Genomic DNA, 57006 nt, shown 5'->3' with positions numbered 1-57006 from the left:
TCCAGCGGCTTCTGGGCCGTCTGCGCGGACTTCGAGGGCCGGCTGACCTGCGCCCGCTTCGCGGACGTACGGACGGAGCCGGTGCCCGCGCCGGTGCCCGGCGGATGGCGGGGCCCGGGGCCGGGGGAGTGGACCTCCTCCCTGGACAGGGCCGCCTACACGGCGGCCGTCCGCCGCATCCGCGAGCACATCGCGGCCGGTGAGGTCTACCAGGCCAATCTCTGCCGGGTGCTCAGCGCGCCCGTCGCCCCGGGCGCCGACGTGGACGCCCTCACCGCCGTACTGGCCCGGGGCAACCCCGCGCCCTACGCGGGGACGGTCCGACTGCCGCGGCACGGCGTGGAGATCGCCACCGCCTCGCCCGAGCTGTTCCTGAGCCGCGACGGCCGGACGGTCGAGTCGGGCCCCATCAAGGGCACCGGGCGGACCGAGGCGGACCTCCTGGAGAAGGACTACGCCGAGAACGTGATGATCGTGGACCTGGTCCGCAACGACATCGGGCGCGTCTGCGCCACCGGCAGCGTGACCGTCCCCGACCTGTGCGCCGTGGAGAAGCATCCGGGCCTGGTCCACCTCGTCTCCACCGTCCGCGGCGAGCTGCGCGAGGGAGCCGGCTGGCCGGAGCTGCTGGACGCGGCCTTCCCGCCCGGCTCCGTCACCGGCGCCCCCAAGTCGAGCGCCCTGAGGATCATCGACGCGCTGGAGACGGCGCCGCGCGGCCCGTACTGCGGCGGCATCGGCTGGGTGGACGCCGACCGGGGCACAGCCGAGCTGGCCGTGGGCATCCGCACCTTCTGGATCGACCGGTCCGCCGGGGGCGCGGCGACGCTGCGCTTCGGCACCGGTGCCGGCATCACCTGGGGGTCCGACCCGGAGGGGGAGTGGCGGGAGACCGAGCTGAAGGCGTCCCGGCTGCTCGCGATAGCGTCGGGGACGTACGAGGAGACCGAGGGAGCGCTCACATGAGGATCTGGCTGGACGGCGGACTGCGGGACCTGGACACCGCGAGGATCTCCGTCCTCGACCACGGGCTGACCGTCGGGGACGGCGTCTTCGAGACCGTGAAGGCGGCCGACGGCGAGCCGTTCGCGCTCACCCGGCACCTCGACCGGCTGACCCGCTCGGCCCGCGGCCTCGGCCTGCCCGACCCCGACCACGACGAGGTGCGTCGCGCCTGCACGGCCGTGCTGGAGGCCAACCCGATGGCGCTGGGCCGGCTGCGGATCACCTACACCGGCGGTCACGGACCGCTCGGCTCCGACCGCGGTGAACACGGCCCGACCCTCGTGGTCGCCCTCGGCGAGACCACCCGCCGCCCGGACACCACCGCGGTGATCACCGTCCCGTGGACGCGCAACGAACGCGGCGCCCTCGCCGGGGTGAAGAGCACCTCCTACGCCGAGAACGTCGTCGCCCTGGCCCGCGCCCACGGACTCGGCGCCTCCGAGGCGCTGTTCGGCAACACGGTCGGACAGCTCTGCGAGGGCACCGGGTCGAACGTCTTCGTCGTCCTGGACGGCGAGATCCACACCCCGCCGGTCGCCTCCGGCTGCCTGCCCGGCATCACCCGGGCCCTGGTCGCCGAGTGGACCGGCGCCAAGGAGACCGACCTGCCGCTGGACGTCCTCCAGCGTGCCGACGAGGTCTTCCTGACCTCCACGCTGCGGGACGTGCAGGCCGTGCACCGGATCGACGACCGCGAACTGCCCGGTGCCCCCGGCCCGGTGACCGCCAAGGCCATGCGTGTCTTCGACGAGCGGGCCGGGCAGGACCTGGACCCCTGAAGCCGGGTGCGGTGACGTGAACGGGGCGGGGAGAACGGGCTGACGCGACCCGTCGCCGTGGGTAGAACTCCTGTGATGACCACGACCCTGCGGCCGGCCGAGCCGCTCCGGACGCACCCCGACGGGACCCGCTCCCGGCGCTTCGCGGTGTGCGTGAACAGCCGTCCCGTCGGGGAGATCCGCCTCGGCACCTCGCCGGACCCCGGCGGCCCGGTCGCCCGCGTGGCGGACCTGCGGATCGCCGAGCCCGACCGGCGGCGCGGCCGGGGCACCGTGGCGCTGCTCGCCGCGGAGGAGGTGGCCCGCGGCTGGGGCTGTGCGCGGATGGAGACGGTGGTGCCCGTCGCGGCGGCCGCCGCGCTGCGCCTGTTCGGCACCCTCGGCTACACGGAGCACGGCCGCGGCATGGTCAAGCGCCTCGGCGGCACCGCGCCCGAGCTGCCGCCGGACCGTCACGCGCGGCCCATGACCGGCGCCGAGTTCGACGCGTGGCGGGAGGCGCGGAGCGAGCGGTGCGCGCGCGGGGGGACCGGCCGGGGCACGCCCGGGGCCGCGGCCCGCGCCGAGGTCCGCGACGACCACGCGCGGCTGCTGCCGCGGGGGCTCGATACCGACGGCATGCTCTTCAGCGTGCTGGAACACGCGGGCGGCCCGGTGGGCACCCTGTGGGTGGCGCTGGAGGAGGCCAGGGCGTACGTGTACGACGTGCGGACCGACGCGGCCCACCGCGGCCGGGGACACGGCCGCACGCTCATGCTGGTGGCGGAACGCCAGGCGGTCGAGGCCGCCCGGCCGGTCCTCGCCCTCGACGTGCCCGCGGGCAACACCCCCGCCGAGCGGCTGTGCGCGTCACTCGGGTACGAGACGGTGACCCGCTCCCTGAGCAAGCCGCTGCTCTAGGGTCTTCCGTGCTCCAGGGTCTTCCGTTTCCTCAGGCCTCCCGGCCGTCCCGGTCAGCCAGCAGCCGGTCCGCGATCTCCTCGATGCGCTCGCGCAGCCCCTCCTGGCTCTTGCCGCCGTCGAGGCGTTCGCCGCCGATGACATACGTCGGGGTGCCGGTCACGCCGATCGCCTTGCCCTCGGCCTGGTCGGCGTCGACCACGAGGATGTGCCGGCCGTCGATCAGCGCGGTGTCGAACTCCTCCGCGTCCAGGCCCAGTTCACCGGCGACCTCGACCAGGAAGGGTTCTCCCCGGCGGTCCAGCTCCGCCACCCGCTCCAGCACGGCCTCCACGTACGGCCAGCCCCTGCCCTGCTCCAGCGCCTCCTCGGCGGCCTGGGCGGCGGCGAAGGCGTGCTGGTGCTTCTCCAGCGGGAAGTGCCGCAGCCGCAGCTCCAGCCGGTCGCCGTAGCGGGCACGCAGGGCGCGGACGTCGTCCAGGGCGGTACGGCAGTCCGGGCACTGCAGTTCACACCAGACGTCGAGGACGAGGGCATCCGCGCGTGCGGGGGAGGAGTCGCTCATGTCCCCCAGTCTTCCAGGCCGGGCGCGGGCGGCCCAACCGGGACCTCGGCGTACGGCGCTCCCGCCGGGGCCGGGACTCCAGTAGGAGACGACCCGGAGATCTCCCTGATGTCCCCCGGGACCGTGGCCTCGCGGGGATCCGGAGGTGCACGATGGAGGCGACAGACCGAGCCCGCCGGGAGGACCGGATGATTGCCGAGACAGTGTGCTCCGCCGTGTCCGCGGCGGGCCTGGGTATCGCGGTGGTCACCGCCTACCGCAAGCGTTTCCTGACGGCGGCCCGCCTCGCGGCCTACTCGCTCGTGCCGGTCGGCCTGGTGATGACCGGGGTCGTCGGCTGGCTCGCCGACACCGCCCTCAGCCCCACCGCCTGGGCCGGCTTCGGGGTGCTGGGTGCGGCCTGGCTTCTGTTCGCCGGGACGCGCGCCGTGGAGCGCCGGCGCCGAGGTGCCGGGGCCGGACGCGAAGCGGCGGGGCGGGAGGCGGTGGCCCCCACGGCCTCGGCACCCTCCCTGGGCGGCGCGTCCCGTCCCGCCGGCGGGCCTGCGGCCACCGCGCCCCGGGCCCACGGCTCGGCGGAGGACTTCAGCGACATCGAGGCCATCCTCAAGAAGCACGGCATATGACAGTCACATGACTGACTGAAACGACACAGTGCGTCCGGCGACGTCCGGAATCGTTCACCAGCCGAACGAGACCTCACGGTATTCGGCGATCTCCCGGAAGATCCGGGTGGGGTGATCGCGGACGGGGCGTCGCGTGCGCCATGATCTGCCGCGAGATGCTGGACACGACACAGAGCGAGGCCGCGCCGCCGAAGGACGAGCCGCGCGGGTGCCTCTTCGCCCTTTCCCAGCCACCGCTGATGATCTTCCTAGCGGTGATCGGGTGTCTGCTCCTCATGGCTGCGCTGCACGACCTGCTGTTGCTGTGAGCCGTACACGTCCGTCCCGGCGCCACCCGCCGGGACCGACGTCGCCCCGGGCGCCGTCCGCTCTCAGCCCGCCGCTTCCTTGCGCCGGGCCCGGTAGGCGGCGACGTGCAGCCGGTTTCCGCAGGTGCGGCTGTCGCAGTAGCGGCGCGAGCGGTTGCGGGAGAGATCCACGAAGGCGCGTCTGCAGTCCGGTGCCTCGCAGCGCCGCAGCCGTTCCTGCTCCCCGGCCACCACGAAGAAGGCGAGCGCCATCCCGCAGTCCGCGGCGAGATGGTCGGCCACGGAGGCACCCGGTGCGAAGTAGTGCACATGCCAGTCGTAGCCGTCGTGGTCCGTCAGGCGGGGAGTGGTGCCCGCGGCGGCGATCAGCTCGTTGATCATCATGGCCGCGGACCGGGCGTCCGGGGCCGCGAAGATCGACGCGAACCGCCCCCGGACCCTGCGCACCGCCGAGAGATCGAACTCCGACAGCACACCGACATCGCTGATCTGGTGGTTTCGTACGAACTCCGCGAGAGCCGGGACGTCGGACAGTCCGTCCGCCGCCGCCTCGTCCTCCGGCGCGGAGTTCACCAGATCCACCACGGTGTCGAGGGCGCACCGGGTGTCGTGGGTGATCAGCACGTTTCGCTCCCTGGCCTGGGGGTCGGGCGGGCGCCCGCCGATGCTGGCCGATGGTAGCGACAACCGCGCCGGCCGTACCCGTCCTTCGCCCTACCCGCTCGCCGGTACAACGCCCTCGTGCGCCGCGGGGTTCCCGGCGCCGTCCCGGCTGCCGGGGCGGGCCGCCTGACGGCCCGCGGGGCCGCCCGCACACTCTCCGTGTCCGCCCGTGCGCGGACCGGGGCCGACGCGGCACAGGCCGGCGCCGCCCCGTGAGCGCTCACGGTGGCGGCGTCGGCCTGTGCCGTATGCGGTTGTCTTGGCCCGAGCCGTCTCCCCGAGTGGACGGCGCCGGGCTGCTTGGGAGGGCGGCGACCTAGCTCTCCGCCAGGATGTGCGAGAGCTCCTGATCCAGGTCGAAGTGCCGGTGTTCCGTGCCGGGCGGCACGGCGGCGTCGGTTCGCTTCAGGAAGGACTCCAGGGCCCGCGCCGGGGCCTCGAGCAGCGCCTCCCCCTCCGGGGAGCTCAGGGCGATGCACACGACGCCCTGACCATGGCTGCGCGATGGCCAGACGCGGACGTCGCCGGTGCCGGTGGGCCGGTGCAGCCCCTCGGCGAGGAGGTCGCGGGCGAACACCCACTCGACGGTCTCCTCGGCTCCGGTGTGGAAGGTGGCGTGCACGGCGTAGGGGTCGGCCGTGTCGTACCGCAGGCCTGCGGGGACAGGCAGGGAGGACTCGCTCGACACAACGAGGCGCAGGTGCAGCTCGCAGCTGACCGTGGTGTTCATAAGCGCCAGGGCCTTTCGCTCAGTGTGCGCTCGGGGATTCGCACGTCGGCGAAATCGACATGCCACCTACGGTGCCGTTGTAAACCCCTCTGAGTGTTTTGCGTGTGTTTACGTAACCCTTCCGGCCGAGAACTCGTACCGGATCTACGACCATTCCAGTGACTGGATTCGCTCGGGTAGGGTTTGTCCGTATGAATACGGGGAGTGACGAGCCGGGCGAGGTCGCCGTGGCAGCGGACAAGGCGAGGACGGACCGGCTCCAGGCCGGCCAGGAGGCCGGGCGCGGGCTCGGCTCAAGGGCGCCGGAGTTCATCAGGGCCCGCAGGCTCCTGCATCTGAGCTGGCAGGTCGGCGTCTTCGTGATCGGGCTCGCGGTGGTTGCCGCGGGCATCGTCATGCTGCCCCTGCCCGGACCCGGCTGGGTGGTGATCTTCGGCGGCATGGCGATCTGGGCGACCGAGTTCGTCTGGGCCCAGCTCGTGCTCCGCTGGACCAAACGCAAGGTCACCGAGGCCGCCCAGCGTGCCCTCGACCCCAGGGTGCGCCGCCGCAACATCACCCTGACCGTGATCGGACTGGTGATCATCGGCGTGCTCGCCGGTGTCTACCTGTGGAAGTTCGGCGTCGTCATGCCCTGGAAGATCAAGGATCAGTGACGCCGGCCGCGGCCGGGCGGCGCCGGCCGCCCCCGCCCCTGGTCGGAAGCACCCCCTGACATGGGGTAATGTTCTTCCTGCGCCCGGGCGATTAGCTCAGCGGGAGAGCGCTTCGTTCACACCGAAGAGGTCACTGGTTCGAACCCAGTATCGCCCACCCGGACCGACGGCCCATCTGCGACAGGCAGGTGGGCCGTCGGCGTCTGCTCCCGGTGTCCTGTCCCGGTGCCGTGTCCTGCTCCCGGTGTCCTGCGTATAGATCAAGGGCAAAGCGGACTTCCAGCCGTATTAACGGATCTTGGTGGAGTTCCGGGCGTAAGTGGTCGACGGGAATCCGCCACAGGTTTTCTAAAACGCCGTCACGTTCTTTCGTAAATAGGACAAGAGAGGGATCCTCTTTGATCCCCGGCCTCGGTGGGTGCCGGAAATCTGAGCCTGTATCACTTTCGTGACGGCGTCGCGAAGGCCCGGGGAAAGGGGCGCGGCGCGCATCGCGTCACACTCGGCCCATGGACTGGAATCATTACCGCTTCCGCAGCCTGTGGTCCCTGCCCGTTCCGCCCGCCACGGTGTACGGCGTCCTGGAGCAGGCCGAGGACTACCCCCGCTGGTGGCCGCAGGTGCGGTCGGTGACCCGGCTGGACGACACCACGGGCGTCCTCACCATCAGGTCCGTCCTCCCGTACGACATGACCTTCACGGCACACCGGATCCGCCGCGACGCGGACGCCGGGGTGCTGGAGATCGCCATGTCCGGTGACATCGAGGGCTGGGCGCGCTGGACGGTCACCGCCGAGGGTGCCGGGACCCTGGCCCGTTACGACCAGGAGGTCCACGTCCGCAAGCCTCTCCTCAGGCGGTTCGCCGTGCCCGGCCGGCCGGTCTTCCGCGCCAACCACCGGCTGATGATGAGCTCGGGGCGGCGCGGCCTGCTGCGCCACCTGCGAGCGGTTTGAACGAAGGGCGCCCGGGCCTGTATTGTTCAGTGCGTTCCCGGGCGATTAGCTCAGTGGGAGAGCGCTTCGTTCACACCGAAGAGGTCACTGGTTCGAACCCAGTATCGCCCACCGGGAGAGGCCGGTCCGCAGCAGCGGGCCGGCCTTCTGCGTGCTGTGCGGGCTCACGCGGCGGCCGACAGCTCCGGCCGCAGGGGCCAGTCCGTGCTCACCGTCTCCTCCGAGCCGCTGCGCGCGAACCACGCCTGGAGGCCGCGCGCCTGCGCCGCGTGCCAGTTCGCCTGGAGCGTGTGCAGCTCCGCGGGGGACAGGCGCTCCAGCCGGCTCGCGAAGCGGCGGCCCAGAGCCCGTACGACATCCAGCGCGGCCAGCGCGTCCGCCGCCGCGTCATGGGCGCCGTCCAGCGTCACGCCGTAGTGCGCGCACAGGTCGGTCAGCGTGCGGCGGCCCTTGCGGTACCGGTCCAGATGCTTGTCCAGCACCCGCGGGTCCAGCACCCGCAGCGGCACCGACTCGAACCAGCGGTCCAGCGAGGACGCCCGGTGCCGGCGCAACTCCCGGTCCAGCAGCGTCAGATCGAACGGCGCGTTCATCACCACCAGCGGGCGGCCCAGCGCCGCGTGCTCGGCCAGCTGCTCGGCTATCTCGTACATCACCGGAGCGGGCCAGCGCCCGTTGTGCTGCAGGTGCTCCTCCGTCAGCCCGTGCACCGCCGTCGCCGCCTCCGGCACCGGCACACCCGGGTTCACCAGCCATCGGGACACCCGGGGCCGGGTCCCCGGCGCATCCTGGACGACGACGGCGGCCGACACGATCCGGTCGGTCTCGACGTCCACGCCCGTCGTCTCCGTGTCGAAGGCGGCCAGCGGCCCCTCGTACCAGGTCGTCATCCCAACCCAACTCCTCGTTCACCCATGGCAGATGACGTTCCGTCTTCTGCCTGTTTGGTGATACCCGGGCCGTTTGCGCCGTACGCCGGGAGGAGACAACAGGAGTACGGGTCTTTGCAGTTCAGCGGCCCGCAGCGGGGAAACTCATTGCTTGGAAGGCTGTTGGTCATGGCCATAGCGCAGCCCGAGCGGGGCGGGCTGCTGCCCGATCGCCCGGGCACCCTCCGCGGCACGCTCGCCACCACCGCCTGCATGGAGACACTGCAGGTCGGCTATCTGCACGCGGTCGCCGCCGCGGCCGGCTGCTCGCTGTCCCAGCCCTTCCCGGACAACGGCATCGACTGGCACGTCAGCCACAGCGCGCCCGGACACACCGTGGACGACGAGGTCACCATCAAGGTGCAGCTGAAGGCCACCTACCAGGTCGCGCCCAACCCCCCGGGGCGCTCCTTCTCCTTCACGCTCGACAACGCCCATCTGCGCAAGCTCGCCCGCACGCCCGTCTCGGTGCACAAGATCCTGGTCGTCATGCTCGTGCCGCGGTCCCAGGACGACTGGCTGCGCGCCGGCCACGACCGGCTCGACCTGCGGCACTGCTGCTACTGGGTCGATCTCGCCGGCCACCCCGTGACCGGCCGGCACCGGACCACCGTGCGGATACCGACCTCGCGCATCTTCGACGACCGGGCCCTGTGCGAGATCATGACGCGGGTCGGGACGGGAGGCAGGCCATGAGGAACCGTCCCTTCGACGAGCCGGCGGGGCAGCTGCGGCCACACCCCGACGACCTGCCCTGGCACCGGCCCCCGGAGCCCGCCGAGGTCGACCCCGCCGTGCTCGGCGCCCTGCTGCACCGGCACGGCTGGCAGCGGCGCGGGGGAGCGGCCGGGCGGTACGGCCGCTGGACCCCGCCCGGCCCGGGCGGCGGCGGAACCAGCCTGCTCGTCCCCGAGAGCCGGGCCTTCCCCGACAGCGACGACCTGCTCGGCGAGGCCCTCGACGCCCTCGCCCGCAGCGACACCCCCGCCGCCCGCGAGGTGCTGATCTCCCTCGCCGTACCCAGCGACGAGATCCGCTGGTGGCGCAACACCCCGAGCGGCCCCGCCGGCGCGTCCCCCTGGACCGCCGACGCCGACCTGCGCGCCGCCACCCGGCGGATGCTGCTCGCCGCCGCGCTCGCCACGCGCGCGCGTGCCGGCTACTACGGCGCCCGCCACCGCCGCCCCGCCGCCGCGCTCCTCGAGGGCGTCCTCGTCGGCCCCGCCACCGGCGGCCGGACCCTCACCGCCTTCGCGCCCGTGCCCACCGGCCGGCCCCTCGCCGTCCGCCTCCACCAGGCCCTCTGCGCGGCCCGTGAGGCCGTCGACTACCAGCGCGCCACCGGTGGCATGGACGCCTTCGACGGCGCCGTCGAAGCGGGCGTCAGCCGCGAGCTGACCGAGGCGCTCAGCGCACTCGTGCGCGGCACCGAGGGCGCCCGCGTCGCCGTCGCCTGGGCACCCGGCGCCGGCGTCCCCGAGGGCTGCGCGCCCTCCGCCGAACCCGTCGAGTTCTCCCCGGGCGACCTGCCCGTGCTCCGCGAGGCCGCCGCCCGCTACCTCCGCGCCGAACCCTCCGTCCCGGTCCGCGTCACCGGCGCCGTCGTGCGCATGCGCCGTTCCGGACCCGGCGGCGAGGGCACCGTGCGGCTGCGCGTCCTGGCCGGCGCCGACGTGCCCCACCTCCGCGTCACCCTGGACGAGGAGGACTACCGCATCGCCGGCCACGCCCACCTCGTCGGCCTCCCCGTCCGCGTGCACGGCCGGCTGGAGCGCCGCGGCGGCTTCCGCCGGCTCACGGGCGCCTCCGGGGTCGTACCCGTGCAGGTGGACGAGGCGGAGCGGGACCGGCTGATGAAGTCGCTCCAGGAGAACCTCGACTTCTTCGAGGAGGCCTGCGGGGAGGGGGAGCCGGGAGCGTACGGGGACGAGGACCGAGGGTGACCGTTTCGCGGTCGGTGCCGTCGGGTCGGTACGATCGCCTGTGCGCGCGCTCCTGGTATGGCGCCGCACCCCACCTTCAGTCAGGAGAGACCGGTGTCAGACGTCCGTGTGATCATCCAACGCGATTCCGAGCGGGAAGAACGCGTGGTGACGACGGGCACTACGGCCGCCGACCTCTTCGCGGGCGAGCGCTCGATCATCGCCGCGCGCGTGGGCGGCGAGCTGAAGGACCTCGCGTACGCACTGTCCGACGGTGACGAGGTCGAGGGCGTCCAGATCTCGTCCGAGGACGGCCTGAACATCCTGCGCCACTCCACCGCGCACGTCATGGCGCAGGCCGTGCAGGAGCTGTTCCCCGAGGCCAAGCTGGGCATCGGCCCGCCCGTCAAGGACGGCTTCTACTACGACTTCGACGTCGAGAAGCCGTTCACGCCCGAGGATCTCAAGGCCGTCGAGAAGAAGATGCAGGAGATCCAGAAGCGCGGGCAGAAGTTCGCCCGCCGCGTCGTCACCGACGAGGCGGCCCGTGAGGAGCTGGCGGACGAGCCGTACAAGCTGGAGCTGATCGGCCTCAAGGGTTCCGCCTCGCACGACGACGGCGCGGACGTCGAGGTCGGCGCCGGTGAGCTGACGATCTACGACAACCTGGACGCCAAGACCGGCGAGCTGTGCTGGAAGGACCTCTGCCGCGGTCCGCACCTGCCCTCGACCCGGCTCATCCCGGCGTTCAAGCTGATGCGCAACGCCGCCGCCTACTGGCGCGGCAGCGAGAAGAACCCGATGCTCCAGCGCATCTACGGCACCGCCTGGCCGTCCAAGGACGAGCTGAAGGCGTACCTGGACTTCCTCGCCGAGGCCGAGAAGCGCGACCACCGCAAGCTCGGCAGCGAACTGGACCTCTTCTCGATCCCCGAGCAGATCGGCTCCGGCCTCGCCGTCTTCCACCCCAAGGGCGGCATCGTCCGCCGGGTCATGGAGGACTACTCGCGCCGCCGGCACGAGGAAGAGGGCTACGAGTTCGTCTACACCCCGCACGCCACGAAGGGGAAGCTCTTCGAGACGTCCGGGCACCTGGACTGGTACGCCGACGGCATGTACCCGCCCATGCAGCTCGACGAGGGCGTGGACTACTACCTCAAGCCCATGAACTGCCCGATGCACAACCTGATCTTCGACGCGCGCGGCCGGTCGTACCGCGAACTGCCGCTGCGCCTGTTCGAGTTCGGGACCGTGTACCGGTACGAGAAGTCGGGCGTCGTGCACGGCCTGACCCGCGCCCGCGGCTTCACCCAGGACGACGCGCACATCTACTGCACCCGTGAGCAGATGTCCGAGGAACTGGACAAGACGCTCACCTTCGTCCTCGGCCTGCTGCGCGACTACGGTCTGACCGACTTCTACCTGGAGCTGTCCACCAAGGACCCGGAGAAGTTCGTCGGCTCCGACGAGGTCTGGGAGGAGGCGACCGAGACCCTGCGCCAGGTCGCCGAGAAGCAGGGCCTGCCCCTCGTGCCCGACCCGGGCGGCGCCGCCTTCTACGGCCCCAAGATCTCCGTCCAGACCAAGGACGCGATCGGCCGCACCTGGCAGATGTCGACCATCCAGCTCGACTTCAACCTGCCCGAGCGCTTCGACCTGGAGTACACCGGCCCGGACGGCTCCAAGCAGCGCCCGGTCATGATCCACCGCGCGCTGTTCGGCTCCATCGAGCGCTTCTTCGCCGTCCTCCTGGAGCACTACGCGGGCGCCTTCCCGGCCTGGCTGGCCCCCGTCCAGGCGATCGGCATCCCGATCGGCGACGCGCACGTGGAGTACCTGGAGAAGTTCGCGGCCGCGGCCAGGAGGAAGGGCCTGCGCGTCGAGGTGGACTCCTCCTCGGACCGCATGCAGAAGAAGATCCGGAACGCGCAGAAGCAGAAGGTGCCGTTCATGGTCATCGCGGGCGACGAGGACATGTCGAACGGCTCGGTGTCCTTCCGCTACCGCGACGGCTCGCAGGAGAACGGCATCCCGTTCGACGAGGCCATCGCGAAGATCGCCGAGGTCGTGGAGGAGCGGACCCAGGTCTGAACCGCCTGAGCCGCGAGGGCCCCCGGGATCAGCCTCCCGGGGGCCCTTCCTCGTCCGCGTCCCCGGCGAACCGCCGCAGCAGCAGCGAGGAGAACGAGCCGGTGATCACGCCGAGCAGGGCGAGACCGCAGGCCATCATTCCCACCGCGATGACCCGGCCCAGGGCTGTCACGGGGGCCATGTCGCCGTAGCCGACCGTCGACAGCGTGGAGCAGGTCCACCAGACCGAGTCGCCGAACGTCCGGATCGTGGCGTGGGGGGCGGCACGCTCCACCTGGTACACCGCGAGGGCACCGGAGAACCCCAGCAGCGCCGTGGACAGGCCGGCGTAGAGCATCACGCGCGCGTGCAGCGTGAGGCGGGCGCCGCCGCGCCGCCGCCGCACCACGTCGTACAGCCGCACGATGCGCAGCGGCCACAGCAACGGCAGCAGCATCACCAGCGTGTCCAGCCAGTGGCGGGTCACGAAGCCGAGCCCGCGGCCGCTCAGCCGCCAGTGCACCGCGTAGTCGACGACGAACACCGCCCAGGCGGCTCCGGTGATCACCTTGAGGACGTCGTGCGCGGCCGGAGGCAGGTCCGGCACCAGCACATGCACCGCGTAGCCGGCGAGGTAGAGCAGCGAGGCGATGCCGAGCGGCAGTGCGGCGCGCGCCTGCCAGCGTTCCCAGCGCCGCGTACGGCTGTCATCGTCCACCGGCCAAGCTTGGCCGGAGACCGCCTTCCCGGAGCCCCGGCGACACGCCGGGAACAGGCGAAGCCATATGCTGCCTAGCATGACGAGTGAGCCGGAGCAGCAGATCGGAGTGGGGACCCAGGACGCGTTCCAGCGTCTGTGGACGCCCCACCGGATGGCCTACATCCAGGGCGAGAACAAGCCGACCGGCCCGGGGGCCGACGACGGCTGCCCCTTCTGCTCGATCCCGGCCAAGTCCGACGAGGACGGGCTGGTCGTCCGGCGCGGCGAGCACGTGTACGCCGTGCTCAACCTGTACCCGTACAACGGCGGCCATCTGATGACCGTGCCCTACCGGCACGTGGCCGACTACACCGAGCTGACCGGGCCGGAGACCGCCGAGCTGGCGGAGCTGACCAAGCAGGCCATGACGGCCCTGCGCAGCGCATCCGGCGCGCAGGGTTTCAACATCGGCATGAACCAGGGCGGGGTCGCGGGCGCCGGCATCGCCGCCCATCTGCACCAGCACATCGTCCCGCGCTGGGGCGGCGACACGAACTTCATGCCGGTGGTCGGGCACACCAGGGTGCTGCCGCAGTTGCTGGCCGACACGCGGAAGATGCTGGCGGACGCCTGGCCGGCGGCGTAGGCCTAGGCCGCCCGTCCGGCGTTCCAGGACGAGCCCGTCCCGACGAGCCTGTCCCGACGAGCCCGTCCATGGCCGGCCCGCCGCGGTCTCACGCGTCGTACAGGTCGGCCTTCCTCGGTGTCGGGTCCTGGACGTTGCCGCTCAGGAACGCCGAGCGTGCGCCGAACCTCTCGGTGTTCACGCCGTTCTCCTCCAGGACCCGGATCGCGGCCGAGTGCACCACCCGCAGCACCGGCGTGGCCGCGCGCAGCGCGTCGTCGGCCATGAAGCGATGGCGCCACGGCTGGTCGGCCCAGGCGTGGCGCAGGCCGAACGGCTCGGGCAGGCCGAGTGAGCCGCCGAGCCACTTGAGCAGCGGCGGGTACCAGGTCAGCGGGGCGCGCACGGCGAGCCGCACGACCTCGTCGGTGGGGACCAGCGGCAGCTTGACCGTGCGGGTCTCCCACGGCTTGAAGGACTTGGAGACCTCCTTGGACGGCGCCGCGGGCTTCGTGGTGAACAGCGGGTTCACCGGCCCCAGCGCGTGCCCGGTGACCTCGATGCGCAGGGTCTCGTGCAGCACCGTGACGGTGATCAGCATGGTGATGACCAGCTGTCCGTCCCACAGTGTCCACTGCACGCCCAGGTAGTGCCGGTCGCCGCTGCCGAACTGCTGCTTGTTGCAGATCTCCTGTATGGCGTGCGGCTTGACCTGGAAGGCCTCGACGTCGGTGCCCTCGGGACGGGAGACGGACGTCGCCTTCTCGCCGATCGGGGTGACGATCCAGTGCCGCACCGACGGCTTGGGGAAGCCGCCGGTGTTGAGCGGGCCGCGCTGCAGGAGGGACAGCTGGTCGTGGATCGCGCGTATCACGTCCCAGCTGCGGAAGGGGTGGATCTCCCGGGCGGGGTCGGCGGGCTTCAGGTCCTCGGCGAGCTGCCAGGCGCCCCAGCGGGTGCCCATGCCGAGTATGCCCTTGGGACCGGCGTAGAAGACGGAGTTGGACTGCTGTTCGGCGCTCAGCCGGGCCAGCGACTGGCGCAGCTCCTCGGCGGCGGTCTGGCCGGGACCGCGCGGCACGGCTTCGGGGACCTTCGCGCCGACGCTGGTGCCGGAGAGCAGGCCCTCCCAGCGGACCCGCAGGTCGCCGGCGGTCTTCTCACAGATCTGCTTGGCCCAGAACCAGCCGACCACGGGGACGACGACGGCCGCGCGGGCGTACCACGCCCAGAAGCCGGAGAACGGCATCTTGATCAGGAAGAGGGCGGCGAGCAGGCCGACGCCCAGCAGCAGCGCGGTGCCCAGCGCCCCGGCCCGCCTGTCCTCCCGCCTGGCGACGAACATGCGCAGCTGGAAGACGAGCAGCCAGACGAGCATCCCGGGCAGGAAGAGCAGCCCGCACACGACGGTGATGCCGGTCAGGCGGTTGTCCCGCTCCCGGCGGATGTTGTTGGCCGCCAGGGCGTGCTCCACGACGAACTGCGGCTCGGTACCGAAGGACTGGATGAGGGCGCCACGACCGGGCGCGAGCATCCGGTCGACCAGGGCGCGGGAGAACGCCTCGCCGAGATTGGGCCGGAACATCTTGATCCGGCCCGCCTTGACGGTCGACTGGTGCCACTCGTTGTCGGCCTTCTTGATCTCCTCGATCGGGCTGTCCCGGTACGCCGCCGAGGCCAGCGCGGCCGTCGCCGCCTGCCCCTCGTCGCCCGAGACGGGTACCTGGGGCCCGTCCCACTCCGTTCCAAACGACATTCCCGCCCCCATCGCCGCCGGTGCCGTTCCTGCGGCCTTCCCGACTTCCCTGCCGCGCACACCTGTTGGACCCGGTCGCCGTGCCGATACCGGACCGGTGCCGGACAGCCGCGGCACGACGTGATCCGGTGATCAGCGTATCCGCCGGCACCGACAGCCCGCGGGCGGACGGCCGAAGCCGCCCGCCCGTGCGCCGGTCCGCGCCGGCGTACTACCCGTCGTCTCCGCTCTGTTCGCGGATGCGCTCGGCGATCTGCGGCGGCATCGGCTCGTGCCGGGCGTAGCTCCGGTCGAAGCGGGCCGTACCGTGCGAGAGCGAGCGCAGGTCGACGGCGTACCGGCCGATCTCGAACTCGGGCACCTCGGCGCGGATCAACGTCCGCCCGGTCCCCACCTGTTCGGTGCCGAGCAGCCGGCCGCGCCGGCTCGACAGGTCGCTCATCACCGCGCCCACGTAGTCGTCGCCGACCAGCACCGTCACCTCGGCGACCGGCTCCAGCAGATGGATCTTCGCGTCCGCCGCGGCCTCCCGCAGGGCGAGCGCGGCCGCCGTCTGGAAGGCGGCGTCGGAGGAGTCCACCGAGTGGGCCTTGCCGTCCCGCAGCGTCACCCGCACGTCCACCAGCGGATAGCCGGCGGCGACGCCCTTGGCGGCCTGGGCCCGCACGCCCTTCTCGACGGACGGGATGAACTGGCGGGGCACCGCTCCGCCGACCACCTTGTCCACGAACTCGATGCCCGAGCCCCCCGGCAGCGGCTCCACCTCGATCTCGCAGATGGCGTACTGGCCGTGGCCGCCGGACTGTTTGACGTGACGGCCGCGCCCGGTGGCCCGGTGCGCGAACGTCTCCCGGAGGGACACCCGGTGCGGGACGACGTCGACCTGGACGCCGTAGCGGCTGCGCAGCCGCTCCAGGGCGACGTCGGCGTGGGCCTCGCCCAGGCACCACAGCACCACCTGGTGGGTGTCCTGGTTCTGCTCCAGGCGCATCGTCGGATCCTCGGCCACCAGCCGGGACAGGCCCTGGGACAGCTTGTCCTCGTCGGCCTTGCTGTGCGCGTCGATGGCGAGCGGCAGCATCGGGTCGGGCATCTGCCAGGGCTCCATCAGGAGCGGGTCGTCCTTGGCGGAGAGGGTGTCGCCGGTCTCGGCGCGGCCCAGCTTGGCCACGCACACCAGGTCGCCGGCGACGGCCTGGGCGACCGGGCGCTGCTGCTTGCCGAAGGGCATGGACAGGGCGCCGACCTTCTCGTCGACGTCGTGGTCCTCGTGCCCGCGGTCGGCCAGGCCGTGCCCGGAGACGTGCACCGTCTGGTCCGGGCGCAGGGTGCCGGAGAAGACGCGGACCAGCGACAGGCGGCCGACGTAGGGGTCGGAGGAGGTCTTGACGACCTCGGCGACCAGCGGGCCGTCCGTGTCGCACGGCTTCAGCTCACGCTGCCTGCCGTCGATCGTGGTGACCCCGGGCAGCGGGTGCTCGAACGGGGTCGGGAAGCCGCCCGTGACCAGCTCCAGCACCTCGACCGTGCCGAGGCCCTGCCTCGCCCCCTCGGCGGCGGGGGCGGCGGCCAGCACGGGGAAGAACGCACCGCGCGCCACGGCCCGCTCCAGGTCCCCGACGAGGGTCTTGACGTCGACCTGCTCGCCGCCCAGATAGCGGTCCATGAGGGTCTCGTCCTCGCTCTCCGCGATGATCCCCTCGATGAGCCGGTTGCGGGCCTCCTCGATGTCCGGCAGCTGGTCCTCGCCGGGCTCGGACTCCTTGCGCTCCCCGGTCGAGTAGTCGAACAGCTTCCGCGACAGCAGCCCGACCAGCCCGGTCACGGGCGCGTGCCCGTCGGGGCCCTCCGGACCGCGCAGCGGCAGGTACAGGGGCAGGACGGCGTCGGGGTCGTCACCGCCGAAGGCCTCCGCGCAGGTCCGGGTCATCTCCTCGAAGTCCGCGCGCGCGGCTTCCAGGTGCGTGATCACGATGGCGCGGGGCATGCCGACGGCGGCGCACTCCTCCCACACCATCCGGGTGGAGCCGTCGACCCCGTCCGAGGCCGAGACGACGAAGAGGGCCGCGTCCGCGGCGCGCAGACCGGCCCGCAGTTCCCCGACGAAGTCGGCGTAGCCGGGGGTGTCCAGGAGATTGACCTTGATGCCGTCCCACTCGACCGGTGCCAGGGACAGCTGCACCGAACGCTGCTGCCGGTGCTCGATGTCGTCGTAGTCGGAGACGGTGCCGCCGTCCTCCACGCGGCCCGCCCGGTTCACCGCTCCCGCGGTCAGCGCGAGAGCCTCCACCAGGGTCGTCTTTCCCGAGCCGGAGTGGCCGACCAGCACCACGTTCCGAATGGACGCGGGTTGGTCGGCCGCCAGAGCCCTGCCGGCGGCCCCGGGGTGGTGCGTCTGTGACTTGTCGCCCATGGTCCTGCCTCCCGTACACGGTGAGGTCACTGTGGGCGCGGACACGCGGGACCCGCGTGTGGTGGCGGCTCCGGCGACGCCCGCGGTTATTCGAGCTTTCCACTCCCGTCACGTTGCGTCCATACGAAGGACCACGAAGGGTGCGCGGGGGACACCGTTCGCGTCACGCACGTCCCGCGCGCGGTGGCGCGCACCCGTTCCCGGCGCGGCTGCGGGTACCCGTCCGTCACGCACACGCGTGCGTGGCTACGATGGGCCAGCCGGCGGCCAGCAGGGCCGCGGCGTCACCGACCGTCGGGAAGGCCATGCTGAACAAGTACGCGCGTGCATTCTTCACGCGTGTCCTCACACCGTTCGCCGCGTTTCTCATCCGCCGGGGCGTGAGCCCGGACACGGTCACGCTCATCGGCACGGCCGGTGTGATGGCGGGAGCGCTGGTCTTCTACCCCAGGGGCGAGTTCTTCTGGGGCACGGTCGTGATCACCCTGTTCGTCTTCTCCGACCTGGTCGACGGCAACATGGCCCGCCAGCTGGGCCGCTCCAGCCGCTGGGGCGCCTTCCTCGACTCCACCCTGGACCGGGTCGCCGACGGCGCGATCTTCGGCGGCTTCGCGCTCTGGTACGCGGGCCAGGGGAACGACAACGTGCTGTGCGCGGTGTCGATCTTCTGCCTGGCCAGCGGCCAGGTGGTGTCGTACACCAAGGCGCGCGGCGAGTCGATCGGGCTGCCGGTCGCCGTCAACGGGCTCGTCGAGCGTGCCGAGCGGCTGGTGATCTCACTGGTCGCCGCCGGTTTCGCCGGCCTGCACAAGTTCGGGGTGCCGGGCATCCAGTGGCTGCTGCCGATCGCGCTGTGGATCGTCGCCGCGGGCAGCCTCGTCACGCTGATCCAGCGGGTCGTCACCGTCCGCCGTGAGTCCGCGGAGGCCGAGGCGGCGGCCGGTGCGGCCCAGGGGAGCGAGGCGGCGCAGTGAGCGCGGCGGAACGGCTGACCGACAGTCTGTACGGCCTCGGCTGGAGCACGGTCAAGAAGCTCCCCGAGCCCGTCGCCGTGCGCCTCGGCCGGACCATCGCCGACCTCGCCTGGAAGCGGCGCGGCAAGGGTGTGCGGCGCCTCGAGGCCAACTACGCGCGCGTGGTGCCCGACGCCACCGCCGAGCGGCTCGCCGAGCTGTCCCGGGCGGGCATGCGCTCGTACCTGCGCTACTGGATGGAGTCCTTCCGGCTGCCGGCCTGGAGCGCGGAGCGCGTGAAGGCGGGCTTCGAAGCCAAGGACGTCCACCATCTCACCGACGGGCTGGCCTCCGGCCGGGGCGTGATTCTCGCCCTGCCCCACCTGGCCAACTGGGACCTGGCCGGCGCCTGGGTGACCACCAAGCTGGAGACGCCGTTCACGACGGTCGCCGAGCGCCTGAAGCCGGAGACCCTCTACGACCGTTTCGTCGCCTACCGCGAGGGCCTCGGCATGGAGGTCCTGCCGCACAGCGGCGGCTCCGCCTTCGGCGCCCTGGCCCAGCGGCTGCGCGCCGGCGGCCTGGTCTGCCTGGTCGCCGACCGCGACCTGTCCGCCTCCGGTGTCGAGGTCGACTTCTTCGGCGAGACGGCCCGGATGCCGGCCGGGCCGGCCCTGCTGGCCCAGCAGACGGGCGCGCTGCTGCTGCCCGTCACGCTCTGGTACGACGACTCGCCCGTCATGAAGGGCCGGGTCCACCCTCCCGTCGAGGTCCCCGGGTCGGGTACCCGGGCCGAGAAGACGTCCGTGATGACACAGGCGCTGGCCGACGCCTTCGCCACCGGGATCGCCGACCACCCGGAGGACTGGCACATGCTCCAGCGGCTGTGGCTCGCCGACCTCGACCCCGCGAAGGGACCCGCGTGAGAATCGGGATCGTCTGCCCGTACTCCTGGGACGTGCCCGGTGGCGTCCAGTTCCACATCCGTGACCTCGCCGAGTACTTCATCCGTCTCGGCCACGAGGTCTCCGTCCTGGCCCCGGCCGACGACGACACCCCGCTGCCGCCGTACGTCGTCTCGGCCGGCCGCGCGGTCCCGGTGCCGTACAACGGCTCGGTGGCCCGGCTGAACTTCGGTTTCCTCTCGGCCGCGCGGGTGCGGCGCTGGCTGCACGAGGGCGCCTTCGACGTGGTCCACATCCACGAGCCGACCTCGCCCTCGCTGGGCCTGCTGACCTGCTGGGCGGCGCAGGGACCCATCGTCGCGACCTTCCACACCTCCAACCCCCGCTCGCGGGCGATGATCGCCGCGTACTCGATCCTGCAGGCCGCGCTGGAGAAGATCAGCGCGCGGATCGCGGTCAGCGAGTACGCCCGCCGCACGCTGGTCGAGCACCTCGGCGGGGACGCGGTGGTCATCCCCAACGGCGTCGACGTGGACTTCTTCGCCAAGGCCGAGCCCAAGGCCGAGTGGCAGGGCGACACCATCGGCTTCATCGGCCGGATCGACGAGCCCCGCAAGGGCCTGCCGGTCCTGATGAAGGCCCTGCCGAGGATCCTGGCCGCCCGGCCCGGGACGCGGCTGCTGGTGGCGGGCCGCGGCGACGAGGAGGCGGCCGTCGCGGACCTGCCGAAGGAGCTGCGCGCGCGCGTGGAGTTCCTCGGCATGATCAGCGACGAGGACAAGGCCCGCTTCCTGCGCAGCGTCGATCTGTACGTCGCCCCCAACACCGGCGGTGAGAGCTTCGGCATCATCCTGGTCGAGGCGATGTCGGCGGGAGCGCCCGTGCTCGCCTCCGACCTGGACGCGTTCGTCCAGGTCCTCGACCAGGGCGAGGCCGGCGAGGTCTTCGCCAACGAGAACGCCGAAGCGCTGGCCGAGGCGGCCCTGCGGCTGCTGGAGGACCCCGAACGCCGCGCCGGGCTGAGTGAGCGCGGCAGCGCCCACGTACGGCGGTTCGACTGGTCGACGGTCGGCGCGGACATCCTGTCCGTCTACGAGACGGTGACGGACGGCGCGGCGGCGGTCGGCGCGGACGAACGGACGACGGGACTGCGGGCCCGCTTCGGCCTGGCCCGCGACTGACCCCGGACCGACCGCCCGCGGGACCTCCTCCGGAGGCGGGGTGTGGCCTGTGACCTCATCGTGGCGGGCCGGTGTGGCCTGTGACCGCGTCGGGTGGCGGGTCGCTGTGGCGTGTGGCGTGTGGCGTGTGGCGTGTGGCCTGTGGCGTGTGCCTGTGGTCGCGTGGCGGGGGCGGGTCGTGTGGCCTGTGGTCGCGTGGCGGGGGCGGGTCGGTGTGGCCTGTGCCCTGGGGGGAGGCGGTCGGTGCAGCCCCTGGCCCCGTCGGGAGGCGGCTCGGTCCAGTCCCTGGCCGCGTTGGGAGGCAGGTCGGTGTGGCATGACCCCGTCCGGAGGCGGCTCGACGCAGTCCCTGGCCGCGTCGGGAGGGGGTGGACGCAGCCCCTGGCCGCGTCGGGAGCCAGGTCGGGCGGCATTGACCCCGTCCGGAGGCGGCTCGACGCAGTCCCTGGCCGCGTCGGGAGGCGGTGGACGCAGTCTGGCCGCGTTGTGAGGCGGGTCGGTGTGGCCCGTGACCCCGTCCGGAGGCGGCTCGACGCAGTCCTTGGCCGCGTCGGGAGGCGGGGTCGGGCAGCCGTTGGCCGGCGCCGGGGGTGCGGGGCGGCAGCCGGTAGCCTTCGGCCGTGACCGCAACCCTCATCTGGATCCTCGTCGCGCTCCTCGCCGTCGGCGTGTACCTCAGCTGGACCGCCGGCCGGCTGGACCGGCTGCACGTGCGGATGGACGCCGCCCGGGCCGCGCTCGACGCCCAGCTGGTGCGGCGGGCCTCCGTGGCGCAGGAGCTGGCGACCTCGGGCGTGCTGGACCCGGCCGCCTCGATCGTGCTGTACGAGGCCGCGCACGCGGCCCGGCAGGCCGAGGAGGAGAACCGAGAGGTCGCGGAGAGTGAGCTGAGCCAGGCCCTGCGCGCCGTCTTCGAGCACCCCGCCCAGGTGGAGGCCGTACGCGAGGCCCCGGGCGGCGAGGAGGCGGCCCTCGAGCTGGCCGAGGCCGTCCGCCGGGTGCCGATGGCCCGCCGTTTCCACAACGACGCCGTGGGAGCCGCCCGCAGGCTCCGCGAGCACCGCAAGGTCCGCTGGTTCCGGCTGGCCGGCCACGCCCCCTTCCCGCTGGCCGTCGAGATGGACGACGAGCCGCCCGCGGCCCTGGTCGAACGGGTCTCCTGAACCGCGGGTGGACGAAAAGGATCCACCGGCTTGCCATTGGCCCTTGCTGTGGCCTGGTCCACTCGCGTTTCCTCGGCGGTGCAGAAACCCTCTTTCACTTCAGCGAGGTCACCCGTGTCCACCATCGACAACCAGGCTCCCGAGACCGGCACCGCCCGTGTGAAGCGCGGCATGGCCGAGCAGCTCAAGGGCGGCGTGATCATGGACGTCGTCACGCCGGAGCAGGCGAAGATCGCCGAAGACGCGGGCGCCGTCGCCGTCATGGCGCTGGAGCGGGTCCCGGCCGACATCCGCAAGGACGGCGGCGTGGCCCGCATGTCCGACCCGGACATGATTGAGGGCATCATCGACGCCGTCTCGATCCCGGTCATGGCCAAGTCCCGCATCGGCCACTTCGTCGAGGCCCAGGTGCTGCAGTCCCTCGGCGTCGACTACATCGACGAGTCCGAGGTCCTCACCCCGGCCGACGAGGTCAACCACTCCGACAAGTGGTCCTTCACCACCCCCTTCGTCTGTGGTGCCACCAACCTGGGCGAGGCCCTGCGCCGCATCGCCGAGGGCGCCGCGATGATCCGCTCCAAGGGCGAGGCCGGCACCGGCAACGTCGTCGAGGCCGTCCGTCACCTGCGCCAGATCAAGAACGAGATCGCCAGGCTGCGCGGCTTCGACAACCACGAGCTGTACGCCGCCGCCAAGGAGCTGCGCGCCCCGTACGAGCTGGTCAAGGAGGTCGCCGAGCTGGGCAAGCTCCCGGTGGTGCTGTTCTCCGCCGGCGGCGTCGCCACCCCGGCCGACGCCGCCCTGATGCGCCAGCTCGGCGCCGAGGGCGTGTTCGTCGGCTCCGGCATCTTCAAGTCCGGCGACCCGGCCAAGCGCGCCGCCGCCATCGTGAAGGCCACCACCTTCTACGACGACCCGAAGATCATCGCGGACGCGTCCCGCAACCTCGGCGAGGCCATGGTCGGCATCAACTGCGACACCCTCCCCGAGACCGAGCGCTACGCGAACCGCGGCTGGTAAGCACTGAGGAACCGCACTTACATGACTGACGCACCCGTCATAGGCGTCCTGGCCCTCCAGGGCGACGTACGGGAGCACCTCATCGCCCTGGCCGCGGCCGACGCCGTGGCCAGGCCGGTGCGGCGCCCCGAGGAACTCGCCGAGGTCGACGGCCTCGTGCTGCCCGGCGGCGAGTCCACCACCATCTCCAAGCTGGCCGTCCTCTTCGGCGTGATGGAGCCCCTTCGCGCGCGCGTGCGGGCCGGCATGCCCGTCTACGGCACCTGCGCCGGCATGATCATGCTCGCCGACAAGATCCTCGACCCCCGCTCGGGCCAGGAGACCATCGGCGGCATCGACATGATCGTGCGCCGCAACGCCTTCGGACGGCAGAACGAGTCCTTCGAGGCCGCGGTCGACGTGCGGGGCGTACCGGGCGATCCGGTGGAAGGCGTCTTCATCCGCGCGCCGTGGGTGGAGTCCGTGGGCGCCGGGGCCGAGGTGCTCGCCGAGCACGACGGCCACATCGTCGCCGTCCGCCAGGGCAATGTGCTCGCCACGTCGTTCCACCCTGAACTGACCGGTGACCACCGTGTGCACTCCCTGTTCGTCGACATGGTGCGCGCGAACCGGACGACCGAGTCCTAGTAGGATCTCTGGCGTTCGTATAGAGATGGGTTACGCGAAGGAGACAGGCAGATGTCCGGCCACTCTAAATGGGCCACGACGAAGCACAAGAAGGCCGTGATCGACGCCAAGCGCGGCAAGCTCTTCGCGAAGCTGATCAAGAACATCGAGGTCGCGGCGCGGATGGGCGGCGTGGACCTCGATGGCAACCCGACGCTCTACGACGCCGTCCAGAAGGCCAAGAAGCAGTCGGTCCCGAACAAGAACATCGACTCCGCGATCAAGCGCGGCGGTGGTCTCGAGGCCGGTGGCGCGGACTACGAGACGATCATGTACGAGGGTTACGGTCCGAACGGTGTCGCGGTGCTCATCGAGTGCCTCACCGACAACCGCAACCGTGCAGCGTCCGACGTCCGCGTGGCCATGACCCGCAACGGCGGCTCCATGGCCGACCCGGGCTCGGTGTCGTACCTGTTCAACCGCAAGGGCGTCGTCATCGTCCCCAAGGGCGAGCTGAGCGAGGACGACGTGCTCGGTGCCGTCCTCGACGCCGGTGCCGAGGAGGTCAACGACCTCGGCGAGTCCTTCGAGGTGCTCAGCGAGGCCACCGACCTGGTCGCGGTCCGCACCGCCCTCCAGGAGGCCGGTATCGACTACGACTCCGCCGAGGCCAACTTCGTCCCGACCATGCAGGTCGAGCTGGACGAGGAGGGCGCCAGGAAGATCTTCAAGCTCATCGACGCGCTGGAGGACAGCGACGACGTGCAGAACGTCTTCGCCAACTTCGATGTGAGCGACGAGGTCATGGAGAAGGTCGACGCGTAACGCGGACGGCTGGCCGACCGGGCCGACGGGACACACCCGTCGGCCCGTCGCGTTGTACGGCGTTGTCAGTGGCAGCCGATAGCCTGCGCGGACTGGCGATCGAGCCGTCGAAGGGAGGGGGCGCGCGTGCGTGTACTCGGGGTGGACCCCGGGCTGACACGGTGTGGTGTCGGCGTCGTCGAGGGGGTCGCGGGACGCCCGCTCACCATGATCGGTGTCGGAGTCGTCCGGACCCCGGCCGACGCGGAACTGAGCCACCGCCTCCTCGCCGTCGAGCAGGGCATCGAGGGTTGGCTGGACGAGCACCGGCCCGAGTACGTCGCCGTCGAGCGCGTCTTCAGCCAGCACAACGTGCGCACGGTCATGGGCACCGCCCAGGCCAGCGCCGTGGCGATGCTGTGTGCCGCCCGGCGCGGGATCCCGGTCGCCCTGCACACCCCCAGCGAGGTCAAGGCCGCCGTCACCGGCAGCGGGCGCGCCGACAAGGCGCAGGTGGGCGCCATGGTCACCCGCCTGCTGCGGCTCTCCGCGCCGCCCCGGCCGGCCGACGCCGCCGACGCCCTCGCGCTCGCCATCTGCCACATCTGGCGGGCCCCCGCCCAGAACCGACTCCAGCAGGCCGTCGCCCGGCACGCAGTCCACGCAACGAAAGGCCGTACGGCATGATCGCCTTCGTCAGCGGCACGGTCGCCGCACTCGCCCCCGACGCCGCGGTCGTCGAGGTCGGCGGCGTCGGCATGGCCGTCCAGTGCACCCCGGACACGCTGTCCACGCTGCGGATCGGGCAGCCCGCCAAGCTGCACACCTCCCTCGTCGTCCGGGAGGACTCCCTCACCCTGTACGGCTTCGCCGCCGACGACGAGCGCCAGGTCTTCGAGCTGCTGCAGACCGCCAGCGGCGTCGGCCCGCGCCTCGCCCAGGCCATGCTGGCGGTGCACACCCCGGACGCGCTGCGCCGCGCGGTCGCCACCGGCGACGAGAAGGCCCTCACCGCCGTGCCCGGCATCGGCAAGAAGGGCGCCCAGAAGCTGCTGCTGGAGCTGAAGGACCGGCTCGGCGAGCCCGTCGGCGCCCCGGCCGTCGGCGCGCCCGTCAGCCAGGGCTGGCGCGACCAGCTGCACGCGGCCCTGATCGGCCTCGGCTACGCCACCCGCGAGGCCGACGAGGCGGTCACCGCCGTGGCGCCCCAGGCCGAGGCCGAAGGCGGCGCGCCCCAGGTGGGCCGGCTGCTGAAGGCCGCCCTGCAGACCCTGAACCGAGCCCGCTGACCCACCCCGTCGTAAGGCAGAGACATGAACTGGGACGACACCGCCGACAGCGCCGCCGCCGAGGGGCCGGGCCCCGCCGCGGAGCGGCTGGTGGGCTCTGTCGCCGACCGGGAGGACCAGGCCGTCGAGGCCGCCCTGCGCCCCAAGGACCTCGGCGAGTTCATCGGCCAGGAGAAGGTCCGCGAACAGCTCGACCTGGTCCTGCGCGCCGCGCGCGCCCGCGGCGCCACCGCCGACCACGTGCTGCTGTCCGGCGCGCCCGGCCTGGGCAAGACCACCCTGTCGATGATCATCGCGGCCGAGATGGGCGCCCCCATCCGCATCACCTCGGGCCCCGCCATCCAGCACGCCGGCGACCTCGCCGCGATCCTCTCCTCCCTCCAGGAGGGCGAGGTGCTCTTCCTCGACGAGATCCACCGGATGTCGCGGCCCGCCGAGGAGATGCTGTACATGGCGATGGAGGACTTCCGTGTCGACGTCATCGTCGGCAAGGGGCCCGGCGCCACCGCGATCCCGCTGGAGCTGCCGCCGTTCACCCTGGTCGGCGCCACCACCCGCGCCGGCCTGCTGCCGCCGCCGCTGCGCGACCGCTTCGGCTTCACCGCGCACATGGAGTTCTACGAGCCGCACGAGCTGGAGCGCGTCGTCCACCGCTCGGCGAGCCTGCTCGATGTCGAGATCCGGCCGGAGGGCGCCGTGGAGATCGCCGGCCGCTCCCGGGGCACGCCCCGCATCGCCAACCGTCTGCTGCGCCGCGTCCGCGACTACGCGCAGGTCAAGGCCGACGGACTGATCACCCGCGAGATCGCCGCCGCCGCCCTCGCCGTCTACGAGGTCGACGCGCGCGGGCTGGACCGGCTCGACCGCGCGGTCCTCCAGGCCCTGCTGAAACTGTTCGGCGGCGGACCGGTCGGACTGTCCACCCTGGCCGTGGCGGTGGGGGAGGAGCGGGAGACCGTGGAGGAGGTCGCCGAACCGTTCCTGGTCCGGGAGGGTCTGCTCGCCCGCACCCCGCGCGGACGGGTCGCCACCCCCGCGGCATGGGCGCACCTCGGTCTGACCCCGCCGCGCTCGCCGGCCGGGGGAAACGGACAACAGGACCTGTTCGGGGCGTGACGGCCGCCGCGCGGCGAGGGCGGTGGCCCGGCAGGAACCCAGGTGCCATGCTGAGCGTTGTTCCATGCGAGCGGACTCGCTTAGACTCCGCCGATGCCGCCCCTGTGGGCGGCGCCGACCACACCCCCATCCAACAGGCCGCTCACCCGCGCGGTCGCGCGAAGGAAATTCCGTCCCGTGAATGCCTATACCCTTCTCCCGTTCATCGTGCTCATCGCGGCCATGTTCCTGATGACGCGCTCGGCCAAGAAGAAGCAGCAGCAGGCCGCCAACATGCGGAACGAGATGCAGCCCGGCTCCGGTGTCCGCACGATCGGGGGGATGTACGCGACGGTCAAGGAGGTCAACGAGGACACGGTCCTCCTCGACGCCGGCCCGGGCGTCGACCTCCTCTTCGCGAAGAACGCCATCGGCGCCGTCCTCACCGACGAGGAGTACAACCGCATCGTCCACGGCATCGAGCACGACCTGAAGTCCGACGCCGGCCTCGTCCCGGACGACGCCTCCTCCCTCACCGAGTCCGACGAGTCCGACGGTTCCGCCGCCGCCACCGCCGATGACAAGATCGACCTCGGTAAGAAGGACTCCGCCGAGCACGGCGCGGACGCGATCCAGGCCGCCGAGGACAAGGCCGCCGCGGCCGAGGCCAAGGCGGAGGACGAGTCCAAGAAGACCGACGGCGACTCCGACGCGAAGTAGTCACGCCCCGGGACGCGCGGCGGCGGCATGATGGCGCCCCGCGCACCCCGGGCGCGTCTGTTTCCCGTAGGGGAATCCGACACCATGTCATGGCCGACCGCGCCGACCGGGCGCGGGGCGGCCCGAGAGGGAGTACGAGAAGGTGGCAGCACCTAAGAGGGGCCGAAGTGCGAGCGCCCAGAGCAAGCCAGGGCGCTCGCTGGCCCTCATCCTGATCGCCATCGTGGCGCTGACCGGAGGGATGTTCGCCTCCGGACACAAGACTCCGCGTCTCGGCATCGACCTCGCCGGTGGTACGAGCATCACGCTCAAGGCGAAGGCCGACCAGGGGTCCGCGATCAACAAGGCCAACATGGACACCGCGGTCGACATCATGAACCGCCGTGTCAACGGTCTGGGCGTCTCCGAGGCGGAGGTGCAGACCCAGGGGAACGACAACATCATCGTCAACATCCCCAAGGGCACCAACTCCAAGGAGGCGCAGGAACAGGTCGGCACCACCGCCAAGCTGTACTTCCGGCCGGTCCTCGCCAGCGAGCCCAGCGGCCCGGCCGGCAAGAGCCCCTCGCCGAGCGCGTCCTCCGGCGGCGGCTCCTCGCCGAAGCCCGGCACGAGCCCGTCGTCGAGCGCCTCCTCGAAGGAGAAGGTGTCCTCGCCCGGCTCCTCGTCCCCGACGGCCACGGCGACCTCCCAGGGCCGCGCCGTCACCGACGCGCTGAAGGCCGGCTCCACCCCCTCGCCGAGCGGCTCCCCCTCCGGCAGCGGCAAGCCGTCGGCCAGCCCGTCCGCCTCCTCCGGCAGCGGCTCGGACACGGCCGCCAAGCTCCAGGCGCAGTACGCCGCCCTGGACTGCACCAAGCCCACCGACCGCGCCACCGCCGGCAAGAACGTCCAGCCCGGCCAGCCGACCGTGGCCTGCGGCGAGAACGACGGCGCCTGGTACAAGTACCTGCTGGGCCCGGCCGCCGTGGACGGCACCGAGGTGAAGAAGGCCCAGGCGATCTTCGACACCGTGGGCGCCTCCGGCTGGCAGGTCCAGATGACCTTCACCGGCAAGGGCGCCAAGAAGTTCGCCGACATCACCGGCGAGCTGGCCAAGAAGCAGCAGCCGCAGAACGAGTTCGGCATCGTCCTCGACGGCCAGGTCGTCTCCAGCCCCTTCGTGCGGCAGGCCATCACCGGCGGCCAGGCGGAGATCTCCGGCAGCTTCACGCAGGACGACGCGCAGAGCCTCGCCAACATGCTGTCGTACGGCGCCCTGCCGCTCTCCTTCCAGGAGCAGTCCGTCACCACCGTCACCGCCGCGCTCGGCGGTGAGCAGCTGCACGCCGGTCTGCTCGCCGGCGCGATCGGTCTCGCGCTGGTCGTGATCTACCTGGTGGTCTACTACCGCGGCCTGTCGCTCGTCGCCATGGCCTCCCTCGTGGTCTCCGCGATCCTCACCTACGTGATCATGGCCCTGCTCGGCCCGGCCATCGGCTTCGCGCTGAACCTGCCGGCCGTCTGCGGTGCCATCGTCGCCATCGGTATCACCGCGGACTCGTTCATCGTGTACTTCGAACGCATCCGGGACGAGATCCGCGAGGGCCGCACGCTGCGCCCCGCCGTCGAGCGGGCCTGGCCGCGTGCCCGGCGCACCATCCTGGTCTCCGACTTCGTGTCGTTCCTGGCCGCCGCCGTGCTGTTCATCGTCACCGTCGGCAAGGTCCAGGGCTTCGCGTTCACGCTGGGCCTGACCACCGTGCTCGACGTGGTCGTCGTCTTCTTCTTCACCAAGCCGCTGATGACACTGCTCGCTCGCCGCAGGTTCTTCGCCGACGGCCACAAGTGGTCCGGACTCGACCCGAAGAGCCTCGGCGCCAAGCCGCCGCTGCGCCGCACCCGCCGTCCCGCCGGACCCGCCGCCGGCCCCGTCGACCCGAAGGAGGCGTGAGCGATGTCGAAACTCGGCAACCTCGGCGCTCGACTGCACCGCGGCGAGATCTCCTACGACTTCGTCGGCAAGCGCAAGATCTGGTACGGCGTCTCGATCCTGATCACCATCACGGCCATCCTCGGCCTGGCGGTGCGCGGCCTGAACATGGGCATCGAGTTCCAGGGCGGCGCGGTCTTCACCACGCCGACCAAGATGAGCACGTCGGTGGCCAAGGCGGAGGAGTACGCCAACGAGGCCTCCGGCCATCAGGCGGTCGTCCAGAAGCTCGGCAACGGCAGCCTGCGCATCCAGATCGCCGGCATCGACACCGCCCAGTCCGACAAGATCAAGCAGGAGCTGGCCAAGGACCTGAACCTCGACCCCGAGAAGCTCGCCGCCGACCTGGTCGGCCCGAGCTGGGGCGAGCAGATCGCCAGCAAGGCCTGGCAGGGCCTGGCGATCTTCATGGTCCTCGTGGTGATCTACCTGGCGATCGCCTTCGAGTGGCGCATGGCCGTCGCGGCGCTCGTCGCGCTGATCCACGACATCACCATCACGACCGGCATCTACGCCCTGGTCGGCTTCGAGGTCACGCCCGGCACGGTCATCGGTCTGCTGACCATCCTCGGTTACTCGCTCTACGACACGGTCGTCGTCTTCGACAGCCTCAAGGAGCAGACGAAGGACATCACCAAGCAGACCCGGTTCACCTACAGCGACATCGCCAACCGGTCGATCAACGGCACCCTGGTCCGCTCGATCAACACCACGGTCGTGGCCCTGCTCCCGGTCGCCGGTCTGCTGTTCATCGGCGGCGGCTTCCTCGGCGCGGGCACGCTCAACGACATCTCGCTGTCGCTGTTCGTCGGCCTCGCGGCCGGTGCCTACTCGTCGATCTTCATCGCCACCCCCCTCGTCGCCGACCTCAAGGAGCGCGAGCCGGCCATCAAGGCGCTCAGGAAGCGGGTCCTGGCCAAGCGAGCCCAGGCCACCGCCGAGGAGGGCATCGGCGAGCCCCGTGCCACCGCCGGTGACGACGCCGATGACACCGACGACGCCGCGCCCGCCGTCGTGGGCCCGCGCAACCAGCCCGCGTCCCGCAGCCGGGGCCGCGGCCGACCCTCCGGGAAGCGCCGATGACCGAGCTCGCCAACATCCCTGAGCTGCTGGCCAGCCGTATCCGCGACGTGGCCGACTACCCGGAGCCGGGCGTGATGTTCAAGGACATCACCCCGCTCCTGGCCGACCCGGTGGCCTTCACCGCGCTCACCGACACGCTCGCCCAGGCCGCCGCCGGCACCCGCGCGACCAAGGTCGTCGGACTGGAGGCCCGGGGCTTCATCCTCGGCGCCCCGGTCGCCGTCCGCGCCGGGCTGGGCTTCATCCCGGTCCGCAAGGCGGGCAAGCTGCCCGGAGCCACCCTGAGCCAGGCGTACGACCTGGAGTACGGCTCGGCGGAGATCGAGGTGCACGCCGAGGACCTGGCCGCGGGCGACCGTGTCCTGATCGTGGACGACGTCCTGGCCACCGGCGGGACCGCCGAGGCCGCGATCCAGCTCATCCGGCGCGCGGGCGCCGAGGTCTGCGGCCTCGCGGTCCTGATGGAGCTGGGCTTCCTGGGCGGCCGGGCCCGCCTGGAGCCGATCCTGGACGGGGCTCCGCTGGAGGCCCTCCTCCAGGTCTGACCCACCCGCACGGCGACGGCCGCCCCGGTCACACCCGGGGCGGCCGTCGCCGTACGGACACGCGCCGCACACCCGGAGAACGCCCCGGGGACACCTCCAGGAATCCCGCGACGGCCTCAGGCGTTGCAGGGGTACACGGTCCTCACAAGCGCCTGAAGGCGATGACCGGGCGCAGGATCGCTACCATGGGGCTTCCGGAGCCTGACCGGGGGACCCGGATCGCGCACGAGGAGTCCTCTTGCCAGACGAGGCCCAGCCACTGACCGCCGCCAAGCCCGAGCCCGCCTCGGCCGCGGCGGCGAAGCCCGCGCCGAACGCTTCCCAGGTGAAGAACGACAGCCGTGGGACGGTCGAGCACGCCCAGTCCGCGCCCGTGGAGAAGAGCGCCGACTCCTCGCGCCCCAAGCCGGCCTCCACCCTCGACTCCGCGCGCGCCGGGGGAACCCCGTCGCCCGAGCGCCCGGTGCAGCCCCCGGTGGTGCGCCAGCCCGCCGCCCAGCCGGCCCGCACCGGCTCCTCCAACCGCGTCCGGGCCCGCCTCGCCCGCCTCGGCGTCCAGCGCGCGAACCCGTACAACCCGGTCCTGGAACCGCTGCTGCGGATAGTGCGCAGCAACGACCCCAAGACCGAGAACTCCACGCTGCGCCAGATCGAGCGCGCCTACCAGGTCGCCGAGCGCTGGCACCGGGGCCAGAAGCGCAAGAGCGGCGACCCGTACATCACGCACCCGCTCGCCGTCACCACCATCCTCGCCGAGCTGGGCATGGACCCGGCCACGCTGATGGCCGGCCTGCTGCACGACACCGTCGAGGACACCGAGTACGGCCTGGACCAGCTGCGCCGCGACTTCGGCGACACCGTCGCCCTGCTCGTCGACGGCGTCACCAAGCTGGACAAGGTCAAGTTCGGCGAGGCGGCGCAGGCCGAGACCGTGCGCAAGATGGTCGTCGCCATGGCCAAGGACCCGCGCGTCCTGGTCATCAAGCTCGCCGACCGCCTGCACAACATGCGCACCATGCGCTATCTCAAGCGTGAGAAGCAGGAGAAGAAGGCCCGCGAGACGCTGGAGATCTACGCTCCCCTCGCCCACCGCCTCGGCATGAACACCATCAAGTGGGAGCTGGAGGACCTCGCGTTCGCGATCCTCTACCCCAAGATGTACGACGAGATCGTACGGCTGGTGGCCGAGCGGGCACCGAAGCGTGACGAATACCTGGCCATAGTGACCGACGAGGTCCAGGCCGACCTGCGGGCCGCCCGCATCAAGGCGACCGTCACCGGCCGCCCGAAGCACTACTACAGCGTCTACCAGAAGATGATCGTGCGAGGCCGTGACTTCGCCGAGATCTACGACCTGGTGGGTATCCGTGTCCTGGTCGACACGGTCCGCGACTGCTACGCCGCCCTCGGCACCGTGCACGCGCGATGGAACCCGGTCCCCGGCCGGTTCAAGGACTACATCGCGATGCCCAAGTTCAACATGTACCAGTCGCTGCACACGACGGTCATCGGGCCCAACGGCAAGCCGGTCGAGCTGCAGATCCGCACCTTCGACATGCACCGCCGCGCCGAGTACGGCATCGCCGCGCACTGGAAGTACAAGCAGGAGGCCGTCGCCGGCGCCTCCAAGGTCCGCACCGACGTGCCGAAGGCGTCCGGCAAGGACAAGGACGCCATCAACGACATGGCGTGGCTGCGGCAGTTGCTGGACTGGCAGAAGGAGACCGAGGACCCCAGCGAGTTCCTGGAGTCCCTGCGCTTCGACCTGTCCCGCAACGAGGTCTTCGTCTTCACCCCCAAGGGTGACGTCATCGCGCTGCCGGCCGGCGCGACCCCGGTGGACTTCGCGTACGCCGTCCACACCGAGGTGGGCCACCGCACCATAGGGGCGCGGGTCAACGGCCGTCTCGTACCCCTCGAATCCACCCTGGACAACGGTGACCTGGTGGAGGTCTTCACCTCCAAGGCGGCCGGCGCCGGCCCGTCCCGGGACTGGCTCGGCTTCGTCAAGTCACCGCGCGCCCGCAACAAGATCCGGGCCTGGTTCTCCAAGGAGCGCCGGGACGAGGCGATCGAGCAGGGCAAGGACGCCATCGTGCGGGCCATGCGCAAGCAGAACCTGCCGATCCAGCGGATCCTCACCGGCGACTCGCTCGTCACGCTCGCCCACGAGATGCGCTACTCGGACATCTCCGCGCTGTACGCGGCGATCGGCGAGGGCCATGTCTCCGCGCAGAACATCGTGCAGAAGCTCGTCCAGGCCCTCGGCGGCGAGGAGGCCGCCACCGAGGAGATCGACGAGGCGGTCCCGCCGTCCCGCACCCGCGGGCGCAAGCGGCGCTCCAGCGCCGACCCCGGCGTGGTCGTCAAGGGCGTCGACGACGTGTGGGTCAAACTGGCCCGCTGTTGTACACCGGTGCCCGGCGACCCCATCATCGGATTCGTCACGCGAGGCAGTGGTGTATCGGTTCACCGCAGCGACTGCGTCAACGTCGACTCACTGTCCCGTGAGCCGGAGCGCATGCTCGACGTGGAGTGGGCGCCCACCCAGTCCTCGGTCTTCCTGGTCGCCATCCAGGTGGAGGCCCTGGACCGCTCCCGCCTGCTGTCGGACGTCACCCGTGTGCTGTCCGACCAGCACGTCAACATCCTCTCGGCGGCCGTCCAGACGTCCCGCGACCGGGTGGCCACCTCACGCTTCACCTTCGAGATGGGCGACCCCAAGCACCTCGGCCACGTCCTGAAGGCGGTCCGGGGCGTGGAGGGCGTGTACGACGTGTACCGCGTGACGTCGGGACGCACCCGCTCGTGACGTCGGGACGCACCCGCTCGCGGACGGTGTGAGCACATGCGAGAGGGCCCCGTACGCGCGTACGGGGCCCTCTCACATGCGCGATGGTCGGCTAACCGCCGAACTCCTGCAGGCCCTTAAGAGCCTGGTCCAGAAGCGCCTGGCGGCCCTCCAGCTCCTTCTCCAGCTTGTCGGCCCTGGAGTTGTTGCCCTGGGCGCGCGCCTGCTCGATCTGCGCCCTCAGCTTGTCCACGGCGGCCTGCAGCTGACCGGTCAGACCCTCGGCACGCGCGCGTGCCTCCGGGTTCGTCCGGCGCCACTCGGCCTCCTCGGCCTCCTGGATCGCCCGCTCGACGGCGTGCATCCGGCCCTCCACCTTCGGCCGCGCGTCCCGCGGGACGTGGCCGATGGCCTCCCAGCGCTCGTTGATCGAACGGAAGGCGGCACGCACGGACTTCAGGTCGCCGATCGGCAGGAGCTTCTCGGCCTCCTCGGCCAGCTCCTCCTTCAGCTTCAGGTTCTCCGACTGCTCGGCGTCCCGCTCGGCGAACACCGAGCCGCGGGCGGCGAAGAACACGTCCTGGGCGCCGCGGAAGCGGTTCCACAGGTCGTCCTCGTGCTCGCGCTGGGCGCGGCCCGCGGCCTTCCACTCCGCCATCAGCTCGCGGTAACGGGCGGCAGTCGGCCCCCAGTCCGTCGAACCCGACAGTCCCTCCGCCTCGGCGACCAGCCGCTCCTTGATCCGGCGGGCCTCCTCGCGCTGCGCGTCCAGCTGCGCGAAGTGCGCCTTGCGTCGCTTGGAGAACGCCGACCGGGCGTGCGAGAAGCGGTGCCACAGCTCGTCGTCGGACTTGCGGTCCAGACGCGGCAGCCCCTTCCAGGTGTCCACCAGCGCCCGCAGCCGCTCTCCGGCGGCCCGCCACTGGTCGGACTGCGCCAGCTGCTCGGCCTCGACGACCAGGTCCTCCTTGGCCTTGCGGGCCTCGTCGGACTGCTTGGCCCGCTGGACCTTGCGCTCCTCGCGACGCGCCTCCACGGTCGCCACGAGCTTGTCCAGCCGGCCCCGCAGCGCCTCGAGGTCACCCACCGCGTGGTGCGCGTCCACCTGCTCGCGCAGGTGACCGATGGCGGTCTGGGCGTCCTTCGCCGACAGGTCGGTCGTCTTCACTCGCTTCTCGAGGAGGCCGATCTCGACAACCAGGCCCTCGTACTTGCGCTCGAAGTAGGCCAGCGCCTCCTCAGGGGAGCCGGCCTGCCAGGAACCGACGACCTGCTCGCCGTCGGCCGTACGCACGTACACGGTCCCCGTCTCGTCGACGCGGCCCCACGGGTCGCTGCTCACAGCGCCTCCTCCACATGATGCCTGCGGGGGGCCTCAGCACCCCCGGGCATCGTCCACAGTTTCGTCACGGCCAACATAGGCGACCAGCGGGTTGCCTGTCCGCATCCAGCGCGACCGAAATTGCGCTGCCGGCGGTGCCGGCCTCTGGTGCAAGTATCGGCGCGGCCGACGGGACCGGAACAGCCGCTCAGGACTTGGCGACCGTGGCCTTGTCGATCACGACCGTCGCGTTCGGCGCGCCGTCCCCGCGGCCCGTGTTCTCGCCCGCCGCGGCGATCTTGTCCAGCACCTTCATGCCCGCCGCGTCGATGGTGCCGAACGGCGTGTACTGGGGCGGCAGCGGGCTGTCCTTGTAGACGAGGAAGAACTGGCTGCCGCCGGTGTGCTTCTGTCCGGTGTTGGCCATCGCCACCGTGCCCGCCGGGTACGTGTTGCTCTTCAGGCTCTTGTCCTTGAGGTTCTCGTCCGGGAGCGTGTAGCCGGGACCGCCGGTGCCGGTGCCCTGCGGGTCGCCGCACTGCAGGACGTAGATGCCCTGGGTGGTCAGGCGGTGGCACTTGGTGTGGTCGAAGTAGCCCTTGTCCGACAGGAAGGCGAACGAGTTCACCGTGTGCGGCGCCGCCGACGACTTCAGCGCCACGCCGATGTCGCCGCACGTCGTCGCGAGCTTCATCGTGTAGTCGGCCGACGTGTCGATCGTCATCGCCGGCTCCTTCTTCCAGCTCAGCTTCTTCACCGAGCCGGCCGCCGGCTTCTTGCACGGGTCCGGGGCCTTGCTGCTCGGCGTGGCGCTCGGCGTGGTCTCGGCGCCGGCGTTGGCCTTCTTGTCGTCGCCCTTGAGCACACCCGTCGTGTACAGCGCGACACTGCCGATCACGACCAGGCCCAGTACCGACGCGATCGCGGAGTTGCGCAGGCGGGCTTTGCGCCGCGCCTCGGTGCGCCGCTGCTGCTGCCGCAAGAACTTCTCCCGGGCGAGCTGACGCCGCCGCTGCTCCTGGCTGACCACCGGGTTTCTCCTATGCGTGTCGTGTGTCGGGCGGGACGCGCGCGTCCTCGTGAGCCGACCGCTGCGTGTAGCCCCGTACCGTATATGGGTTCGCTGAGGAAACGGCAGCGCCGGTAGGCTCTGAGGGCGGCCGAAGCCGCCACTGTTCGACACAACGAAGGACGATCGTGCTCATTGCCGGGTTCCCCGCCGGGGCCTGGGGGACGAACTGTTATCTCGTCGCCCCCGCCGCGGGTGAGGAGTGCGTGATCATCGACCCGGGCCACCAGGCCACCCAAGGCGTCGAGGAGACGCTGAAGAAGCATCGGCTCAAGCCCGTCGCCGTCGTCCTCACCCACGGCCACATCGACCACGTGGCCTCGGTCGTCCCCGTCTGCGGAGCGCACGAGGTACCGGCCTGGATCCACCCCGAGGACCGGTACATGATGAGCGACCCCGAGAAGGCGCTCGGCCGCTCCATCGGGATGCCGCTGCTGGGCGAGCTGACCGTGGGGGAGCCGGACGACGTCAGGGAGCTGACGAACGGCGCGACCCTGGAGCTGGCCGGGCTGGAGTTCTCCGTCGCGCACGCGCCGGGCCATACCAGGGGGTCGGTGACGTTCCGGATGCCCGAGGCCGCCGACATCCCGTCGGTGTTCTTCTCCGGGGATCTGCTCTTCGCCGGCTCCATCGGACGCACCGATCTGCCGGGCGGATCCATGGAGGACATGCTCGAGTCGCTGGGCCGCGTGTGCCTGCCGCTCGACGACTCCACCGTGGTGCTGTCCGGCCACGGCCCCCAGACGACCATCGGCCAGGAGCGCGCCACCAACCCGTATCTGCGGCAGGTGGCGGCCGGCCAGGCAGCCGACCAGGCTCCCCGACGAGGAATGTGACGAGAGAGCTTTTCGTGAGCACCTTCAAGGCCCCCAAGGGCACCTACGACCTGATCCCGCCGGACTCGGCCAGGTTCCTGGCGGTCCGCGAGGCGATCGCCGCCCCGCTGCGCAACTCCGGCTACGGCTACATCGAGACCCCCGGGTTCGAGAACGTCGAACTGTTCGCGCGCGGGGTCGGCGAGTCCACCGACATCGTGACCAAGGAGATGTACGTCTTCGAGACCAAGGGCGGCGACCGGCTCGCCCTGCGCCCGGAGACGACGGCCCCCGTGCTGCGCGCCGTCCTGGAGGCCAACCTGCACAAGGCGGGCAACCTGCCGGTGAAGGTCTGGTACTCGGGCTCGCAGTACCGCTACGAGCGCCCTCAGAAGGGCCGTTACCGCCACTTCTCCCAGGTCGGCGCAGAGGCGATCGGCGCGGAGGACCCGGCGCTGGACGCCGAGCTGATCATCCTGGCCGACCAGGCGTACCGCTCGCTCGGCCTGCGCGATTTCCGCATCCTGCTGAACAGCCTGGGCGACAAGGAGTGCCGCCCGGTGTACCGGTCCGCGCTCCAGGACTTCCTGCGCGGCCTGGACCTGGACGAGGACACGCTCCGGCGCTCGGAGATCAACCCGCTCCGCGTCCTCGACGACAAGCGCGAGTCGGTGCAGAAGCAGCTGGCCGGCGCGCCCCTCCTGCGTGACTACCTGTGCGACGCGTGCAAGGCGTACCACGAGGAGGTGCGCGAGCTGATCACCGCGGCGGGCGTCACCTTCGAGGACGACCCGAAGCTGGTGCGCGGCCTCGACTACTACACCCGCACCACCTTCGAGTTCGTGCACGACGGTCTCGGCTCGCAGTCCGCGGTGGGCGGCGGCGGCCGGTACGACGGCCTGTCCGAGATGATCGGCGGCCCCGCACTGCCGTCGGTCGGCTGGGCCCTCGGCGTCGACCGCACGGTCCTCGCCCTGGAGGCCGAGGGAGTCGAACTGGACATCCCGTCGACGACCAGTGTCTACGCGGTCCCGCTCGGCGAGGAGGCCCGCCGGGTGCTCTTCGCGAAGGTCACCGAGCTGCGCAAGGTGGGCATCGCGGCGGACTTCGCGTACGGCGACAAGGGCCTGAAGGGCGCCATGAAGAACGCCAACCGCTCGGGCGCCCGCTACACGGTCGTGGCCGGCGAGCGCGACCTCGCCGAGGGCGTCGTCCAGCTCAAGGACATGGAGTCCGGCGAGCAGGCGGCCATCGGCGTCAACGAGATCGTGGCGGAACTCGAGGCACGGCTCGGCTAGCAGCCGGGGGAGGGCGCCGGAGAACTCCGGCGCCCTTCCGGTGCCGCGGCGGCCGGTGGCGCACGGCGCCCGTGAAGGCCGCGGTGCGGTCGTCGGTCCGCGCACCGTCAAGGCGACGGGCGCCGATTCGTCCGCCGCGAGTGCGTTCGCGTCTGCCGGCATGCCCTGGGGCCCCGGCCGCCGTCCTGCCCTGGAGTATCGGCCGGAACTGAGCGGTCCGGGACCGGCGCACGTACCTTCTTATGTCCAGCGAACGGTGGACACAGGTGTCCGTGCGGCACAATGACCATGCCCGAAGATGGTCCAAGCCTCGAGTGACGGAATCGGCGTGATGAGCAAGACGACAGTGAACGACGTCTCCGCGGAGCCCGGTCCCGAGCGCTCCGCCGCCGTCCCGCACGCGGCGGGCGCCGGCCGTGCCCTCGCCATCCTGCTGGTCATCACCGGCGCGGCCGGACTGCTGGCCGCCTGGGTCATCACGATCGACAAGTTCAAGCTCCTCGAGGCCAAGGTCGCGGGCAAGACCTTCACCCCCGGATGCAGCCTCAACCCGGTGGTCTCCTGCGGCAGCGTCATGGAGAGCAAGCAGGCCGCCGCCTTCGGCTTCCCGAACCCGATGCTCGGCCTGGTCTGCTACGGCGTCGTGATCTGCGTCGGCGTCAGCCTGCTGGCCGGCGCCCGCTTCCCCCGCTGGTACTGGCTGACCTTCAACTTCGGCTGCCTCTTCGGCGTCGCCTTCTGCACCTGGCTGCAGTTCCAGTCCCTGTACCGGATCAACGCGCTGTGCCTGTGGTGCTCGCTCGCCTGGGTCGCCACGATCACCATGTTCTGGTACGTCACCTCGTTCAACATCCGCAACGGCTTCCTGCCGGCCCCGCGCCCGCTGAAGTCCTTCTTCGGCGAGTTCACCTGGGTGGTGCCCGTCCTGCACGTCGGCATCATCGGCATGCTGGTCCTGACCCGCTGGTGGGACTTCTGGACCAGCTGACGCTCCTGAGGGGATTGTCAGTGCGGTGTTTTAGGGTTTCAGCGTGGAACCCGACCTCTTCACCGCCGCAGCGGAAGAACGCCAGGAGAAGGACCCGGCAGGCAGCCCCCTGGCGGTGCGCATGCGCCCGCGCACACTCGACGAGGTCGTGGGCCAGCAGCACCTGCTGAAGCCCGGCTCGCCCCTGCGCCGCCTGGTCGGCGAGGGCTCCGGCGGCCCCGCCGGCCCGTCCTCGGTGATCCTGTGGGGCCCGCCCGGCACCGGCAAGACCACCCTGGCGTACGTCGTCTCGAAGGCGACCGACAAGCGGTTCGTGGAGCTGTCCGCGATCACCGCCGGCGTCAAGGAGGTCCGCGCGGTCATCGACGGCGCCCGCCGCGCCACGGGGGGATTCGGCAAGGAGACCGTCCTCTTCCTGGACGAGATCCACCGCTTCAGCAAGGCCCAGCAGGACTCCCTGCTCCCGGCCGTGGAGAACCGCTGGGTGACCCTGATCGCGGCCACCACGGAGAACCCGTACTTCTCGGTGATCTCCCCCCTGCTCTCCCGCTCCCTGCTGCTCACCCTCGAACCCCTCACCGACGACGACGTCCGGGGCCTGCTCAGGCGCGCGCTCGCCGACGAGCGCGGCCTGAAGAGCGCCGTCACCCTCCCCGAGGGCACCGAGGACCACCTGCTGCGGATCGCCGGCGGCGACGCCCGCCGCGCCCTGACCGCCCTGGAGGCCGCCGCCGGGGCCGCCCTGGACCAGGGCGAGAGCGAGATCAGCCTGCAGACGCTGGAGCAGACCGTCGACCGGGCGGCGGTGAAGTACGACCGCGACGGCGACCAGCACTACGACGTCGCCAGCGCCCTCATCAAGTCCATCCGCGGCTCCGACGTCGACGCCGCCCTGCACTACCTGGCCCGCATGATCGAGGCCGGCGAGGACCCCCGGTTCATCGCCCGCCGCCTGATGATCTCCGCCAGCGAGGACATCGGCCTGGCCGACCCGGGCGCCCTGCCGATCGCCGTCGCCGCCGCCCAGGCGGTCGCCATGATCGGCTTCCCGGAGGCCGCCCTCACCCTCAGCCACGCCACGATCGCCCTGGCCCTCGCCCCCAAGTCCAACGCGGCGACCACCGCGATCGGCGCCGCCATGGAGGACGTACGCAAGGGTCTGGCCGGCCCGGTGCCGCCGCATCTGCGCGACGGCCACTACAAGGGCGCCGCCAAGCTCGGCCACGCCCAGGGGTACGTGTACCCGCACGACCTGCCGGAGGGCATCGCCCAGCAGCAGTACGCACCGGACGCCCTGAAGGACCGCGAGTACTACGCGCCGAGCCGGCACGGAGCCGAGGCCAGGTACGCGGACGCCGTGGAGTGGACCCGTAAGCACCTCGGTCGCAAGCGGTCATGAGCAGCCTGTAGACTGCTGCGAAGTGCCGAGTCCCGTGCTGTCAGAGCGGGACAGCCGGCCGGAGACCCGGTCCTTCGCGGACCGGCTCCAGGAGCGTCGCGCACCGTCGAACGGTGTCGCGGGCAGCCCACCACCACCCCGGATCCCGGGAACGGTCGGTGGGCCACTCGCGTGCTGCACGTATGTGCCCAGACCAGGGAAGCGGCTGCCCGGCAGGTCCCTTGCGGACCCGACGGGTTTTCCCGGCTGCGGATGCGACCTCTTCCGACCTGACAAGCCGGAAACTAGGAAAGAGAAGAACAAGTGGCGAACCAGTCCCGCCCCAAGGTCAAGAAGTCGCGTGCCCTCGGCATCGCGCTGACGCCGAAGGCCGTCAAGTACTTCGAGGCCCGCCCCTACCCGCCGGGTGAGCACGGCCGTGGCCGCAAGCAGAACTCGGACTACAAGGTCCGTCTGCTGGAGAAGCAGCGTCTGCGCGCGCAGTACGACGTCTCCGAGCGCCAGCTGGTCCGCGCCTACGAGCGTGCCTCCAAGGTCCAGGGCAAGACCGGTGAGGCCCTGATCATCGAGCTCGAGCGCCGTCTCGACGCGCTGGTCCTGCGTTCGGGCATCGCCCGCACCATCTACCAGGCCCGCCAGATGGTCGTCCACGGTCACATCCAGGTCAACGGCCAGAAGGTCGACAAGCCGTCCTTCCGTGTCCGTCCGGACGACGTCGTGCAGGTCCGCGACCGCTCCAAGGACAAGACGCTGTTCCAGGTCGCCCGTGAGGGTGGCTTCGCCCCCGACGGCGAGACCCCGCGCTACCTGCAGGTGAACCTCCGCGCCCTGGCCTTCCGCCTGGACCGTGAGCCGAACCGCAAGGAGATCCCGGTGATCTGCGACGAGCAGCTCGTCGTCGAGTACTACGCCCGCTGACCCCAGCCCCGGCGCAGCACCTCAGCCCGCCGTCTCCCCGCCCTTCCGGGTGGGCGAGGCGGCGGGTTCGCGTTTCCCGGCCTCGCCGCCGTCCGGGGACGGCGTTCCCCGCGGCGCGGTCCGGGGCTCCCCCCTGCGCGCCGGGCTCGGGACAGCGCCCGGCGCCCCCGCCTCCCGAAGCCGCAGCGCCCGGGCCACCGCCGCCTCCCGGTCCAGCCCGGCACCCTCCCGCACACACTGCGCGTACCGGGCGTCGCCGAGCGCCTGCCGGGCGGCGGCCTCGCACCGCTCGTGCGGGGCGTTGTAGTGCGCCGAACCGAACAGCGGCAGACCGACCGAGGGCCACAGCCGCCCGGCGGCACCCTGGAGCACCGCCGCCTCCACCGGGTCGCCCTGCGTGACCGTCACCAGCGCCAGCAGCTCGATCGACAGCACGCAGCCCAGCAGGTCGCGGAAGGCGTGCGCGCTGTCCAGGCAGTCCGAAAGCAGCACCCGCGCGCCGGCCGGATCCCCGTCGAGCCAGGCCGCGTACGCCAGCACGTACAGCGCGTAGGACCGCGCCCAGCGCTCCCCGTGGTCCTCGCACACCCGGCGCACGTCCTCGCACAGCCGCACCGCGCCCGGCAGATCCCCCTGGAACGCCCGTGCCATCGCCAGCTCCACCTGGTTCATCAGGACGTTGCTGTTGAGCTCGCCGATCTCCCGGTATCGGTCCAGCGCCGACCGCAGCAGCGTCTCCGCCCGCGCCATGTCGTCCGTGACCAGGGCCAGACAGCCGGTGCGATGCTCGGCGTACGCCGCCGCCGTCCGGTCGGCCGAGCCCTCCGCCTGGTCCCGGCACGCCCGCAGCGCCTTCAGCGCCGGCACGGTGTCGCCCTGCAGGATCGCCACGTAGCCGAGCACCCACAGCGCCTTCAGCCGGGACTGCTCGTACTCCGAGTCCAGCTCCAGACTCCGCTCCAGCCAGCGCCGTCCCTCCGAGAGCCGGCCGCAGCCCACCCAGCAGAACCACAGCGAGCCGGCCAGATGCTGGCCGAGATGGGCCTCGTCCGCCTCCGTCAGGCAGAACTCCAGCGCCGTCCGCAGATTCGGCAGCTCGGTGTCCACCCGCGCGGCCACCTCCCGCTGCCGCGGCGAGAACCACTCCAGCTCGCACCAGGTCGCCAGGCCCAGGTACCAGTCCCGGTGCCGTCTGCGCAGCCGGTCCGCGTCCCCGGTCGCCTCCAGCCAGTCGGCGCCGTAGGCGCGCACGGTGTCCAGCATCCGGTAGCGGGGGCCGGGCGCGGCCTCCTCACGGGAGACGACCGACTGGGCGAGCAGCTGCGACAGCACGTCCAGCACGTCATCGGCGGACAGCCCCTCCCCGCCGCACACGTACTCGGCCGCCTCCAGGTCGAAGGTCCCCGCGAACACCGAAAGCCGTGCCCACAGCAGCCGCTCGGCCGGCGTGCACAGCTCGTGGCTCCAGCCGATCGCCGTGCGCAGCGTCTGGTGCCGGGGGAGGGCGTCCCGGCCGCCGCCGGTCAGCAGCCGGAACCGGTCGTCGAGGCGCTGCAGCAGCTGCGCCGGGGACAGCGCCCGCAGCCGCCCGGCCGCCAGCTCCAGCGCCAGCGGGATCCCCTCCAGCCGGCGGCACACCTCCCGTACCTCCGCACCGTCGGCCACCGCCACCCCCTGGGCCCGGGCCCGGTCCGTGAACAGCTCCACCGCGTCGTCCTCGCCGAGCGGGGCCAGCGGGTACAGCCGCTCGCCCGCCAGGCCCAGCGGGCGCCGGCCCGTCGCCAGCACGCGCAGTTCCGGCAGTTTGCGCAGCAGCTCGGCCACCAGGTCGGCGCAGGCAGGCACGAGGTGCTCGAACCCGTCCAGCACCAGCAGGGCGCGGCGGCCGACCAGATGCGCCAGCAGCGTCTCCCGGGGCAGGCGGGTGGTGTGGTCGGTCAGCCCCAGCGCCTCCACGACCGCGTACTCCAGCACGTGCGGATCGCGTACGGGCTCCAGCTCCACCCGTCCCCGGTCCGCCGCGGGCACGCCGCGTGCCCGGTCACCGGACGACCACCGCGCCGCCACCCGCACCGCGAGCCGGGACTTGCCGACCCCGCCCGCCCCGGTCACGGTCACCAGCCGCGCCTGACCGAGTGCCGCCGTCAGCTCGGCCAGCTCGGCCGAGCGCCCGACGAAAGCGGTGAGTTCGAGGGACGGATCGCCGTCCGCCCAGGCGCCGGCGCTGTGAGGACCTCGCATGGGACACGGAGCGTACTGAACCGTGTTCATTCCGTACAATCGGTTCCCGCAACTCCGCCCGCACCCTCCGCTAATCCGGTACGGAGCTTCGGCCCCGGCGCGATAGGCTCGGGACACTGCTTTTTTCATGGTTCCGATGTTCAGAGCACGTTTCAGGGAGCGGGTGCGACAGTGTCCGGTGGAGAGGTGGCCGGGATTCTGGTGGCCGTCTTCTGGGCGATCCTGGTCTCCTTCCTCGCGGTCGCACTGGCGAGGCTGGCCCAGACGCTCAAGGCGACCACCAAGCTCGTCGCGGACGTGACCGACCAGGCGGTCCCGCTGCTCGCCGACGCCTCCCAGGCGGTGCGCTCCGCGCAGACCCAGATCGACCGGGTCGACGCCATCGCCTCCGACGTCCAGGAGGTCACGTCGAACGCCTCCGCGCTGTCGACCACCGTCGCCTCCACCTTCGGCGGGCCGCTGGTCAAGGTCGCGGCCTTCGGCTACGGCGTCCGCCGGGCCCTCGGCGGACGCAAGGAGGAGGACGTGCCCGGGAAGTCGGCCCGGCGTACCGTGATCGTGGGCCGGACGGTCCCCGCCGCACGACGCAAGCGGAAGTAAGGACTGAGACCGAGCGATGTTCCGCCGAACGTTCTGGTTCACCTCCGGTGTCGCCGCCGGCGTGTGGGCCACCACCAAGGTCAACCGCAAGCTCAAGCAGCTGACTCCGGAGAGCCTGGCCGCCACCGCGGCGAACAAGGCCCTGGAGACCGGCCGGCGCGTGAAGGACCGCGCGGTCGGCTTCGCGCTCGACGTCCGCGACAACATGGCCCAGCGGGAGGCCGAGCTGGGGGAGGCCCTCGGCATCCAGGAGGACCCCGGGCTCCCGGCGCCCCGGCGGTACGCCGCCATCGAGAACAACCGCAGCAACCCCAAGTACATCGAGGCCCCGATGCCTTCGTACCCGAAGAACTCGTACAACCGGAATGAGGACCACTGATGGAGTCGGCCGAGATTCGCCGCCGCTGGCTGAGCTTCTTCGAGGAGCGCGGGCACACCGTCGTCCCTTCGGCGTCGCTCATCGCGGACGACCCGACTCTGCTCCTCGTCCCCGCCGGCATGGTGCCCTTCAAGCCCTACTTCCTGGGTGAGGTCAAGCCGCCCTTCCCGCGCGCGACCAGCGTGCAGAAGTGCGTGCGCACGCCCGACATCGAAGAGGTCGGCAAGACCACGCGCCACGGCACGTTCTTCCAGATGTGCGGCAACTTCTCCTTCGGCGACTACTTCAAGGAAGGCGCCATCAAGTACGCCTGGGAGCTGCTCACCAGCCCCCAGGACAAGGGCGGTTACGGCCTGGACCCCGAGCGCCTGTGGATCACCGTCTACAAGGACGACGACGAGGCCGAGCGCATCTGGCACGAGGTCGTCGGTGTGCCGAAGGAGCGCATCCAGCGCCTCGGCATGAAGGACAACTACTGGTCCATGGGCGTCCCCGGCCCGTGCGGCCCGTGCTCCGAGATCAACTACGACCGCGGCCCCGAGTTCGGCGCCGAGGGCGGCCCCGCCGTCAACGACGAGCGGTACGTGGAGATCTGGAACCTCGTCTTCATGCAGTACGAGCGGGGCGAGGGCATCGGCAAGGACAACTTCGAGATCCTCGGCGAACTGCCCAGCAAGAACATCGACACGGGCCTCGGCCTGGAGCGCCTCGCCATGATTCTGCAGGGCGTGCAGAACATGTACGAGATCGACACGTCCATGGCCGTCATCGACAAGGCCACCGAGCTGACCGGCGTCCGCTACGGCGACGCCCATGACTCGGACGTGTCCCTGCGCGTGGTCACCGACCACATGCGTACGTCCGTGATGCTCATCGGCGACGGTGTCACCCCCGGAAACGAGGGCCGTGGCTACGTCCTGCGCCGCATCATGCGCCGCGCCATCCGCAACATGCGCCTGCTCGGCGCCACCGGCCCGGTCGTCAAGGACCTGGTCGACACCGTGATCGGCATGATGGGCCAGCAGTACCCCGAGCTGATCACCGACCGCGAGCGCATCGAGAAGGTGGCGATCGCCGAGGAGAACGCCTTCCTCAAGACGCTCAAGGCCGGCACCAACATCCTCGACACCGCCGTCACCGAGACCAAGCAGTCCGGTGGCACGGTCCTCTCCGGCGACAAGGCGTTCCTGCTCCACGACACCTGGGGCTTCCCGATCGACCTCACCCTGGAGATGGCCGCCGAGCAGGGCCTGTCCGTGGACGAGGACGGCTTCCGCCGCCTGATGAAGGAGCAGCGGGAGCGCGCCAAGGCCGACGCCCAGGCCAAGAAGACCGGCCACGCCGACATGGGTGCCTACCGCGAGATCGCCGACACCGCCGGTGAGACCGACTTCTTCGGCTACACCGACACCGAGGGCGAGTCCACGATCGTCGGCATCCTGGTCGACGGCGTGTCCTCCCCGGCCGCCACCGAGGGCGACGAGGTCGAGATCGTCCTCGATCGCACCCCGTTCTACGCCGAGGGCGGCGGCCAGATCGGCGACACCGGCCGGATCAAGGTCGACACCGGTGCCGTGATCGAGGTCCGGGACACCCAGAAGCCGGTTCCGGGTGTGTACGTCCACAAGGGCGTCGTCCAGGTCGGCGAGGTCACCGTGGGCGCCAAGGCGCACGCCTCCATCGACGGCCGCCGCCGTACGGCCATCGCCCGTGCCCACTCGGCCACCCACCTGACCCACCAGGCCCTGCGCGACGCCCTCGGCCCGACGGCCGCCCAGGCCGGTTCCGAGAACCAGCCCGGCCGCTTCCGCTTCGACTTCGGTTCCCCGTCCGCCGTGCCGACGGCCGTGATGACCGACGTCGAGCAGAAGATCAACGAGGTGCTCGCCCGCGACCTCGACGTGCACGCCGAGGTCATGGGTATCGACGAGGCCAAGAAGCAGGGTGCCATCGCCGAGTTCGGCGAGAAGTACGGCGAGCGCGTCCGCGTGGTCACCATCGGCGACTTCTCGAAGGAGCTGTGCGGTGGCACGCACGTGCACAACACCGCCCAGCTGGGCCTGGTGAAGCTGCTCGGCGAGTCCTCCATCGGCTCCGGTGTCCGCCGTATCGAGGCCCTCGTCGGAGTGGACGCCTACAACTTCCTCGCCCGTGAGCACACGGTCGTCGCCCAGCTCCAGGAGCTGATCAAGGGCCGTCCGGAGGAGCTGCCGGAGAAGGTCTCCGCCATGCTCGGCAAGCTGAAGGACGCCGAGAAGGAGATCGAGCGGTTCCGTGCCGAGAAGGTGCTCCAGGCCGCCGCGGGTCTCGTCGAGTCCGCCAAGGACGTCAAGGGCGTCGCGCTGGTCACCGGCCGGGTGCCGGACGGCACCACCCCCGACGACCTGCGCAAGCTGGTCCTCGACGTGCGCGGCCGCATCCAGGGCGGCCGGGCCGCCGTGGTCGCCCTCTTCACGGTCAACAACGGCAAGCCGCTGACGGTCATCGCCACCAACGACGCCGCCCGCGACCGCGGCCTCAAGGCCGGTGACCTGGTCCGCACCGCGGCCAAGACCCTCGGCGGCGGCGGTGGCGGCAAGCCGGACGTCGCCCAGGGCGGCGGCCAGAACCCGGCCGCCGTCGGTGAGGCCGTCGAGGCCGTCGAGCGGCTCGTCGCCGAGACCGCCAAGTAGGGAACGGTCGAGGAACCATGCGCAGAGGTCGCCGACTCGCGATCGACGTCGGGGACGCCCGGATCGGGGTCGCCTCGTGCGACCCCGACGGGATCCTCGCCACCCCGGTGGAGACCGTCCCCGGCCGGGACGTCCCCGCCGCCCACCGCCGGCTGCGTCAACTGGTGGAGGAGTACGAGCCCATCGAGGTCGTCGTCGGCCTCCCTCGCTCCCTCAAGGGGGGCGAGGGCCCGGCGGCGGTCAAGGTCCGCGCCTTCGCCCAGGAGCTGGCCAAGGGCATCGAACCGGTGCCGGTGCGCCTGGTGGACGAGCGGATGACGACGGTGACGGCCAGCCAGGGGCTGCGGGCCTCCGGGGTGCGGTCCAAGAAGGGGCGCGCGGTCATCGACCAGGCGGCGGCCGTCATCATCCTGCAGCAGGCCCTGGAATCCGAACGGGTGTCAGGCGAAGCACCCGGTGAGGGCGTCGAAGTGGTCATCTGATCGCGATACGGTAACGTTCCGCGCGATGCGCCGGTGTTCGAACAGCCGGGGCACAGAAAGAGGCGGAGTGGAAGCCGGCCCGGGGCCGCGTGACCGTCGGCCTCGCGGCTCTAGGGGATCGATGACTGAGTATGGCCGGGGCCCAGGCTCCGAACCGTGGCATCCGGAGGACCCGTTGTACGGGGACGGCGGATGGGGAGGACAGCAGGCCCACACGGGTCAGCAGTCCCCCTACGACGGCCGGCCTCAGCATCATCCGCAGGCGCCGCAGTACGGCGACTGGAGCCAGGAGCAGCAGCCCGGCCACGACGGGCAGCACCAGCACTACGAGGGATCCGGCCAGCCGCAGTACGACCAGCAGTTCGCCGGTCATACCCAGCAGCAGTTCCACCAGGGCGGCTGGGACGCGACCGGCACCCACGGGCAGGTGCCCTACGCCGCCGACCCCGGTGACCCGTACGGCCAGCAGCCCGTGGCCTACGGCGCGGAGCAGCCCGACTTCTACGGCACCGAGGACGCCTACCCGCCGCCGGAACCGCCCGGCCGCAGGCGCCCCGAGCCCGAGCCCGGTTCCGAGCCGGAGGCGGCGGGCGAGGAGGAGCACGCCTTCCTGGCGGGAGGCGGCGAGGACGACGAGGAGCACGAGCTCCAGAGCCGGCGCGAGCGGCGCGGCAAGGGCCGCAAACCCGTCAAGAGCAAGAAACGGCGCACCGGCTGCGCCTGCATGGTGGTCGTCCTGGTGTTCGGCGGCGGTCTCGCCGGTGTCGGGTACTTCGGCTACACGTTCTACCAAAATCGTTTCGGCACGGCTCCGGACTACGCGGGCGACGGCATCAACGAGTCGGTGACCGTCGAGATCCCGAAGGGCGCGGGCGGCTGGGAGATCGGCCGGCGCCTGAAGGAGGCCGGGGTCGTCAAGAGCGCCGACGCCTTCGTCCACGCCCAGAGCCAGACGCCGGGCGGTGACGGCATCCAGGCCGGCGCGTACCTCCTGAAGAAGGAGATGTCCGCCGGCAGTGCCGTCAGGCTGATGATGGACCCGCGCAGCCAGAACAACGTGGTGGTCACCCCGGGCGAGCGCAACTCGGGTGTCTACGCGGCGATCGACAAGAAGCTGGAACTGTCCGCCGGCACCACCAAGAAGGTCGCGCGGAGCCAGTACAAGAGCCTCGGTCTGCCGGCCTGGTCGGAGAACAACGGCGACATCATGGACCCGCTGGAGGGCTTCCTCTGGCCGGCCACGTACCCGGCCGCGAAGGGCATGAAGCCCGAGGCCATTCTGAAGCAGATGGTCACCCAGGCGAAGCAGAGGTACGCCGCCTACGGCCTCGACACCAAGGCCAGGGCGCTCGGCCTCGACAACGCGTTCGAGCTGGTCACGGTCGCGAGTCTGGTCCAGGCCGAGGGCAAGACGCACGACGACTTCCGCAAGATGGCCGAGGTGGTCTACAACCGCCTCAAACCCACCAACACCGAGACCAACCGGCTGCTGCAGTTCGACTCGACCTACAACTACCTCAAGGGCACGAGCAACATCCACATCTCCGAGAAGGAGATCAACAGCAACCCGAGCCCGTACAACACCTACACCCACAAGGGGCTTCCGCCCGGCCCGATCGGCAACCCCGGCGAGGACGCGCTGAAGGCGACGCTGAATCCGACCGACGACGGCTGGATCTACTTCGTGGCGACCGACGGCACGAACAACACCGAGTTCGCCAAGACGTACGCCGAATTCCAAGAGCTCAAGGACAAGTTCAATGCCAACGCGGGCAACTGACGGCCGCCGCGCCGCCGTGCTCGGTTCGCCGATCGCCCACTCGCTCTCCCCGGTGCTGCACCGGGCCGCGTACGACGCGGCCGGACTCACCGGCTGGTCCTACGACAGCTTCGACGTCGACGAGGCCGCCCTGCCCGGCTTCCTGGACGGGCTCGGACCGCAGTGGGCGGGGCTGTCGCTGACCATGCCGCTGAAGCGCGCGGTCATTCCGCTGCTGGACGAGATCAGCGACACCGCCGCCTCGGTCGACGCCGTCAACACGCTCGTCCTCACCGAGGACGGACGCCGGCGCGGTGACAACACCGACATCCCGGGCATGGTGGCAGCCCTGCGCGAGCACGGCATCGAGGAGGTCGACTCCGCCGCCGTCCTCGGCGCCGGCGCCACCGCCTCCTCCGCGCTCGCCGCGCTCGCCCGGATCTGCACCGGGGAGGTCGTCGCCTACGTCCGCAGCGAGGCCCGCGCCGCCGAGATGCGGCAGTGGGGCGAACGGCTCGACGTGGAGGTCCGGACGGCGGACTGGTCCGACGCCGCCGAGGCGCTGCGTGCCCCGCTGGTGATCGCCACCACGCCCGCCGGTACGACCGACGCCCTCGCCGCCGCCGTACCCGAACGCCCCGCCACCCTCTTCGACGTGCTCTACGACCCCTGGCCCACCGAGCTGGCGGCCCGCTGGTCCATGTTCGGCGGTGCCGTGGTCAGCGGCCTCGACCTGCTGGTCCACCAGGCCGTCCTGCAGTTCGAGCAGATGACCGGGCACGCTCCGGGCCCGCTGGACGCCATGCGCCACGCGGGGGAGAAGGCGCTCGCGGCCCGCTGACGCCCCCGTACGCGTCCGCCTGCTGGACCGGCGGCCGGATCCCGACCCCGGACGTGGGAGGATCGGAGGTGGCGTACCGGGGTCGCGCACCCGGCGGCGCCGTCGCGGCGCGCGAGGACGCGCGCACGCAGGGCAGTACCGGGCGCGAGCACTGAGGAGCACCGTTGAGCAGGCTGCGTTGGCTGACCGCGGGGGAGTCCCACGGTCCCGCACTTGTCGCGACGCTGGAGGGTCTTCCCGCCGGCGTGCCGATCACCACGGAGATGGTGGCGGATCACCTGGCGCGGCGGCGGCTCGGCTATGGCCGTGGTGCGCGGATGAAGTTCGAACGTGACGAGGTCACCTTCCTGGGTGGTGTCCGGCACGGTCTGACCCTCGGCTCCCCGGTCGCGGTCATGGTGGGCAACACCGAGTGGCCGAAGTGGGAGCAGGTGATGGCGGCCGACCCGGTCGACCCCGAGGTGCTGGCGGGCCTGGCCCGCAGCGCGCCGCTGACCCGGCCCCGGCCCGGCCACGCCGACCTCGCCGGGATGCAGAAGTACGGCTTCGACGAGGCCCGCCCGATCCTGGAGCGCGCCTCCGCCCGCGAGACCGCCGCCCGGGTGGCGCTCGGCGCGGTGGCCCGGTCATACCTGAAGGAGACGGCCGGCATCGAGATCGTCTCCCACGTCGTGGAGCTGGCCTCCGCCAGGGCGCCCTACGGCGTCTACCCCACCCCCGCCGACGTCGAGAAGCTCGACGCCGACCCGGTGCGCTGCCTGGACGCCGACGCGTCGAAGGCGATGGTCGCCGAGATCGACCAGGCCCACAAGGACGGCGACACGCTGGGCGGTGTGGTGGAGGTGCTGGCCTACGGTGTCCCGGTCGGCCTGGGCTCCCACGTGCACTGGGACCGGCGACTGGACGCGCGGCTGGCCGCCGCCCTCATGGGTATCCAGGCGATCAAGGGCGTGGAGGTCGGTGACGGCTTCGAGCTGGCCCGGGTGCCCGGCTCCCAGGCCCACGACGAGATCCTCACCACCGCCGACGGCATCAAGCGCGCCACCGGCCGCTCGGGCGGCACCGAGGGCGGTCTGACCACGGGCGAGCTGCTGCGGGTGCGGGCCGCGATGAAGCCGATCGCGACCGTGCCCCGGGCGCTGCGGACGGTGGACGTCGCCACCGGAGAGCCCGCGCAGGCCCACCACCAGCGCTCCGACGTGTGCGCGGTGCCGGCCGCCGGCATCGTGGCCGAGGCCATGGTCGCGCTGGTGCTGGCCGACGCGGTCGCGGAGAAGTTCGGCGGCGACTCCGTCCCGGAGACCCGCCGCAACGTCCGGTCCTACCTCGACGGCCTGGAGATCAGGTGAGCGTCGGGCCGGCGGTCGTGCTGATCGGCCCGATGGGGGTGGGCAAGTCCACCGTCGGGCGGCTGCTCGCCGAGCACCTCGGTGTCGGCTACCGGGACACCGACGACGACATCGTCGAGGCCGAGGGCCGCACCATCGCCGAGATCTTCGTGGACGAGGGCGAGCCCGCCTTCCGCGCGAAGGAGAAGGCGGCCGTGCGGGCCGCGCTCGCCACGCACGAGGGTGTCGTCGCCCTGGGCGGCGGAGCGGTCATGGACCCCGACACCCGGGCGCTGCTGGCCGGGCAGCGGGTGGTCTACCTCTCGATGGAGGTCGAGGAGGCCGTCCGGCGCACCGGCCTGAACGCGGCCCGTCCGCTGCTCGCGGTCAACCCGCGCAAGCAGTGGCGGGAGCTGATGGAGGCGCGCCGGCATCTGTACGAGGAGGTCGCCACCGCCGTCGTGGCGACGGACGGCCGCAGCCCCCACGAGGTCACCCAAGACGTGCTGGACGCACTGGAGTTGAAGCAAGGATGAGCGAGTCAGTCACCCGGATTCAGGTCGGCGCCACGGCGGGCACGGATGCGTACGAGGTGCTGGTGGGGCGCCAGTTGCTGGGCGAGCTGGCCGGCCTGATCGGGGAGCGGGCCAAGCGGGTCGCGGTGATCCACCCGGAGTCGCTGGCCGAGACCGGTGAGGCGCTGCGGAGCGACCTGGCCGAGCAGGGGTACGAGGCCGTCGCGATCCAGGTGCCGAACGCGGAGGAGGCCAAGACCGCCGAGGTCGCCGCCTACTGCTGGAAGGCCCTGGGCCAGTGCGGGTTCACCCGTACCGACGTCATCGTCGGCGTCGGCGGCGGCGCGACCACGGATCTGGCCGGGTTCGTCGCCGCGACCTGGCTGCGCGGGGTGCGCTGGGTCGCCGTCCCGACCACGGTGCTGGCGATGGTGGACGCGGCGGTCGGCGGCAAGACCGGCATCAACACCGCGGAGGGCAAGAACCTGGTCGGCGCCTTCCACCCGCCGGCCGGCGTCCTGTGCGACCTGGCCGCGCTGGACTCCCTGCCGGTGCACGACTACGTGTCCGGCCTGGCCGAGGTCATCAAGGCGGGGTTCATCGCCGACCCGGTGATCCTGGACCTGATCGAGGCCGACCCCGAGGCCGCCCGGTCGCCGCAGGGCCCGCACACGGCCGAGCTGATCGAGCGGTCGATCCGGGTCAAGGCCGAGGTCGTCTCCTCGGACCTGAAGGAATCCGGTCTGCGGGAGATCCTCAACTACGGCCACACCCTCGGCCACGCCATCGAGAAGAACGAGCGGTACAAGTGGCGGCACGGAGCCGCGGTCTCGGTCGGCATGCACTTCGCCGCCGAACTGGGCAGGCTGGCGGGCCGCCTGGACGACGCGACGGCCGACCGGCACCGCAGCATCCTCGAAGCCGTCGGCCTGCCGCTGCACTACCGCTACGACCAGTGGCCCAAGCTGCTGGAGACGATGAGGGTCGACAAGAAGTCCCGTGGCGACCTGCTGCGCTTCATCGTGCTGGACGGCCTGGCCCGGCCGACCGTGCTGGAGGGCCCGGACCCGGCGGTCCTGCTCGCCGCGTACGGCGAGGTAGGGCAGTAGGTCCCGACTGTCCGTCCGTCCGATTCCCGTCCCGCAGCGGGCACTTCGGGCCGTCCCCGGCCGTTTCACCAAACGACGGCCGGGGACGGTACCGTTCGGTAGGCAGCGAGGGCGTGCCCCCGCTGCCCAGCACCACAGTGCCTGTACGAGACGGAGTGGCAACGGATGCAGCACGCAGTGGGGTCTCCGCTGCCGCCGCCCCACCAGTCGGGGCAGGGGCCGCACGCCGGCTGGGCGCCGGCCGCGCACCAGGCGGCTCCGCACCAGGGAACCCCCCGGGGCTCCGCCCCCGTGCCCCCGCCGCCTGGCTTCCAGGGCGCGCCGGTCCCCGGGCCGCCGGCCCCGCACCAGCCGCCGGCCCCCTCCGTTCCGGTGGCGCCGCCCGTGCCGCCGCAGCACACCTCCGGCCCGGCGGCCCCCGATACCACCGGGCACGTGCGGCTGCCACCCGGCGGCCCGGTCGGTGCCCCCGCGGCGCCGCCCGCCACGGCCGCCGTCGCGGACCCGGCGGGCACCACCCTCGCCGTCCTCCTCATCGGCCCGGCCGGCGCGGGCAAGACCAGCGTCGCCAAGTACTGGGCGGACCACCGCCGCGTCCCCACGGCCCACATCAGCCTGGACGACGTCCGCGAATGGGTCCGCTCGGGCTTCGCCGACCCCCAGTCGGGATGGAACGACAACTCGGAGGCCCAGTACCGGCTGGCCCGCCGCACCTGCGGATTCGCCGCCCGGAACTTCCTGGCCAACGGCATTTCCTGCATCCTGGACGACGCCGTCTTCCCGGACCGCCCGGTCGTGGGCCTCGGCGGCTGGAAGCGGCACGTGGGCCCCGGCCTGCTCCCCGTCGTCCTGCTCCCGGGCCTGGACGTCGTCCTGGAGCGCAACGCCGAGCGCACCGGCAACCGCCGCCTCAGCGACGAGGAGGTGGCCCGCATCCACGGCCGTATGGCCGGCTGGTACGGCTCGGGCCTCCCGATCATCGACAACTCCCAGCTGGACGTCCCGGCGACGGCGAGGGTCCTGGACGAGGTCCTGGCCCGGGCGATAGCGAGCCCACCGAGCTGGTGAGCGCGGGGTGGGGTCCGTGGGGGTGGGGTCCGTGCCCTCGTCACCCGTCCCGGACCCCACTCGGCCCCTCCCAATCGGCACAAACCGCGCAAAACTCCTACGCTCATCTCATGTCAGAGGTGTACGCGAACCGCCGATCCCGGCTGAGGGACCACGTCAACGCGGCCGGCACCGCGGCAGCGCTCGTCACCCGCCCGGCCAATGTCCGCTACCTCGCCGCCGCGGCCCCGCAGGGTTCCGTCCTGCTGCTCGGCCGGCGCGAGGACCTCCTGGTGTGCGCAGGCCCGCCGGAGGACCGTCCCTACGAAGGCAGGCCCGACGAGCACGTGCGCCTGCACGTCCTCGCGGCGAACGGCGGTGACGCCGTGGTCGCGGCGGCCGGCCTCGCCGCGGCCCAGGGCGCCGACTCCCTGGCGGTCGAGGAGAACCACCTCACCGTCGCGCGGCACAGAGCCGTCGCCTCCGTCGTGCCGAAGCTCCGCCTCACCGACCTCGGCGGCGCCGTGGAGCAGCTCAGGGTGGTCAAGGACGAGGAGGAGATCTCCTGCATCCGCATCGGCGCCGAGATCGCCGACCAGGCCCTCGGCGAGCTGCTGGAGTCCATCCTGGTCGGCCGCACCGAACGGCACCTCGCGCTGGAGCTGGAGCGGCGCCTGGTCGACCACGGCGCCGACGGCCCGGCGTTCCCCACCTCCGTGGCGACGGGACCGCACGCCGGCCGCCGTGGCCACCGGCCCACGGACCGGCGCGTGGAGGAGGGGGACTTCCTCTCCGTCTGCCTCGGTGCCGCCTACCGCGGCTACCGCTGCGAGATCGGCCGCACCTTCGTCATCGGCACCTCGCCCGCCGACTGGCAGATCGAGCTGTACGACCTCGTCTTCGCCGCTCAGCGCGCCGGACGGGAGTTCCTCGCACCCGGCGCCGCCTACCGTGACGTGGACCGCGCGGCACGGCAGGTGCTGGACACCGCGGGCTATGCGGAGGCGCTGCCACCGCTGATCGGACACGGTGTCGGACTCGAAATCGACGAGGACCCGCAGTTGGCGCCCGCGGCCATGGGTAAACTGGACGCTTGCGTGCCGGTCACCGTCGAACCGGGGGTCCACCTCCCGGGCCGGGGCGGTGTCCGGATCGATGACACGCTCGTCGTACGCCCCGAGGCGGACGGCGGACCCGAGCTACTCACCATCACGACCAAGGAGCTGCTCGCGCTGTAGGAGTGCGTGCCCCCGGGGTCGTCCACGTCAGTCCAGGAGATTCCGCAACCGTGGCTTCCACGAACGACCTCAAGAACGGATTGGTGCTCAAGCTCGAAGGCGGCCAGCTCTGGTCCGTCGTCGAGTTCCAGCACGTCAAGCCTGGCAAGGGCCCGGCCTTCGTGCGCACCAAGCTGAAGAACGTGCTCTCCGGCAAGGTGGTCGACAAGACCTTCAACGCCGGTGTCAAGGTCGAGACGGCCACTGTCGACAAGCGCGACATGCAGTTCTCGTACATGGACGGCGAGTACTTCGTCTTCATGGACATGGAGACCTACGACCAGCTGATGGTCGACCGCAAGGCCGTCGGCGACGCCGCCAACTTCCTCATCGAGGGCTTCACGGCCACAGTGGCCCAGCACGAGGGCGAGGTGCTCTTCGTCGAGCTGCCGGCCGCCGTCGAGCTGGTCGTCCAGGAGACCGAGCCGGGCGTCCAGGGCGACCGGTCCACCGGTGGCACCAAGCCCGCCACCCTCGAGACCGGCCACCAGATCCAGGTCCCGCTCTTCATCACCACCGGTGAGAAGATCAAGGTCGACACCCGCACCAGCGACTACCTCGGCCGGGTGAACAGCTAACCGTGGCTGCCCGCAACACGGCCCGCAAGCGCGCTTTCCAGATCCTCTTCGAGGGCGACCAGCGCGGCGCCGACGTCCTGACCGTCCTCGCGGACTGGGTCCGGCTCTCCCATGGCGACACCCGGCAGCCCCCGGTCAGCGAGTACACGATGCAGCTGGTCGAGGGCTACGCGGAGCACGCGTCGCGGATCGACGAGCTGATCGCCCAGTACGCGGTGAGCTGGACGCTGGACCGCATGCCGGTCGTCGACCGCAACATCCTGCGGCTGGGCGCGTACGAGCTGATCTGGGTCGACGAGACCCCGGACGCCGTCGTCCTGGACGAGATGGTGCAGCTGGCGAAGGAGTTCTCGACCGAGGAGTCGCCCTCGTTCGTCAACGGCCTGCTGGGCCGGCTGAAGGAGCTCAAGCCGACGCTGCGGCGGGGCTAGCCGCCGAAGAGGGGCGCCGTGGGACTGCGGTGGTACGGCGGCTGCGGGTCGTCCGTGGCCGGCCGCGCAGTTCCCCGCGCCCCTTCGGCGTTCCCGCGTGCCTGCGCCGAGAGGCGGGCCGGAACCCGTCGCGGAAAGCCGCCGGGGTGGCCGGGGCGATGTTCGTGACCACGGCGTCGAGGAGATCCATCACCTCGGCGGCGAGGATC

At 71.6% G+C, this 57006-nt stretch carries 54 protein-coding genes and 2 tRNA genes (1 of these 56 only partly in view); 46 read left to right on the top strand and 10 right to left on the bottom strand.

All coding sequences use genetic code 11. The annotated features are described in order from the left end of the window. The 3 genes from AB0B40_RS31205 to AB0B40_RS31195 all read left to right on the top strand — a co-directional run. On the top strand, positions 1–966 hold the 3' portion of the coding sequence (locus AB0B40_RS31205) for a chorismate-binding protein (RefSeq protein WP_345060287.1). 87 nt of this gene lie to the left of the window's left edge; 966 of the gene's 1053 nt are visible here — the last part of the coding sequence; the start codon falls outside the window, past its left edge; it ends in the stop codon at positions 964–966. Then, complete coding sequence (locus tag AB0B40_RS31200; protein WP_345060289.1) at positions 963–1784, top strand: aminodeoxychorismate lyase; 822 nt, start codon at positions 963–965, stop codon at positions 1782–1784. Before AB0B40_RS31205 ends, AB0B40_RS31200 begins: the two co-directional genes overlap by 4 nt. A 75-nt stretch (positions 1785–1859) precedes the next feature. Next, positions 1860–2684, top strand: a complete 825-nt coding sequence (locus AB0B40_RS31195; RefSeq protein WP_362266846.1) for a GNAT family N-acetyltransferase — start codon at positions 1860–1862, stop codon at positions 2682–2684. Positions 2685–2715: 31 nt separating this feature from the next. On the opposite strand, the gene AB0B40_RS31190 is transcribed toward AB0B40_RS31195, so the two are convergent. Further along, positions 2716–3249: a DsbA family protein gene (locus AB0B40_RS31190; protein ID WP_345060293.1), complete on the bottom strand. Its 534-nt coding sequence runs from the start codon at positions 3247–3249 to the stop codon at positions 2716–2718. 188 nt (positions 3250–3437) lie between these two features. On the opposite strand from AB0B40_RS31190, the gene AB0B40_RS31185 reads away from it, so the two are divergent. Together AB0B40_RS31185 and AB0B40_RS31180 are read left to right on the top strand one after the other, a co-directional pair. Next, positions 3438–3875, top strand: a complete 438-nt coding sequence (locus AB0B40_RS31185; RefSeq protein ID WP_362266843.1) for a hypothetical protein — start codon at positions 3438–3440, stop codon at positions 3873–3875. A 155-nt stretch (positions 3876–4030) separates the two neighbouring features. Further along, a complete protein-coding gene (locus tag AB0B40_RS31180; protein WP_167345734.1) occupies positions 4031–4183 on the top strand; it encodes a hypothetical protein in 153 nt (50 codons plus the stop codon). Positions 4184–4246: 63 nt separating this feature from the next. On the opposite strand, the gene AB0B40_RS31175 is transcribed toward AB0B40_RS31180, so the two are convergent. Continuing rightward, the gene (locus tag AB0B40_RS31175) at positions 4247–4807 is read right to left on the bottom strand and encodes a CGNR zinc finger domain-containing protein (RefSeq protein ID WP_362266841.1); all 561 of its coding nucleotides are present in this window, start codon (positions 4805–4807) and stop codon (positions 4247–4249) included. Between the two features lie 355 nt (positions 4808–5162). Then, positions 5163–5576 carry an SsgA family sporulation/cell division regulator gene (locus tag AB0B40_RS31170; protein WP_004002642.1) on the bottom strand — a complete coding sequence of 138 codons (414 nt, stop codon included), beginning with the start codon at positions 5574–5576 and terminating at the stop codon, positions 5163–5165. 191 nt (positions 5577–5767) lie between these two features. On the opposite strand from AB0B40_RS31170, the gene AB0B40_RS31165 reads away from it, so the two are divergent. The 4 genes from AB0B40_RS31165 to AB0B40_RS31150 all read left to right on the top strand — a co-directional run bounded on the left by AB0B40_RS31165 (position 5768) and on the right by AB0B40_RS31150 (position 7299). Beyond that, complete coding sequence (locus AB0B40_RS31165; RefSeq protein WP_345060300.1) at positions 5768–6232, top strand: TIGR02611 family protein; 465 nt, start codon at positions 5768–5770, stop codon at positions 6230–6232. A gap of 85 nt (positions 6233–6317) precedes the next feature. Further along, positions 6318–6389 (top strand) — tRNA-Val (locus tag AB0B40_RS31160). A 352-nt stretch (positions 6390–6741) separates the two neighbouring features. Then, positions 6742–7188, top strand: a complete 447-nt coding sequence (locus AB0B40_RS31155) for an SRPBCC family protein (protein WP_345060302.1) — start codon at positions 6742–6744, stop codon at positions 7186–7188. Between the two features lie 39 nt (positions 7189–7227). After that, positions 7228–7299, top strand: a tRNA-Val gene (locus AB0B40_RS31150). Between the two features lie 53 nt (positions 7300–7352). Here AB0B40_RS31150 and AB0B40_RS31145 read toward each other — a convergent pair. Further along, complete coding sequence (locus AB0B40_RS31145; protein WP_345060304.1) at positions 7353–8078, bottom strand: 3'-5' exonuclease; 726 nt, start codon at positions 8076–8078, stop codon at positions 7353–7355. Positions 8079–8246: 168 nt separating this feature from the next. Between AB0B40_RS31145 and AB0B40_RS31140 the strand changes: the two genes are divergently transcribed. The 3 genes from AB0B40_RS31140 to thrS all read left to right on the top strand — a co-directional run bounded on the left by AB0B40_RS31140 (position 8247) and on the right by thrS (position 12130). Then, positions 8247–8813 carry a DUF4365 domain-containing protein gene (locus AB0B40_RS31140; RefSeq protein WP_345060306.1) on the top strand — a complete coding sequence of 189 codons (567 nt, stop codon included), beginning with the start codon at positions 8247–8249 and terminating at the stop codon, positions 8811–8813. After that, positions 8810–10060, top strand: a complete 1251-nt coding sequence (locus AB0B40_RS31135; RefSeq protein ID WP_362266838.1) for a hypothetical protein — start codon at positions 8810–8812, stop codon at positions 10058–10060. Before AB0B40_RS31140 ends, AB0B40_RS31135 begins: the two co-directional genes overlap by 4 nt. Before the next feature lie 93 nt (positions 10061–10153). Next, on the top strand, positions 10154–12130 hold the full coding sequence (thrS, locus tag AB0B40_RS31130) for a threonine--tRNA ligase (RefSeq protein ID WP_345059168.1): 1977 nt from the start codon (positions 10154–10156) through the stop codon (positions 12128–12130). A gap of 28 nt (positions 12131–12158) precedes the next feature. On the opposite strand, the gene AB0B40_RS31125 is transcribed toward thrS, so the two are convergent. Further along, positions 12159–12827: a potassium channel family protein gene (locus tag AB0B40_RS31125; protein WP_362266836.1), complete on the bottom strand. Its 669-nt coding sequence runs from the start codon at positions 12825–12827 to the stop codon at positions 12159–12161. A 67-nt stretch (positions 12828–12894) separates the two neighbouring features. On the opposite strand from AB0B40_RS31125, the gene AB0B40_RS31120 reads away from it, so the two are divergent. Continuing rightward, positions 12895–13455, top strand: coding sequence for an HIT domain-containing protein (locus AB0B40_RS31120; RefSeq protein WP_345059170.1), 561 nt, complete (start codon positions 12895–12897; stop codon positions 13453–13455). An 88-nt stretch (positions 13456–13543) separates the two neighbouring features. Here the strand turns inward: AB0B40_RS31120 and AB0B40_RS31115 are convergent, their stop codons facing one another. Next, positions 13544–15190: a hypothetical protein gene (locus AB0B40_RS31115; RefSeq protein WP_362266834.1), complete on the bottom strand. Its 1647-nt coding sequence runs from the start codon at positions 15188–15190 to the stop codon at positions 13544–13546. A gap of 211 nt (positions 15191–15401) precedes the next feature. Beyond that, complete coding sequence (locus AB0B40_RS31110; RefSeq protein WP_345059173.1) at positions 15402–17603, bottom strand: elongation factor G-like protein EF-G2; 2202 nt, start codon at positions 17601–17603, stop codon at positions 15402–15404. A 251-nt stretch (positions 17604–17854) separates the two neighbouring features. Between AB0B40_RS31110 and pgsA the strand changes: the two genes are divergently transcribed. The 15 genes from pgsA (at position 17855) to AB0B40_RS31035 (ending at position 33751) form a co-directional block, all read left to right on the top strand. Continuing rightward, positions 17855–18577, top strand: coding sequence for a phosphatidylinositol phosphate synthase (pgsA, locus tag AB0B40_RS31105; protein ID WP_345059234.1), 723 nt, complete (start codon positions 17855–17857; stop codon positions 18575–18577). After that, positions 18574–19482, top strand: a complete 909-nt coding sequence (locus AB0B40_RS31100; protein ID WP_345059174.1) for a phosphatidylinositol mannoside acyltransferase — start codon at positions 18574–18576, stop codon at positions 19480–19482. Before pgsA ends, AB0B40_RS31100 begins: the two co-directional genes overlap by 4 nt. Further along, a complete protein-coding gene (locus AB0B40_RS31095) occupies positions 19479–20642 on the top strand; it encodes a glycosyltransferase family 4 protein (RefSeq protein ID WP_345059175.1) in 1164 nt (387 codons plus the stop codon). Before AB0B40_RS31100 ends, AB0B40_RS31095 begins: the two co-directional genes overlap by 4 nt. A gap of 620 nt (positions 20643–21262) precedes the next feature. Continuing rightward, positions 21263–21805 carry a hypothetical protein gene (locus AB0B40_RS31090; RefSeq protein WP_345059177.1) on the top strand — a complete coding sequence of 181 codons (543 nt, stop codon included), beginning with the start codon at positions 21263–21265 and terminating at the stop codon, positions 21803–21805. A 114-nt stretch (positions 21806–21919) separates the two neighbouring features. After that, positions 21920–22825 carry a pyridoxal 5'-phosphate synthase lyase subunit PdxS gene (pdxS, locus tag AB0B40_RS31085; RefSeq protein ID WP_053661824.1) on the top strand — a complete coding sequence of 302 codons (906 nt, stop codon included), beginning with the start codon at positions 21920–21922 and terminating at the stop codon, positions 22823–22825. A 21-nt stretch (positions 22826–22846) separates the two neighbouring features. Continuing rightward, positions 22847–23452 (top strand): pyridoxal 5'-phosphate synthase glutaminase subunit PdxT, encoded by a 606-nt coding sequence (gene pdxT, locus AB0B40_RS31080; protein WP_345059179.1) that lies wholly within the window; start codon positions 22847–22849, stop codon positions 23450–23452. Positions 23453–23503: 51 nt separating this feature from the next. Further along, positions 23504–24256: a YebC/PmpR family DNA-binding transcriptional regulator gene (locus tag AB0B40_RS31075; protein WP_345059181.1), complete on the top strand. Its 753-nt coding sequence runs from the start codon at positions 23504–23506 to the stop codon at positions 24254–24256. 126 nt (positions 24257–24382) lie between these two features. Beyond that, the gene (gene ruvC / locus AB0B40_RS31070; protein ID WP_345059183.1) at positions 24383–24922 is read left to right on the top strand and encodes a crossover junction endodeoxyribonuclease RuvC; all 540 of its coding nucleotides are present in this window, start codon (positions 24383–24385) and stop codon (positions 24920–24922) included. Beyond that, positions 24919–25524: a Holliday junction branch migration protein RuvA gene (ruvA, locus tag AB0B40_RS31065; RefSeq protein WP_345059185.1), complete on the top strand. Its 606-nt coding sequence runs from the start codon at positions 24919–24921 to the stop codon at positions 25522–25524. Before ruvC ends, ruvA begins: the two co-directional genes overlap by 4 nt. A 24-nt stretch (positions 25525–25548) precedes the next feature. Continuing rightward, a complete protein-coding gene (ruvB, locus tag AB0B40_RS31060) occupies positions 25549–26640 on the top strand; it encodes a Holliday junction branch migration DNA helicase RuvB (protein ID WP_345059187.1) in 1092 nt (363 codons plus the stop codon). Positions 26641–26817: 177 nt separating this feature from the next. Next, positions 26818–27339 carry a preprotein translocase subunit YajC gene (gene yajC, locus AB0B40_RS31055; RefSeq protein WP_345059189.1) on the top strand — a complete coding sequence of 174 codons (522 nt, stop codon included), beginning with the start codon at positions 26818–26820 and terminating at the stop codon, positions 27337–27339. A 142-nt stretch (positions 27340–27481) separates the two neighbouring features. Then, positions 27482–29272, top strand: a complete 1791-nt coding sequence (gene secD / locus AB0B40_RS31050; protein WP_345059191.1) for a protein translocase subunit SecD — start codon at positions 27482–27484, stop codon at positions 29270–29272. Between the two features lie 3 nt (positions 29273–29275). After that, positions 29276–30394, top strand: a complete 1119-nt coding sequence (gene secF, locus AB0B40_RS31045; protein ID WP_362266830.1) for a protein translocase subunit SecF — start codon at positions 29276–29278, stop codon at positions 30392–30394. Further along, positions 30391–30939 (top strand): adenine phosphoribosyltransferase, encoded by a 549-nt coding sequence (locus tag AB0B40_RS31040; RefSeq protein ID WP_362266828.1) that lies wholly within the window; start codon positions 30391–30393, stop codon positions 30937–30939. The genes secF and AB0B40_RS31040 overlap by 4 nt, the downstream gene beginning before the upstream one ends. 238 nt (positions 30940–31177) lie before the next feature. Next, the gene (locus tag AB0B40_RS31035; RefSeq protein WP_345059197.1) at positions 31178–33751 is read left to right on the top strand and encodes a bifunctional (p)ppGpp synthetase/guanosine-3',5'-bis(diphosphate) 3'-pyrophosphohydrolase; all 2574 of its coding nucleotides are present in this window, start codon (positions 31178–31180) and stop codon (positions 33749–33751) included. A 91-nt stretch (positions 33752–33842) separates the two neighbouring features. Here AB0B40_RS31035 and AB0B40_RS31030 read toward each other — a convergent pair whose 3' ends face one another. Both AB0B40_RS31030 and AB0B40_RS31025 read right to left on the bottom strand, forming a co-directional pair. Continuing rightward, on the bottom strand, positions 33843–35072 hold the full coding sequence (locus tag AB0B40_RS31030) for a DUF349 domain-containing protein (protein WP_345059199.1): 1230 nt from the start codon (positions 35070–35072) through the stop codon (positions 33843–33845). A gap of 187 nt (positions 35073–35259) precedes the next feature. After that, complete coding sequence (locus AB0B40_RS31025; protein WP_345059201.1) at positions 35260–36081, bottom strand: peptidylprolyl isomerase; 822 nt, start codon at positions 36079–36081, stop codon at positions 35260–35262. 167 nt (positions 36082–36248) lie between these two features. On the opposite strand from AB0B40_RS31025, the gene AB0B40_RS31020 reads away from it, so the two are divergent. From AB0B40_RS31020 to rpsD, 5 genes are all read left to right on the top strand, one after another. Next, complete coding sequence (locus AB0B40_RS31020) at positions 36249–36956, top strand: MBL fold metallo-hydrolase (RefSeq protein WP_362266825.1); 708 nt, start codon at positions 36249–36251, stop codon at positions 36954–36956. 14 nt (positions 36957–36970) lie between these two features. Next, positions 36971–38233 carry a histidine--tRNA ligase gene (hisS, locus tag AB0B40_RS31015; protein ID WP_362266824.1) on the top strand — a complete coding sequence of 421 codons (1263 nt, stop codon included), beginning with the start codon at positions 36971–36973 and terminating at the stop codon, positions 38231–38233. A 331-nt stretch (positions 38234–38564) separates the two neighbouring features. Beyond that, positions 38565–39221: a vitamin K epoxide reductase family protein gene (locus tag AB0B40_RS31010; protein WP_345059207.1), complete on the top strand. Its 657-nt coding sequence runs from the start codon at positions 38565–38567 to the stop codon at positions 39219–39221. A 43-nt stretch (positions 39222–39264) separates the two neighbouring features. Then, positions 39265–40620, top strand: a complete 1356-nt coding sequence (locus tag AB0B40_RS31005) for a replication-associated recombination protein A (protein WP_345059210.1) — start codon at positions 39265–39267, stop codon at positions 40618–40620. A 303-nt stretch (positions 40621–40923) separates the two neighbouring features. Further along, positions 40924–41538, top strand: coding sequence for a 30S ribosomal protein S4 (rpsD, locus tag AB0B40_RS31000; protein WP_121789752.1), 615 nt, complete (start codon positions 40924–40926; stop codon positions 41536–41538). Between the two features lie 21 nt (positions 41539–41559). Here rpsD and AB0B40_RS30995 read toward each other — a convergent pair whose 3' ends face one another. Beyond that, the gene (locus AB0B40_RS30995) at positions 41560–43779 is read right to left on the bottom strand and encodes a regulator (RefSeq protein WP_362266821.1); all 2220 of its coding nucleotides are present in this window, start codon (positions 43777–43779) and stop codon (positions 41560–41562) included. 171 nt (positions 43780–43950) lie between these two features. Between AB0B40_RS30995 and AB0B40_RS30990 the strand changes: the two genes are divergently transcribed. The 13 genes from AB0B40_RS30990 (at position 43951) to nusB (ending at position 56797) form a co-directional block, all read left to right on the top strand. Next, positions 43951–44379, top strand: coding sequence for a DUF948 domain-containing protein (locus AB0B40_RS30990; RefSeq protein ID WP_345059216.1), 429 nt, complete (start codon positions 43951–43953; stop codon positions 44377–44379). Positions 44380–44395: 16 nt separating this feature from the next. After that, positions 44396–44758 (top strand): hypothetical protein, encoded by a 363-nt coding sequence (locus AB0B40_RS30985; RefSeq protein ID WP_345059218.1) that lies wholly within the window; start codon positions 44396–44398, stop codon positions 44756–44758. Further along, a complete protein-coding gene (gene alaS, locus AB0B40_RS30980; RefSeq protein WP_345059220.1) occupies positions 44758–47430 on the top strand; it encodes an alanine--tRNA ligase in 2673 nt (890 codons plus the stop codon). Before AB0B40_RS30985 ends, alaS begins: the two co-directional genes overlap by 1 nt. Before the next feature lie 17 nt (positions 47431–47447). Next, positions 47448–47912, top strand: a complete 465-nt coding sequence (ruvX, locus tag AB0B40_RS30975) for a Holliday junction resolvase RuvX (protein WP_345059222.1) — start codon at positions 47448–47450, stop codon at positions 47910–47912. Positions 47913–48087: 175 nt separating this feature from the next. Then, positions 48088–49692, top strand: a complete 1605-nt coding sequence (mltG, locus tag AB0B40_RS30970) for an endolytic transglycosylase MltG (protein WP_362266818.1) — start codon at positions 48088–48090, stop codon at positions 49690–49692. After that, complete coding sequence (locus tag AB0B40_RS30965) at positions 49673–50512, top strand: shikimate dehydrogenase (RefSeq protein WP_345059226.1); 840 nt, start codon at positions 49673–49675, stop codon at positions 50510–50512. The genes mltG and AB0B40_RS30965 overlap by 20 nt, the downstream gene beginning before the upstream one ends. Positions 50513–50676: 164 nt before the next feature. Then, positions 50677–51861, top strand: a complete 1185-nt coding sequence (gene aroC / locus AB0B40_RS30960; RefSeq protein WP_345059228.1) for a chorismate synthase — start codon at positions 50677–50679, stop codon at positions 51859–51861. Positions 51862–51893: 32 nt separating this feature from the next. Next, positions 51894–52376, top strand: a complete 483-nt coding sequence (locus AB0B40_RS30955; protein WP_345059237.1) for a shikimate kinase — start codon at positions 51894–51896, stop codon at positions 52374–52376. Further along, the gene (aroB, locus tag AB0B40_RS30950) at positions 52373–53464 is read left to right on the top strand and encodes a 3-dehydroquinate synthase (protein ID WP_345059230.1); all 1092 of its coding nucleotides are present in this window, start codon (positions 52373–52375) and stop codon (positions 53462–53464) included. The genes AB0B40_RS30955 and aroB overlap by 4 nt, the downstream gene beginning before the upstream one ends. A gap of 165 nt (positions 53465–53629) precedes the next feature. Next, positions 53630–54532 carry a Pro-rich N-terminal domain-containing protein gene (locus tag AB0B40_RS30945; RefSeq protein WP_362266816.1) on the top strand — a complete coding sequence of 301 codons (903 nt, stop codon included), beginning with the start codon at positions 53630–53632 and terminating at the stop codon, positions 54530–54532. A gap of 110 nt (positions 54533–54642) precedes the next feature. Further along, positions 54643–55749, top strand: a complete 1107-nt coding sequence (locus tag AB0B40_RS30940; protein WP_345054431.1) for an aminopeptidase P family protein — start codon at positions 54643–54645, stop codon at positions 55747–55749. 50 nt (positions 55750–55799) lie between these two features. Continuing rightward, entirely contained in the window at positions 55800–56366 is a 567-nt protein-coding gene (efp, locus tag AB0B40_RS30935) for an elongation factor P (RefSeq protein WP_037742222.1), read from the top strand. 2 nt (positions 56367–56368) lie between these two features. After that, on the top strand, positions 56369–56797 hold the full coding sequence (gene nusB, locus AB0B40_RS30930) for a transcription antitermination factor NusB (protein ID WP_345054428.1): 429 nt from the start codon (positions 56369–56371) through the stop codon (positions 56795–56797). Positions 56798–57006 lie beyond the last annotated feature (209 nt).

It is taken from the genome of Streptomyces sp. NPDC042638 (genome assembly GCF_040647235.1).
In the GTDB taxonomy this organism is placed as follows: Bacteria; Actinomycetota; Actinomycetes; order Streptomycetales; family Streptomycetaceae; genus Streptomyces; species Streptomyces rameus.
Note: the sequence above shows the minus strand (reverse complement) of the source record. Positions and strands in the feature narration are given on the sequence as shown.

Coding starts and splice junctions, on each gene's coding strand:
- AB0B40_RS31200 (WP_345060289.1), top strand. CDS start 963: ATGAGGATCTGGCTGGACGGCGGACTGCGGGACCTGGACACCGCGAGG.
- AB0B40_RS31195 (WP_362266846.1), top strand. CDS start 1,860: ATGACCACGACCCTGCGGCCGGCCGAGCCGCTCCGGACGCACCCCGAC.
- AB0B40_RS31190 (WP_345060293.1), bottom strand. CDS start 3,249: ATGAGCGACTCCTCCCCCGCACGCGCGGATGCCCTCGTCCTCGACGTC.
- AB0B40_RS31185 (WP_362266843.1), top strand. CDS start 3,438: ATGATTGCCGAGACAGTGTGCTCCGCCGTGTCCGCGGCGGGCCTGGGT.
- AB0B40_RS31180 (WP_167345734.1), top strand. CDS start 4,031: ATGCTGGACACGACACAGAGCGAGGCCGCGCCGCCGAAGGACGAGCCG.
- AB0B40_RS31170 (WP_004002642.1), bottom strand. CDS start 5,576: ATGAACACCACGGTCAGCTGCGAGCTGCACCTGCGCCTCGTTGTGTCG.
- AB0B40_RS31165 (WP_345060300.1), top strand. CDS start 5,768: ATGAATACGGGGAGTGACGAGCCGGGCGAGGTCGCCGTGGCAGCGGAC.
- AB0B40_RS31155 (WP_345060302.1), top strand. CDS start 6,742: ATGGACTGGAATCATTACCGCTTCCGCAGCCTGTGGTCCCTGCCCGTT.
- AB0B40_RS31145 (WP_345060304.1), bottom strand. CDS start 8,078: ATGACGACCTGGTACGAGGGGCCGCTGGCCGCCTTCGACACGGAGACG.
- AB0B40_RS31140 (WP_345060306.1), top strand. CDS start 8,247: ATGGCCATAGCGCAGCCCGAGCGGGGCGGGCTGCTGCCCGATCGCCCG.
- AB0B40_RS31135 (WP_362266838.1), top strand. CDS start 8,810: ATGAGGAACCGTCCCTTCGACGAGCCGGCGGGGCAGCTGCGGCCACAC.
- AB0B40_RS31120 (WP_345059170.1), top strand. CDS start 12,895: ATGCTGCCTAGCATGACGAGTGAGCCGGAGCAGCAGATCGGAGTGGGG.
- AB0B40_RS31115 (WP_362266834.1), bottom strand. CDS start 15,190: ATGTCGTTTGGAACGGAGTGGGACGGGCCCCAGGTACCCGTCTCGGGC.
- AB0B40_RS31110 (WP_345059173.1), bottom strand. CDS start 17,603: ATGGGCGACAAGTCACAGACGCACCACCCCGGGGCCGCCGGCAGGGCT.
- pgsA (WP_345059234.1), top strand. CDS start 17,855: ATGGGCCAGCCGGCGGCCAGCAGGGCCGCGGCGTCACCGACCGTCGGG.
- pdxT (WP_345059179.1), top strand. CDS start 22,847: ATGACTGACGCACCCGTCATAGGCGTCCTGGCCCTCCAGGGCGACGTA.
- AB0B40_RS31075 (WP_345059181.1), top strand. CDS start 23,504: ATGTCCGGCCACTCTAAATGGGCCACGACGAAGCACAAGAAGGCCGTG.
- ruvA (WP_345059185.1), top strand. CDS start 24,919: ATGATCGCCTTCGTCAGCGGCACGGTCGCCGCACTCGCCCCCGACGCC.
- ruvB (WP_345059187.1), top strand. CDS start 25,549: ATGAACTGGGACGACACCGCCGACAGCGCCGCCGCCGAGGGGCCGGGC.
- secF (WP_362266830.1), top strand. CDS start 29,276: ATGTCGAAACTCGGCAACCTCGGCGCTCGACTGCACCGCGGCGAGATC.
- AB0B40_RS31040 (WP_362266828.1), top strand. CDS start 30,391: ATGACCGAGCTCGCCAACATCCCTGAGCTGCTGGCCAGCCGTATCCGC.
- AB0B40_RS31010 (WP_345059207.1), top strand. CDS start 38,565: ATGAGCAAGACGACAGTGAACGACGTCTCCGCGGAGCCCGGTCCCGAG.
- AB0B40_RS30995 (WP_362266821.1), bottom strand. CDS start 43,779: ATGCGAGGTCCTCACAGCGCCGGCGCCTGGGCGGACGGCGATCCGTCC.
- AB0B40_RS30985 (WP_345059218.1), top strand. CDS start 44,396: ATGTTCCGCCGAACGTTCTGGTTCACCTCCGGTGTCGCCGCCGGCGTG.
- alaS (WP_345059220.1), top strand. CDS start 44,758: ATGGAGTCGGCCGAGATTCGCCGCCGCTGGCTGAGCTTCTTCGAGGAG.
- ruvX (WP_345059222.1), top strand. CDS start 47,448: ATGCGCAGAGGTCGCCGACTCGCGATCGACGTCGGGGACGCCCGGATC.
- AB0B40_RS30965 (WP_345059226.1), top strand. CDS start 49,673: ATGCCAACGCGGGCAACTGACGGCCGCCGCGCCGCCGTGCTCGGTTCG.
- AB0B40_RS30955 (WP_345059237.1), top strand. CDS start 51,894: ATGGGGGTGGGCAAGTCCACCGTCGGGCGGCTGCTCGCCGAGCACCTC.
- aroB (WP_345059230.1), top strand. CDS start 52,373: ATGAGCGAGTCAGTCACCCGGATTCAGGTCGGCGCCACGGCGGGCACG.
- AB0B40_RS30945 (WP_362266816.1), top strand. CDS start 53,630: ATGCAGCACGCAGTGGGGTCTCCGCTGCCGCCGCCCCACCAGTCGGGG.
- AB0B40_RS30940 (WP_345054431.1), top strand. CDS start 54,643: ATGTCAGAGGTGTACGCGAACCGCCGATCCCGGCTGAGGGACCACGTC.